Origin of the sequence: uncultured Phocaeicola sp. (assembly GCF_948499155.1) — a bacterium.
GTDB lineage: Bacteria > Bacteroidota > Bacteroidia > Bacteroidales > Bacteroidaceae > Phocaeicola > Phocaeicola faecalis.
This window is the reverse complement of sequence record NZ_CAOOSE010000023.1, coordinates 1-57,671: the sequence shown is the minus strand read 5'-3', so window position 1 is coordinate 57,671 and position 57,671 is coordinate 1. Positions and strand designations below refer to the sequence as shown.

Annotated in this window: 52 protein-coding genes and 2 tRNA genes; 31 read left to right on the top strand and 23 right to left on the bottom strand. The window is 42.1% G+C overall.

What is annotated here, in order from left to right; genetic code table 11:
• Positions 1-140: 140 nt before the first annotated feature.
• The 4 genes from QYT14_RS14675 to QYT14_RS14660 form a co-directional block, all read right to left on the bottom strand.
• Entirely contained in the window at positions 141-998 is an 858-nt protein-coding gene (locus QYT14_RS14675) for a hypothetical protein (RefSeq protein WP_286079297.1), read from the bottom strand.
• Positions 999-1,072: 74 nt separating this feature from the next.
• Positions 1,073-2,272: a site-specific integrase gene (locus tag QYT14_RS14670; protein WP_286079296.1), complete on the bottom strand. Its 1,200-nt coding sequence runs from the start codon at positions 2,270-2,272 to the stop codon at positions 1,073-1,075.
• A 114-nt stretch (positions 2,273-2,386) separates the two neighbouring features.
• Positions 2,387-2,459, bottom strand: a tRNA-Lys gene (locus QYT14_RS14665).
• 147 nt (positions 2,460-2,606) lie between these two features.
• On the bottom strand, positions 2,607-3,680 hold the full coding sequence (locus QYT14_RS14660) for a choloylglycine hydrolase family protein (protein WP_286079295.1): 1,074 nt from the start codon (positions 3,678-3,680) through the stop codon (positions 2,607-2,609).
• A 174-nt stretch (positions 3,681-3,854) separates the two neighbouring features.
• Here QYT14_RS14660 and msrB point away from each other — a divergent pair, with 174 nt between their 5' ends.
• From msrB to QYT14_RS14630, 6 genes are all read left to right on the top strand, one after another.
• Positions 3,855-4,814, top strand: a complete 960-nt coding sequence (msrB, locus tag QYT14_RS14655) for a peptide-methionine (R)-S-oxide reductase MsrB (protein WP_237038487.1) — start codon at positions 3,855-3,857, stop codon at positions 4,812-4,814.
• Between the two features lie 89 nt (positions 4,815-4,903).
• Positions 4,904-5,527 carry a phosphatase PAP2 family protein gene (locus QYT14_RS14650; protein WP_286079294.1) on the top strand — a complete coding sequence of 208 codons (624 nt, stop codon included), beginning with the start codon at positions 4,904-4,906 and terminating at the stop codon, positions 5,525-5,527.
• A 39-nt stretch (positions 5,528-5,566) separates the two neighbouring features.
• Entirely contained in the window at positions 5,567-7,522 is a 1,956-nt protein-coding gene (locus tag QYT14_RS14645) for a sialate O-acetylesterase (RefSeq protein WP_286079293.1), read from the top strand.
• A gap of 107 nt (positions 7,523-7,629) precedes the next feature.
• The gene (coaW, locus tag QYT14_RS14640; protein WP_286079292.1) at positions 7,630-8,463 is read left to right on the top strand and encodes a type II pantothenate kinase; all 834 of its coding nucleotides are present in this window, start codon (positions 7,630-7,632) and stop codon (positions 8,461-8,463) included.
• Position 8,464: 1 nt separating this feature from the next.
• The gene (locus tag QYT14_RS14635; protein WP_286079291.1) at positions 8,465-8,893 is read left to right on the top strand and encodes a hypothetical protein; all 429 of its coding nucleotides are present in this window, start codon (positions 8,465-8,467) and stop codon (positions 8,891-8,893) included.
• Between the two features lie 231 nt (positions 8,894-9,124).
• A complete protein-coding gene (locus QYT14_RS14630; protein WP_286079290.1) occupies positions 9,125-10,738 on the top strand; it encodes a serine hydrolase in 1,614 nt (537 codons plus the stop codon).
• Positions 10,739-10,850: 112 nt separating this feature from the next.
• Here the strand turns inward: QYT14_RS14630 and QYT14_RS14625 are convergent, their stop codons facing one another.
• Together QYT14_RS14625 and QYT14_RS14620 are read right to left on the bottom strand one after the other, a co-directional pair.
• Entirely contained in the window at positions 10,851-11,060 is a 210-nt protein-coding gene (locus QYT14_RS14625; protein ID WP_237038493.1) for a winged helix-turn-helix domain-containing protein, read from the bottom strand.
• A 567-nt stretch (positions 11,061-11,627) separates the two neighbouring features.
• A tRNA-Asp gene (locus QYT14_RS14620) sits at positions 11,628-11,701 on the bottom strand.
• A gap of 327 nt (positions 11,702-12,028) precedes the next feature.
• Between QYT14_RS14620 and hisH the strand changes: the two genes are divergently transcribed.
• The 7 genes from hisH (at position 12,029) to lysA (ending at position 18,232) form a co-directional block, all read left to right on the top strand.
• Complete coding sequence (hisH, locus tag QYT14_RS14615) at positions 12,029-12,619, top strand: imidazole glycerol phosphate synthase subunit HisH (protein ID WP_237038637.1); 591 nt, start codon at positions 12,029-12,031, stop codon at positions 12,617-12,619.
• Between the two features lie 32 nt (positions 12,620-12,651).
• Complete coding sequence (hisA, locus tag QYT14_RS14610) at positions 12,652-13,371, top strand: 1-(5-phosphoribosyl)-5-[(5-phosphoribosylamino)methylideneamino]imidazole-4-carboxamide isomerase (RefSeq protein WP_237038494.1); 720 nt, start codon at positions 12,652-12,654, stop codon at positions 13,369-13,371.
• A 9-nt stretch (positions 13,372-13,380) separates the two neighbouring features.
• On the top strand, positions 13,381-14,136 hold the full coding sequence (gene hisF, locus QYT14_RS14605; RefSeq protein ID WP_237038495.1) for an imidazole glycerol phosphate synthase subunit HisF: 756 nt from the start codon (positions 13,381-13,383) through the stop codon (positions 14,134-14,136).
• Positions 14,137-14,160: 24 nt separating this feature from the next.
• Positions 14,161-14,772: a bifunctional phosphoribosyl-AMP cyclohydrolase/phosphoribosyl-ATP diphosphatase HisIE gene (hisIE, locus tag QYT14_RS14600; protein WP_237038496.1), complete on the top strand. Its 612-nt coding sequence runs from the start codon at positions 14,161-14,163 to the stop codon at positions 14,770-14,772.
• A gap of 6 nt (positions 14,773-14,778) precedes the next feature.
• Positions 14,779-15,534: an ATP-binding cassette domain-containing protein gene (locus tag QYT14_RS14595; protein WP_289307131.1), complete on the top strand. Its 756-nt coding sequence runs from the start codon at positions 14,779-14,781 to the stop codon at positions 15,532-15,534.
• A 108-nt stretch (positions 15,535-15,642) separates the two neighbouring features.
• Positions 15,643-16,962 carry an aspartate kinase gene (locus QYT14_RS14590; RefSeq protein ID WP_237038498.1) on the top strand — a complete coding sequence of 440 codons (1,320 nt, stop codon included), beginning with the start codon at positions 15,643-15,645 and terminating at the stop codon, positions 16,960-16,962.
• Positions 16,963-17,071: 109 nt separating this feature from the next.
• On the top strand, positions 17,072-18,232 hold the full coding sequence (lysA, locus tag QYT14_RS14585) for a diaminopimelate decarboxylase (RefSeq protein ID WP_237038499.1): 1,161 nt from the start codon (positions 17,072-17,074) through the stop codon (positions 18,230-18,232).
• A gap of 117 nt (positions 18,233-18,349) precedes the next feature.
• Here lysA and QYT14_RS14580 read toward each other — a convergent pair whose 3' ends face one another.
• Positions 18,350-18,856 (bottom strand): hypothetical protein, encoded by a 507-nt coding sequence (locus QYT14_RS14580; protein ID WP_237038500.1) that lies wholly within the window; start codon positions 18,854-18,856, stop codon positions 18,350-18,352.
• A gap of 198 nt (positions 18,857-19,054) precedes the next feature.
• On the opposite strand from QYT14_RS14580, the gene QYT14_RS14575 reads away from it, so the two are divergent.
• On the top strand, positions 19,055-20,203 hold the full coding sequence (locus tag QYT14_RS14575; RefSeq protein ID WP_288324890.1) for a glycosyltransferase: 1,149 nt from the start codon (positions 19,055-19,057) through the stop codon (positions 20,201-20,203).
• A gap of 96 nt (positions 20,204-20,299) precedes the next feature.
• Here the strand turns inward: QYT14_RS14575 and QYT14_RS14570 are convergent, their stop codons facing one another.
• Positions 20,300-21,286: an HPP family protein gene (locus QYT14_RS14570; RefSeq protein WP_288324894.1), complete on the bottom strand. Its 987-nt coding sequence runs from the start codon at positions 21,284-21,286 to the stop codon at positions 20,300-20,302.
• Positions 21,287-21,684: 398 nt separating this feature from the next.
• Here QYT14_RS14570 and QYT14_RS14565 point away from each other — a divergent pair, with 398 nt between their 5' ends.
• Entirely contained in the window at positions 21,685-22,416 is a 732-nt protein-coding gene (locus QYT14_RS14565) for a class I SAM-dependent methyltransferase (RefSeq protein ID WP_288324889.1), read from the top strand.
• Between the two features lie 102 nt (positions 22,417-22,518).
• Here the strand turns inward: QYT14_RS14565 and QYT14_RS14560 are convergent, their stop codons facing one another.
• Together QYT14_RS14560 and QYT14_RS14555 are read right to left on the bottom strand one after the other, a co-directional pair.
• Positions 22,519-23,766: an ABC transporter permease gene (locus QYT14_RS14560; protein ID WP_288324888.1), complete on the bottom strand. Its 1,248-nt coding sequence runs from the start codon at positions 23,764-23,766 to the stop codon at positions 22,519-22,521.
• A gap of 1 nt (position 23,767) precedes the next feature.
• Positions 23,768-24,970, bottom strand: coding sequence for a pyridoxal phosphate-dependent aminotransferase (locus QYT14_RS14555; RefSeq protein WP_288324887.1), 1,203 nt, complete (start codon positions 24,968-24,970; stop codon positions 23,768-23,770).
• A gap of 197 nt (positions 24,971-25,167) precedes the next feature.
• Here QYT14_RS14555 and QYT14_RS14550 point away from each other — a divergent pair, with 197 nt between their 5' ends.
• On the top strand, positions 25,168-26,307 hold the full coding sequence (locus tag QYT14_RS14550) for a DUF5009 domain-containing protein (protein WP_288324886.1): 1,140 nt from the start codon (positions 25,168-25,170) through the stop codon (positions 26,305-26,307).
• 64 nt (positions 26,308-26,371) lie between these two features.
• Positions 26,372-27,220: a TIGR01777 family oxidoreductase gene (locus QYT14_RS14545; RefSeq protein ID WP_288324885.1), complete on the top strand. Its 849-nt coding sequence runs from the start codon at positions 26,372-26,374 to the stop codon at positions 27,218-27,220.
• A gap of 12 nt (positions 27,221-27,232) precedes the next feature.
• Here the strand turns inward: QYT14_RS14545 and QYT14_RS14540 are convergent, their stop codons facing one another.
• Positions 27,233-27,460 carry a hypothetical protein gene (locus QYT14_RS14540; RefSeq protein WP_237038507.1) on the bottom strand — a complete coding sequence of 76 codons (228 nt, stop codon included), beginning with the start codon at positions 27,458-27,460 and terminating at the stop codon, positions 27,233-27,235.
• A 193-nt stretch (positions 27,461-27,653) separates the two neighbouring features.
• Here QYT14_RS14540 and QYT14_RS14535 point away from each other — a divergent pair, with 193 nt between their 5' ends.
• The 8 genes from QYT14_RS14535 to QYT14_RS14500 all read left to right on the top strand — a co-directional run bounded on the left by QYT14_RS14535 (position 27,654) and on the right by QYT14_RS14500 (position 37,272).
• Positions 27,654-28,889: a fucose isomerase gene (locus QYT14_RS14535; RefSeq protein WP_288324884.1), complete on the top strand. Its 1,236-nt coding sequence runs from the start codon at positions 27,654-27,656 to the stop codon at positions 28,887-28,889.
• A gap of 6 nt (positions 28,890-28,895) precedes the next feature.
• Positions 28,896-30,089, top strand: coding sequence for a protein kinase (locus QYT14_RS14530; protein WP_288324883.1), 1,194 nt, complete (start codon positions 28,896-28,898; stop codon positions 30,087-30,089).
• A gap of 54 nt (positions 30,090-30,143) precedes the next feature.
• A complete protein-coding gene (locus QYT14_RS14525; RefSeq protein WP_288324882.1) occupies positions 30,144-30,626 on the top strand; it encodes a DUF4494 domain-containing protein in 483 nt (160 codons plus the stop codon).
• 33 nt (positions 30,627-30,659) lie between these two features.
• A complete protein-coding gene (locus QYT14_RS14520; protein ID WP_288324881.1) occupies positions 30,660-31,328 on the top strand; it encodes a YggS family pyridoxal phosphate-dependent enzyme in 669 nt (222 codons plus the stop codon).
• A gap of 11 nt (positions 31,329-31,339) precedes the next feature.
• The gene (locus tag QYT14_RS14515; protein ID WP_288324880.1) at positions 31,340-32,314 is read left to right on the top strand and encodes a dihydroorotate dehydrogenase-like protein; all 975 of its coding nucleotides are present in this window, start codon (positions 31,340-31,342) and stop codon (positions 32,312-32,314) included.
• Positions 32,315-32,492: 178 nt separating this feature from the next.
• The gene (locus QYT14_RS14510; protein WP_237038512.1) at positions 32,493-34,151 is read left to right on the top strand and encodes an AMP-binding protein; all 1,659 of its coding nucleotides are present in this window, start codon (positions 32,493-32,495) and stop codon (positions 34,149-34,151) included.
• Positions 34,152-34,354: 203 nt separating this feature from the next.
• The gene (locus tag QYT14_RS14505) at positions 34,355-35,746 is read left to right on the top strand and encodes a hypothetical protein (protein ID WP_288324879.1); all 1,392 of its coding nucleotides are present in this window, start codon (positions 34,355-34,357) and stop codon (positions 35,744-35,746) included.
• Positions 35,747-35,799: 53 nt separating this feature from the next.
• Positions 35,800-37,272 carry a DUF3943 domain-containing protein gene (locus QYT14_RS14500; protein ID WP_288324878.1) on the top strand — a complete coding sequence of 491 codons (1,473 nt, stop codon included), beginning with the start codon at positions 35,800-35,802 and terminating at the stop codon, positions 37,270-37,272.
• Between the two features lie 4 nt (positions 37,273-37,276).
• Here QYT14_RS14500 and QYT14_RS14495 read toward each other — a convergent pair whose 3' ends face one another.
• Positions 37,277-37,855 carry a Crp/Fnr family transcriptional regulator gene (locus QYT14_RS14495; protein ID WP_237038515.1) on the bottom strand — a complete coding sequence of 193 codons (579 nt, stop codon included), beginning with the start codon at positions 37,853-37,855 and terminating at the stop codon, positions 37,277-37,279.
• A gap of 354 nt (positions 37,856-38,209) precedes the next feature.
• Here QYT14_RS14495 and QYT14_RS14490 point away from each other — a divergent pair, with 354 nt between their 5' ends.
• Positions 38,210-39,688 carry a capsule assembly Wzi family protein gene (locus QYT14_RS14490; RefSeq protein ID WP_288324877.1) on the top strand — a complete coding sequence of 493 codons (1,479 nt, stop codon included), beginning with the start codon at positions 38,210-38,212 and terminating at the stop codon, positions 39,686-39,688.
• Between the two features lie 5 nt (positions 39,689-39,693).
• A complete protein-coding gene (locus QYT14_RS14485) occupies positions 39,694-40,104 on the top strand; it encodes a lipocalin-like domain-containing protein (RefSeq protein WP_237038517.1) in 411 nt (136 codons plus the stop codon).
• A 110-nt stretch (positions 40,105-40,214) separates the two neighbouring features.
• Here QYT14_RS14485 and QYT14_RS14480 read toward each other — a convergent pair whose 3' ends face one another.
• Positions 40,215-41,648: an aspartate ammonia-lyase gene (locus tag QYT14_RS14480; RefSeq protein ID WP_237038518.1), complete on the bottom strand. Its 1,434-nt coding sequence runs from the start codon at positions 41,646-41,648 to the stop codon at positions 40,215-40,217.
• Positions 41,649-42,140: 492 nt separating this feature from the next.
• The gene (locus QYT14_RS14475) at positions 42,141-43,031 is read right to left on the bottom strand and encodes a YitT family protein (RefSeq protein ID WP_237038519.1); all 891 of its coding nucleotides are present in this window, start codon (positions 43,029-43,031) and stop codon (positions 42,141-42,143) included.
• Positions 43,032-43,369: 338 nt separating this feature from the next.
• Here QYT14_RS14475 and dapF point away from each other — a divergent pair, with 338 nt between their 5' ends.
• The 4 genes from dapF to QYT14_RS14455 all read left to right on the top strand — a co-directional run bounded on the left by dapF (position 43,370) and on the right by QYT14_RS14455 (position 48,781).
• Positions 43,370-44,212: a diaminopimelate epimerase gene (gene dapF / locus QYT14_RS14470; RefSeq protein WP_237038520.1), complete on the top strand. Its 843-nt coding sequence runs from the start codon at positions 43,370-43,372 to the stop codon at positions 44,210-44,212.
• Between the two features lie 47 nt (positions 44,213-44,259).
• Entirely contained in the window at positions 44,260-45,489 is a 1,230-nt protein-coding gene (locus QYT14_RS14465) for an LL-diaminopimelate aminotransferase (RefSeq protein WP_237038521.1), read from the top strand.
• 62 nt (positions 45,490-45,551) lie between these two features.
• Positions 45,552-46,277 carry a hypothetical protein gene (locus tag QYT14_RS14460; RefSeq protein ID WP_288324875.1) on the top strand — a complete coding sequence of 242 codons (726 nt, stop codon included), beginning with the start codon at positions 45,552-45,554 and terminating at the stop codon, positions 46,275-46,277.
• Between the two features lie 314 nt (positions 46,278-46,591).
• Positions 46,592-48,781, top strand: coding sequence for a glutamine synthetase III (locus QYT14_RS14455; protein ID WP_288324874.1), 2,190 nt, complete (start codon positions 46,592-46,594; stop codon positions 48,779-48,781).
• Between the two features lie 109 nt (positions 48,782-48,890).
• Here QYT14_RS14455 and bioD read toward each other — a convergent pair whose 3' ends face one another.
• From bioD to QYT14_RS14410, 9 genes are all read right to left on the bottom strand, one after another.
• Entirely contained in the window at positions 48,891-49,535 is a 645-nt protein-coding gene (gene bioD, locus QYT14_RS14450) for a dethiobiotin synthase (protein ID WP_288324873.1), read from the bottom strand.
• A 21-nt stretch (positions 49,536-49,556) separates the two neighbouring features.
• Positions 49,557-50,312, bottom strand: a complete 756-nt coding sequence (bioC, locus tag QYT14_RS14445; protein WP_288324872.1) for a malonyl-ACP O-methyltransferase BioC — start codon at positions 50,310-50,312, stop codon at positions 49,557-49,559.
• 32 nt (positions 50,313-50,344) lie between these two features.
• Entirely contained in the window at positions 50,345-50,995 is a 651-nt protein-coding gene (locus QYT14_RS14440) for a pimeloyl-ACP methyl esterase BioG family protein (RefSeq protein WP_288324871.1), read from the bottom strand.
• Positions 50,992-52,152 carry an 8-amino-7-oxononanoate synthase gene (locus QYT14_RS14435; RefSeq protein WP_288324870.1) on the bottom strand — a complete coding sequence of 387 codons (1,161 nt, stop codon included), beginning with the start codon at positions 52,150-52,152 and terminating at the stop codon, positions 50,992-50,994. Before QYT14_RS14435 ends, QYT14_RS14440 begins: the two co-directional genes overlap by 4 nt.
• Before the next feature lie 41 nt (positions 52,153-52,193).
• Positions 52,194-53,459, bottom strand: coding sequence for an adenosylmethionine--8-amino-7-oxononanoate transaminase (gene bioA / locus QYT14_RS14430; protein ID WP_288324869.1), 1,266 nt, complete (start codon positions 53,457-53,459; stop codon positions 52,194-52,196).
• A 47-nt stretch (positions 53,460-53,506) separates the two neighbouring features.
• A complete protein-coding gene (gene bioB, locus QYT14_RS14425) occupies positions 53,507-54,463 on the bottom strand; it encodes a biotin synthase BioB (RefSeq protein ID WP_237038531.1) in 957 nt (318 codons plus the stop codon).
• 12 nt (positions 54,464-54,475) lie between these two features.
• Entirely contained in the window at positions 54,476-54,766 is a 291-nt protein-coding gene (locus tag QYT14_RS14420; RefSeq protein ID WP_288324868.1) for a hypothetical protein, read from the bottom strand.
• Between the two features lie 213 nt (positions 54,767-54,979).
• On the bottom strand, positions 54,980-56,386 hold the full coding sequence (locus QYT14_RS14415; RefSeq protein ID WP_288324867.1) for an alpha-amylase: 1,407 nt from the start codon (positions 56,384-56,386) through the stop codon (positions 54,980-54,982).
• A gap of 17 nt (positions 56,387-56,403) precedes the next feature.
• Positions 56,404-57,671, bottom strand: a 1,268-nt coding sequence (locus QYT14_RS14410) for a glycosyltransferase (protein WP_289826377.1), incomplete at its 5' end; no start/stop codon positions are given.

The window sequence follows — 57,671 nt, the reverse complement described above, 5'->3', positions numbered from 1 at the left end:
TGGAGAGGTTAAAGGGTATTTTGGGGATAAAAAAGCATAGTAATTCTATACCCCTTTAAAATGGAGGGGGCATAAAAGAGAAAATCCCTGCTTCTCATATTTGAGAAACAAGGCTCTTATTATAGTGAAAATGTACTATATCAAGGAGTTGGATATATATTAGAAAATCCTTTTATATCTTTGTCCTTATACTGCTTAAAGAAACTTTTAAGTGTATCAGTATCATCTAAAAAATTTGTATTTTTAGAAAGTTGCGTATAATAGACTAACTTGGATATGAGTAGGTTCTTGTTGAGTGATACGGTTTCACCTTTCTTTCGTTTGCCTTTAAATTGGGGCTTCAAGTCAAAAAAGTATTTTAATAGGTGGGCGAAGTACCATATAAGTACAGAATCAGATTCTTCTTTTGATTGGAATAGTTCAGACGTATTATTTATATCTATTGTGTTTATGCCAATAGAATCTTTGTCTTGCTCATAACCTCTTTTTATCCACTCTAAGATAAGGGATATTGTTTTGTGGCTTATTATCTCATACTTGCCTTTGCTTGTTTTTAATGTCAGCTTGGCTTTTGAATCTTTATCATCAGGCAATAAATTGATAAGGCTTTCTATATTCTCTCCACGTGTGGGCGCAATGATAGAACTGTCAAAACACATACTGCAAGCATAATCAAAACTGAACATTACCAAAAGCCAAAAAGCGTTTGCATCAAGTCCCAGCCCATTTATGGTATCTTGCAACTCACCATTTCTTATATAGTCCTCGTATTTATAGGGGCATATTATCTGCCCAGTATTATACCGTTCTGCAAAGATTTCTGCTGCATAAGGAATATCCACTAATTTAACTTCGCTTGGATAAATGACAACAGACCAGTCTGCATTATGGTAGGGTTCACCTTCTCCATACATAATGTCATAGACGTATCTCATTTGTGAGGTTTCGCCATCATCAAGCTGCCCTTTTTCATTCAGGTATCTTATAGGTAATTCCATATAAATTTGATTTTTAGGCTATAAAGGTAATGAAAAAAGTCCACCTATCATTTGATAAGCGGACTTTTCTGTGTTTAGAGTAAGTTTTTCATTGCATCGTTTATCTGTGAGTTATCGAAGCTGTCTAAATAAACCTGTGTTATCTTCTCTGAACCATGTCCCAATGATTCACTTATAATAGAAGTAGAAACTCCTGCACGTTTTAATACGGTTGCATAAGAATGTCTTGCCACGTATGTAGTCAAAGGTATTGGCAATTTCAATTTTTTACCTATTTCTTTGAGGTGCTTGTTTATTTTCGCTAATACTTTATGTAGTCTGTTGGCTATCTGTATTTCTGTTTTATGAAAAGGAGTAAGGATAGGAAATAGATATGGTGACTTGTCATTTTCATATTTGGCTATAATTTCCATCGCTTTTTGTTGGAGTGGTACATTTATCAGTTTCTTGGTCTTTTCTCTATTATATATAAGTTGGCTTTCCACGATATTGGAGCGTTTTAGTTTGGCTATATCTATAAAGTTGATGCCAGCATTTAAATAGGAGAACACAAAGACATCAATCGCAAGACATTCCATAGGTGTGTCCCCTTGATACTGCATAATCTTTAATACTTCCTTTTTGCTTATTGCTCTTTTGGCTGTCTGCTTGTAGAGTTTGGAAACTTTATAGGAATGGAACGGATAGCAATCATTCTTAATGGAATGCTCTGCAATAGCCAAATTAAAGACGGCTCGCAAGTGTCTTATTCGTGTGCTTATGGTGCTTACAGAAAGATTCTGTTCTTTCATCCACAACTCATAACGCTTTAGCCAAGTGGCATCAATATCAGAGAATGGTATGTCAAGATGTTTGTTGAACTTGATAAAAGAAGAATAGGATACTTCAAACATTCCTGTATATCTGATTCTGTTCTCTTTCTTCAAATTCTGAATATAAGTCAGATAGTATTCACCAACTGTTTTATTTATGGTGTTGTTTGTGGTAGATTCAATGAGAGTTGTAGCCGTAAAGTTTTTGCCTGCTATTCGTTTGTCTAAAGCGGCTTTCTGTATTTCGTTGATTCTCTCGTTTATAAGGAGAATAATTCTGTCACGATTGGGGCATTTCGTTTTTGGCAGATTGCTTTTAAAGTCCCATTGTTCCGCTTTAATGGATATACCAAGACTTTGATACTTTCGTTTTCCGTCTTTACAGACGCAAACCATTAGTGGGTGTTCGCCATTGCTAAGTGTCTTTAACTTGTAACACAGTACTTTAATTGTTTCGCTCATACGGTTTACCGGTTTACATCTTGGTTTACATCAGAGCCACCAAACCGTAATATATAAAAGAAAAAAGCGATTATCTGTTTTAGATAACCGCTTGATTTTTTAGTCTTTTAAAAGTGATTCGCTTGGGGCTCGAACCCAAGACCCCAACATTAAAAGTGTTGTGCTCTACCTGCTGAGCTAGCGAATCAATCCTTTATTATTGCTTTTCTTCCGAATTGCGGGTGCAAAGGTATGGTTTATTTTTGAATCTACAAACATTTCCCAAACTTTTTTTTCAAAAAAGGTAGATTTTCTTTGTCCTTTACTCCTCATCTTATTAAAACCCCAGCATGTCTCATCTTACAATTATCTCTTCTATCGGTTGTACCTGTTCCTTATCCAAAGGAAAAGCTTGATATTTTACCTTACTAAAATCAATCTTCTTCATATCAATACAACGAATATTACTATTATACGCCGTACGATAATAGACCTTACGATTCGTTAGGTCAATGGCAGAAGTCCATTGTGTGGCACTAGGGACAGCCGGTGCATGCCCCAATGTATGTTCTATACCGATAGGAATATCAAAATTATTCAAGATGTGAAAACTTTGCAATACAGCATCGTGGGCAGTAGCACACTGCGGAGCTGTTGCCTTATAGAATGCTGCACGAACAAAACGCGAAGGAGGAGTTACATCTCCGGGGATTCCCCGAAACCCACTACCTGCACCAAATGGGAAGATAGTTACACCACCTAATTGATGAGCCTCTGCCCCACCCGGATAAAGATTCACATAATTGTTTAAATTAGTCATTTGCCAAGGGAAACCGGGCGAATTGGTCAACACACCAATCTCATTATCATAAAAATGAGGAACACCATCTACAAACTCCAGCACAACCTGCCGGCCGCTTGCATCGCCTATTCGCCAATGTACCGTAGAACTCGCTCCAGTCGTATCTACAGACACCACACGTATATCCTGCAACGCAGCCTTTACTTCATCTATTGTCGAAAACTGGGAAAGTATCCAGGCCACCAATTGTAAATCGGCCACTGTCTGCGCATTCTGCTTTGCATCATAAGCCGGATAATGTCCGTAATGGGGAAAATAAAACAGCCCTGCCGAAAGACCTGCCTCATTCAAACCCTCGGCTACAAAGTCCTTCAATACAATGGAAAGGCCCACTACTCCATATCGTGCACGAAACTTTGCCCCATTTATCCCCGTGGGAGTATAGGATGTCATTTCATGTCCGCGAGGAATCACTACATACTGACTGGGCAAATAACTATCGCCCCATTCTATAGTGCGTGCCTGCACATATCCACCATCCTTTGCTGTTGCCGAAATCCCGGTACAAGCCATTGTCGGCAATGCGCATCCTGTCAATAACAATGCGCTAATCAATATCTTTTTCATAACAGTAAAAACATTTAGTCTTGAAAATAACAATGTTCTGTGAATTTAGTTCTAACTTTGCATTAGAAGTTCAATAGACTACAACAATAAATTGCATTCAATTGTTATAGCTATTATATGAGATATATTATTTTTATTTTCATGCTTTTCATAAGCCAAATATTAGAAGCTAAAATGGAAAAAACGAGTGAAATTTACCTGGCAGGGGGTTGTTTTTGGGGAACCGAGCATTTCCTGAAACAAATCAGGGGAGTAGAACACACCGAAGTAGGTTATGCCAATGGTAATACAGCAAACCCGACTTACAAAGAAGTTTGTACGGATAAAACAGGATTTGCCGAAACCGTGAAGGTTGTTTACAACCCTCAAGAGGTCAGTCTTGAGCTGTTACTCAACCTTTATTTTCAAACAATTGACCCTACCAGCATCAATAGGCAGGGGCACGATCAAGGCACTCAATACCGTACCGGCATTTATTACACCGATAAGGCTGATTTAGCTGTTATCCAAAATGCTGTCCGCGAATTGGCCAAAGAGTATTCACGTCCGCTTGCCATCGAGGTAGCGCCTTTAAGGAATTTCTATAATGCTGAAGAATATCATCAGGACTATTTGGATAAAAATCCTGATGGGTATTGTCATCTCAATCCTAAACTTTTCGAGTTGGCACGACGTGCCAATGCCACCCCTTCCTACAAAAAGCCAAGTGATGCCGCCCTGCGCAACAAATTATCGCCCGAACAGTATGCTGTCACCCAAAGAAATGCAACAGAACCCGCCTTTCATAATGAATATTGGAACGAAAAGCGAGAAGGTATTTATGTCGATATTACTACCGGTGAGCCTTTATTTGTTTCTACCGACAAGTTTGATTCCGGCTGCGGATGGCCTAGTTTTACCAAACCTATCGACAACGCATTGGTTAAAGAACTGACAGACACCACCCACGGAATGATTCGTACCGAAGTAAGAAGTAAAACCGGAGACGCACATCTAGGACATGTTTTCCCGGATGGACCTGCCGATAAAGGCGGTTTGCGTTATTGTATCAATAGTGCATCCCTAAAATTCGTCCCCAAGGAAAAAATGGCGGCAGAAGGATACGGACAATATCTGAAGTTACTGAATAAATAAATCCGACATATCAAAAACGGATGTAGAGAGAATACATATTTTCGGGCATATTTCGACAGCGACAATTATTACCTTAAAATAGAAAAAGTATGAAAAGATATAAACTGATTATATGGGTATCCTTTTATATGATTATTCTGATTATCATAGCCGCACAGCTATGGGGGGAAAGTGGCTTTCTTCATCCCATCATTAAGAATATCAACCTTTATGTGCGCGGACTACGTAATATGCATACTCCTCTCTTCCATCAAAGCTATGACAATTACCTGCAATTGTTCCCGGGTATCCTCCTGATTGGGTTAAAGCTGGGTGGAGTAAAAGGGAAATTTGAATGGAAACGACTTCTTACCTTTATCGTTCTCTCCATTATCCTCACTCAGCTGGTGGTGAATTCTCTGAAATTGGCATGCGGAGTTTTACGTCCCGACGAGTCCAACTTTTTCTCTTTTCCTTCAGGACACACAGCAACGGCATTCATGACAGCCACTCTGCTCTATAAAGAATATGGATTTAAGAGCGTGTGGGTAGGCATCGTTGCGTATGCTGCCGCCATAATAACCGGCATGACACGCATTCTCAACAATCGCCATTGGATGATAGATGTAATAGTAGGTGCAGCATTGGGGATTCTACTGACAGAAATGGCATATAGAATGGTAAAAATAATATTCAAAGACAGAGGACTCATTAACACTGACTATACCCACTGATATTATAGAAGAGAATAACACAACAATAATTGAAGGTACATGAAAAAACTAATGATGACACTCGGACTGTTGGTGACATTCTGTGTTACAGAGGCAAAAGTGACATTACCCGCCCTATTTACCGACAACATGGTACTGCAACAAAAGTCAGATATAACCCTTCGCGGACACTCGACGGTCCAAAAAGAGGTTATGGTGATAACCGGTTGGAACAAGCACATCTATATGGCCCAAACGGACAAACTGGGAAATTGGAAAATAAAAATTCCTACCCCCTCTGCCGGAGGCCCCTACGACATTACACTTCGTGATGAAGAAGAACTTGTCCTACACAACATCATGATAGGCGAACTTTGGCTCTGCTCGGGACAATCCAACATGGAAATGCCGGTCGGTGGTTGGGGGAAAGTATTAAATTATGAAAACGAGATAAACGAAGCGACTTATCCCGCCATACGCTTATTTAAGGTAAAAAAAGAAATATCACTAACGCCCAAGGAGGATTTTAGTACTACACAAGGAGGATGGCAGGAATGCACTCCTCAAAGCGTAGAAAACTTCTCGGCTGTGGGATACTTCTTTGCTCGCCAGTTACAAAAGAAATTAAAAGTCCCTGTTGGTGTTATAGACTGTTCATGGGGAGGCACTCCTGCTGAAGCATGGACCAGTTATGACGGTTTGAAACACTTGCAAGAGTTTGAGCACGAAATGGATATGCTGGAATCCTTGGGATTTCATCCCGAAAAGATTGATGAAGAGTATGCCAAGAAAAGAAAAGCATGGTATCAAGCTTTGTATGAACATGATATGGGATGGTGTGACAATCATCAAGTATGGGCTGACCCCGGTTATTCGGACGAGAATTGGAAAGAAATGAATCTGCCGGGAAGTTGGGAAAGTAATGGAGTGAAAGGGTTTGATGGTGTAATGTGGTTCAGAAAAACCATAGATATTCCTCGTTCTTGGTACAGGAAGCCGATTACTGTCAATTTAGGCAAGATAAGCGATGAAGACATTGTCTATTATAACGGCGTGGAAATAGGACGTGGAAACGGCCGTGACGCCATGCGCCAATACACTGTCCCCAATAAGTTAGTGAAACGGGGAAAAGCTGTTCTCACCATACGTGTGACCAACTATGCCGGAGAAGGGGGCCTCATCGGAAAACCGGAAAATATGACAATGACGGTAAAAGGTAAAGAACCTGTCACATTGGCGGGAAGTTGGAAGTATTTATCCGGCTTCTCATTGGCCGGGATAGAGCCACTGCCGCCTTCGCCCAAGACCAATCCCAGATACCCCACTACCCTCTTCAATGCAATGGTACACCCCATCACCCAAATTCCCATCCGAGGGGTTATTTGGTATCAAGGAGAAGGGAACGTAGGACGAGCTGATGAATATGCTGACCTGTTTATGTCACTGATATCTGATTGGCGTGATAAATGGAAGCAACCCGATATGCCTTTCTACTTCGTACAACTGGCTAATTTTCTAAAGCGGGAAGAAATACAACCCGACTCGGAATGGGCAGCGTTGAGAGAAGCACAATCAAAGGCTCTTTATCTGAATGACACCGGTATGGCTGTGACTATCGATTTAGGAGAAACAGATGATATCCACCCCAAAAACAAACAGGAAGTAGGACTGCGTCTGTCCCAACTTGCCCTGAAACAAACATATAGAAAGAAAAAGATGCCCCAATCCCCCCTCTTCAAGAACTATCGTATAGAAGGAAATACAATACGCATCAGTTTTGATAATCTGGATAAAGGCTTTATGAAACCCGACACTGTCAAAGGTTTTATCATTGCAGGTGCAGACCATATATTCTACCCGGCTACAGTAACTATTCTGAAGAAAGAGGTCGTAGTAGAATCACCCGACGTCCCCCATCCGGTGGCTGTCAGATACAATTGGGCTGATAACCCAGATGGAAATTTATACGGAATATCCGGCTTACCGACAGCCCCCTTCCGCACAGACAATTGGTGATAAAACTTGCTTATCTTTATTTTTCCACGAAAAGGGCCCTTCAGTTATTAGTAATATATCTATATTTGCAGTCTCTTTTCAAGAATACTAATTAAAAACGCATAGCTATGGGAATGGTTATAGGAATAGATGTGGGTGGAAGTACTACCAAAATTATCGGTGTGGACAAAGAAGGAATCAAACATCCGATGATTGTCAGGGCGGCAGACCCCATCACTTCTCTATTTGGAGCTTTCGGGAAATATATATATGATAATAACATTAGTTTGGGTGAGATAGAAAAAGTGATGCTCACAGGAGTGGGAAGTGCTTATGTCAACCAACCCCTTTACGGATTACCTACCGAGCATACCGACGAGTTTCTAGCCAACGGATTAGGTGCGCATTATGGCTCGCAATTGAAAAATCTGATTGTTGTAAGTATGGGAACAGGAACTTCTTTCGTCAAAGTGGAGGACGGAAAGATTCAACATATCGGCGGCATCGGTATCGGTGGAGGAACCATTCAGGGACTATCCAGATTATTGCTAAAGACACACGACATTCACCAAGTGGTAGAAATGGCACAAAAAGGAATAGTGGAAAACATAGATTTACAGATAAAGGATATCTGCAATGCCGCCCTGCCGGGGCTCCCGCTGAATGCCACTGCATCCACTTTTGGAAAAGCAGACAGTAACTCATCATTAGAAGATGTAGCGGCGGGAATTATCCACATGGTACTGCAATCTATTGGCCAATCCGTGATACTCGCAGCTTTGAACAGTTCCATCAAAGATTTTGTTTTAATAGGCAATCTGGCAAAGCTGCCACAGTGCAAAGAGGTTTTTCCCATCATGGAAGAAATGTACCAATGCCATTTCCTGATACCGGAATATGCCCAATACAGAACTGCTTTGGGTGCAGCATTGGCATACGTGCATCAAAAAGAAAAACAATAGGATGAAGTACGGAGTCAGTAAAAATATATTACTCATTACTGCCGACATAGTGTGGCTGACAGCCGGCATCAATATATTGCGAATCGGTGTGGGATGCTGGATAAACGATTCGCATTATTGGCTATTTAAAGTATGCGAAACTACTCTGGTTTTTCTCCTGTTCTTTGGTTTCATTTTTCGGAAACTATACAGAAAGCACACACATCGCATCAGTCAAAAGAAAAAAAAGAATTGTCCGTTTTCTTTCTTTGATGTCCAAGGATGGATAGTGATGGCATTTATGATTACAATCGGCATATTGTCACGCCTGTTTCATCTGTTGCCCGAATCTTTCATCGCCGTATTCTATACAGGACTTTCCCTCGCACTAATCGGTACAGGAATCCGATTCATTACTTATTGGTGGAAAAACAAACATTGGCTGCAATAATAACAAAGGTACGCATATCTGTGAATAATATGCTTAGCAACATTTCCTATTACATTTTCTATTAATAAAAAAACATTTTAGACCATACTTCGTTGCCTATTGAAATATAGAACAAAAAACAATCAGGAATTATTGTAAACTATATATGCCATATTGTCATTTTAGAAGACTCCAAAAGCCTCTATCTTTGTAACATCAGAAAAATACCAATGAATACCAATAAACAATGTCATGAGAAAGAAACTATTAACTTTAGCAAGTATGCTAATCTCGGGAGCGATGTTAGCACAAAATGGAGGAACAATTATGAAGAAGTATGAAGACCAATTGCCGCAAGCCGGCAGGGGCAATGTACACGTTGCCTATCAGGGAAAGTCTATAGACCAAATGATTTATGAGTTTATGGAAGAACAAGGGATACCAGGAATGACACTTGCCATCGTACAAGCACCTTATATCCCACGCGTAGTAGGTTACGGAGTTACTGATTTTAAAAAAGGGAATCTTGCTGCAGCCAAAACTCTATGGCCCATAGGTCCTATTTCTCAAGGATTTACAGCTGTTGCCATAATGCAATTACTTGAAAAAGGGAAGCTCTATCTCAACGATTCAATTGGAAAATACCTGAAGGATATCCCTGACAATTGGAAAGGTATCACTATCCTGCAATTGTTGCAACACAGTTCGGGCATAGCAGATTATCGTGACCAGAAAGGTTTTGATGTATCGGCCGACTATCAGCCCATACAGCTAATTAAAACAGTGGCACACATTCCATTGGCTTTCGAACCGGGCACCGACGTGAAACAAAGTGCAACCAACTTCTTACTACTTACCTCGATTATTGAGAAAGCAGGAAAGATGCCATACCATGACTTTGTTAAGAAGTATCAGATTGACTATCTCGGTCTGCAACAAACTTATTTTGGAGAAGACATAGTCAAAGTCAAACAAGAAGATGTGACAACCACTCATAACGTGCATGAAACTTTTAAAAAAGACAAGGCTTATATCAATCCGTCAGAAACCACTACAGGATACATAGAGAATGACGGCAAACTAGTTACCGCCCCTTCCATCAGCCCGACTTCGCTGAAAGGTTTTTCCGACATTTGGGCATCTGCCGAGAATGTAAGCCATTGGGATATAGCCCTCGCAGGCGGAGTGCTTATTGCTCAACCAGAAAATCGCAATATGATTTATAAACCTACAACGTTGGCAAACGGTAAAGTGGTTCCCGCCATGGCAGGATGGCAATTTTATAACCACAAAGGATTAATGGATATCAAAGGGAACGCACCCGGACATTCCGCTTTCCTCAGTCGTTTTACCGATGCATCAGAGCTGGTATGTGTCACCTTATTGGCAAACAAAGAAGGTGTTGAACTGACTAATCTGGCTAGAAAAATAGCTGCAGCCTTCGATAGTAGCAAAATGGGGACAGGAGCAAACGATAGCCAACTTTATACGTTCGAGAGTCAGTTCAGTGTGAATGAAACCATGTCACACATTGAACACACTCTGAAAACGATGGAAATTCCTATCTTTGCAAAATTCAATCATGGCAAGAATGCAGAAGAAGTGGGATTAAAGCTACTTCCCAATCAAGTAATTGTCTTTGGTTCTCCCAAAGTAGGCACTAAATTAATGCAAGAAAATCCAAGTATTTCCATTGAATTACCTTTAAAGATTTCCGTATGGGAAGATAAGAATGGAAGCGTATGGGCTGCTTTTCCACAGATGAATATGATGGCAGCAGAATATAATCTGGATGGGGAGCCGGTTATTGGAAAGATGCAAGAATTATTAAAAACAATAGTTGTCAAAGCCGCAAGCGTTTACTAATATATGACTAAACTGCTTTATAAAATTATTTCGTTAAAGAGGTTGTGCCAAAATGCTGGCACAACCTCTTCAAGTTTTTTTCTCTCCAACAGGTTTATTATTGAGAGATTAATCAGAATCCTAAATGACTTACATAGAGTAAATGACCTTTCCTCTGAATATTAATATTGTTCTCTCTAGACAACCAACCTATTGCAATAGCGACGTCAATGGCGCTGAGGTTCATTTTCCGACTAAGTTCCTGAATAGATATTTCACCTCTGTTTTCATTCAGGTTGCGCCAGACTTTGCCGGCATTTTCTCCCACTGTTTCTATTTCCATATATATGTTTTGATTTGCCCTCAATATACAAAAAAAATAGCATAAAAAAAGGAAACAGCAACTTTTTCTCATTTAGAATGACCTTTTTAAATCACCGGATGCTGTCTCCTCCGGTTTTCAAGCCCTGCATACGTTTTGAACTCCCTAAGTCATTTCATTAGTCGGACTAAGCGTTTTCGTCCTTTCGATTATGCCTGTCTATTAGTCAGATTACTACAGACTCCGGCAGTGGACTGTATAGTCCACTACGGCAGACCGTACAGTCCATTGCAGTGGACTGTACAGTCCGCCGCTGGAGACTGTAATAATCTTCCGTTTAAAAAGGCTTAGCTGACCCTAAGAAACAGCTTACTCTTCCCTTGGTTTGGTGATATGATGTAAGGAGATAAAACAATGATTTAAATCCCCAAGAATAACAAGTGACCCGATGGATAACTCTTGCCGTTGGGCTGTATGCTTCCCGTTGTCGGGACACATTGGGGGACTTGCACCCGTTAGAATATGTCCGCGCCAAGCGAACAAATAAAAAAGCTCTAGAATTCAAAGAATCCTAGAGCTTTTATTAAGCGGTGCGCACGAGGCTCGAACTCGTGACCCCATGCGTGACAGGCATGTATTCTAACCAACTGAACTAGCGCACCAATATTTCAAAGATTTGTCTTTCTTTATTTCACCATCTCTCTCGATTGCGGGTGCAAAGGTACGCATTAATTTTAAATCTGCAAGCTTTTCAGTAGAAAATGCACAAAAAAAACAAAGTCCTCCCCGACCGATACCTCGCCCGATTTACAATATTGCTATTATTTTAATCTTTTTCTCAAACTTCTTGTTATAAAATGAAGCTAATCTGCAATAATTCGCTATTTTTGCGCACATATCATAGATAAAAACCGTCCATTCTCACATTATGCAGAAGCATATTGAATAAAAGGACTGGCTTATAAAAATAAAACGATGATTTTTTGCCGATGAAAATTGCTGTCGTAAAATATAATGCAGGAAATATCTACTCAGTGGACTACGCACTAAAGCGTTTAGGGGTAGAAGCTATCATTACTTCCGATAAGGAAACGCTGATGAGCGCAGATAAAATAATCTTCCCAGGTGTTGGAGAAGCTGCCACAACCATGAATTACCTCCGGCAACATAAACTGGATGAGGTAATCAGAAATTTAAAACAACCCGTACTGGGCATTTGTTTGGGTATGCAACTCATGTGCCGCCATTCAGAAGAAGGTAATGCAGAATGCTTAGGCATTTTTGATACCGACGTCAAGCTTTTCCACCCGGAACGACATATAGACAAGGTCCCCCACATGGGATGGAATACACTGACAAATGTGAAAAGCGATTTATTCAAGGGATTCACCAAAGAAGAGTTTGTCTACTTCGTACACAGTTTTTATGTCCCGCTCAATGACTTTACAGCAGCACAAACTACATATATCCTCCCCTACAGTTCGGCATTGCATAAAGATAATTTTTATGCCACGCAGTTTCATCCCGAAAAGAGCGGGACAGTGGGCGAACGCATATTGCGAAACTTTTTAGAACTATAATACATTATATTATATAACTAAAGAAAAAAGTTATGATAGAATTAATTCCTGCCATCGATATCATTGACGGAAAATGTGTCCGTCTGTCACAGGGAGATTATAACACACAAAAGGTTTATAATGAAAACCCTGTGGAAGTAGCCAAAGAATTTGAAGCACATGGCATTCGTCGTCTGCACGTAGTTGATTTAGACGGAGCCGCTTCGCACCACGTAGTCAATTATCGCGTACTCGACCAAATCGCCAGCCGCACATCGCTTGTCATTGACTTCGGCGGAGGTATCAAAACCGATGAAGATTTAATCATTGCATTCGATAACGGTGCCCAAATGGTGACTCTAGGCAGCGTTGCCGTGAAAAAGCCGGAGCTATTCAAGAAATGGCTGATTCAATACGGAAACGAAAAAATAATTCTTGGTGCTGATGTGAAGGACAATAAAATATCCATCAACGGATGGAAAGAAGAAAGCCGGCAAGAGCTGATGCCTTTCCTGAAAGATTATACAAAGGAAGGAGTGTTCAAAGTGCTATGTACCGATATCAGTCGTGACGGTATGTTGGAAGGGCCTGCAATAGAGTTATACAAACAAATACTTACCGAATTTCCTGATATGCACCTGATAGCCAGTGGTGGAGTAAGTTGTATCGAGGACATCATTCAATTAGAGATAGCCAAAGTGCCTGCGGTAGTGTTCGGCAAAGCCCTTTACGAAGGCAAAATTACCCTGAAAGAGTTGAACCGTTTTATGTAAAGACAAATTATGTTAGCAAAAAGAATTATTCCTTGCCTCGACATTAAAGACGGGCAGACCGTCAAGGGAACCAACTTCGTAAACCTGCGTCAAGCCGGCGACCCTGTGGAATTAGGCCGCGCTTACAGTGAACAAGGAGCCGATGAACTGGTCTTTTTGGATATCACCGCCAGCCACGAGGGTCGCAAGACTTTTACGGACCTGGTGAAAAGAGTGGCAGCCAATATCAGCATTCCGTTTACTGTGGGCGGAGGCATCAACGAACTCAGTGATGTAGACCGCCTGTTGAGTGCCGGAGCCGATAAAGTCTCCATCAACTCATCCGCCATCCGCAATCCTAATCTGGTAGATGAAATAGCCCAACATTTCGGTTCGCAAGTTTGTGTGGTAGCCATTGATGCCAAACAGACGGAGCAAGGGTGGAAATGCTATCTGAACGGAGGACGCATAGAAACGGACAAATACTTGTTTGAGTGGGCCCGGGAAGTAAACAATCGGGGAGCAGGAGAAATTCTTTTTACCAGTATGAACCATGACGGAGTAAAGACAGGGTATGCCAACGAAGCGCTTGCCCTCCTCTCCGACTCACTCACTATTCCGGTTATTGCATCGGGAGGTGCAGGAAAAATGGAACATTTCAAAGATACTTTTATCGAAGGGAAAGCTGATGCGGCACTTGCTGCCAGCGTTTTTCATTTCGGAGAAATCAGAATTCCCGAATTAAAACAGTATCTTTGCCAACAAGGAATCAATGTCAGACTATAAAATTAGAATTAAAATATAAAACAAATGGAATTGGATTTTGAGAAAATGAATGGGTTAATCCCTGCCATCATACAAGATGACTACACACAAAAAGTCTTAATGCTGGGCTTCATGAATGAAGAGGCGTATAAGAAAACCGTAGAAACAGGAAAAGTGACTTTCTTCAGCCGCACCAAGAACCGTCTTTGGACGAAAGGAGAAGAAAGCGGAAACTTCCTGCAAGTAATCTCTATCAAAGCAGACTGCGACAATGATACCTTATTAATAAAGGCAGTCCCTGCAGGCCCTGTTTGCCACACAGGTACAGACACCTGCTGGGGAGAAGAAAACAAGCAGGACATCATGTTCTTGAAAGAATTGCAAGACTTTATTGACAAACGACATGAAGAAATGCCTGAAGGTTCTTACACAACCAGCCTCTTCCAATCAGGAGTAAACAAAATGGCACAAAAGGTGGGTGAAGAAGCTGTAGAAACCGTTATCGAAGCTTGCAACGGAACCGATGAACGTTTGATATATGAAAGCTCCGACCTGCTGTATCACCTTATTGTCCTCCTTACATCAAAAGGTTACCGCATCGAAGATTTGGCACGCGAACTAAAAGAACGTCACAGCGCCAACTGGAAAAAACATTAATGCCCTATGGACGAACCGCTTATTCGATATAAAAATGTAAACATCAACCAACAAGAGCTCGATGTATTGGAAGATGTAAATCTGGAACTGAACAAAGGTGAATTTGTTTACCTAATCGGAAAAGTCGGTTCCGGCAAAACGTCATTGCTAAAAACCATCTACGGCGAACTGGATATCCAATCGGGTGATGCTGAAGTATTGGGTTACAATATGACCAATATCAAACGTAAGCATATCCCTGAACTGCGCCGCCGACTGGGAATCGTCTTTCAGGATTTCCAGTTGCTGACAGACCGCAATGTACATTCCAATCTCAGTTTTGTACTACGCGCCACCGGATGGAGCAATAAGGCTGCAATAAAAGAACGTATCGACGAAGTGCTGGAGCAAGTGGGAATGACAGGTAAAGGATATAAAATGCCCAATGAATTATCGGGAGGCGAACAACAGCGTATCGTCATCGCCCGTGCCATTCTGAATCGTCCGGAAATCATTCTTGCCGATGAACCGACAGGAAACTTGGACGCTGAAACCAGCCGGCAGATTGTAGAGCTCCTGAAATCTATTTGCGCATCGGGCTCTGCCATCATGATGACCACCCACAACCTGCATCTGCTGGCTGAGTACCCCGGCATCGTTTACCGCTTCGAGAACCACCAAATCAAAGAAGTTACAAACGAATACAGCCGTATCATAAAAAGCAAAAACGAACAAGAGACAAAGGAAAAAGTAACCAATGCGACCGTAGAAACCATAGAATAAATGGATGAATGATAAATATTATCGCTAAGATGCTGATTTTTGCAGTCTTATTCGTATATTTGCACGCTAATTATCAATTATAGAAACAATTAAAATACGAAACGAAAAATGAAAGTTTTAAAGTTTGGAGGTACTTCGGTAGGTTCTGCACAAAGAATGAAAGAAGTAGCCAAATTAATTACTGACGGTGAACAGAAGATTGTTGTCCTCTCGGCAATGTCAGGAACGACAAACACGTTGGTTGAAATTTCGGATTATCTGTATAAGAAGAATCCCGAAGGTGCGAATGAAATCATTAATAAGCTGGAAGCTAAATATAAACAGCATGTTAATGAACTTTATTCTACTGACGAGTATAAACAGAAAACACAGGAATTTATAAAAGCACAGTTCGATTATATTCGTTCGTATACAAAAGATATCTTCACCCTGTTTGAAGAAAAAGTAATTCTGGCACAAGGTGAGTTAATCTCTACCAACATGGTTACCAACTACTTGCAGGAACAAGGTGTAAACGCCGTATTGCTTCCGGCATTGGAATACATGCGTACAGACAAGAACTCTGAACCCGACCCGGTTTACATTAAAGAAAAACTGGCTGCCCAACTGGAAATGCATCCGGGTGCCGAAATCTATATTACCCAAGGTTTTATCTGCCGCAATGCTTACGGTGAGATAGACAACCTGCAACGTGGAGGCAGTGACTATACCGCCTCATTAATCGGTGCAGCTGTCAATGCTTCTGAAATTCAGATTTGGACAGACATCGACGGCATGCATGACAATGACCCGCGTATTGTGGACAAGACTACCCCGGTTCGTCAATTGCATTTTGAAGAAGCTGCTGAGTTGGCTTACTTTGGTGCCAAGATTTTGCACCCCACCTGCGTACAGCCTGCCAAATACGCTAACATTCCGGTACGTTTGCTCAACACCATGGAACCGACAGCCCCGGGAACATTGATTTCAAACGACACGGAAAAAGGCAAGATTAAAGCTGTAGCTGCAAAAGATAATATCACCGCCATTAAAATTAAGTCGGGCCGTATGCTACTGGCTTACGGTTTCTTGCGCAAAGTATTTGAAATCTTTGAAAGCTACCAGACTTCCATCGATATGATTTGTACTTCGGAAGTAGGTGTTTCCGTATCTATCGACAACACCAAGCATCTGAATGAAATCTTGGATGACCTGAAGAAATATGGTACTGTAACTGTAGACCACGATATGTGTATCATTTGCGTAGTAGGTGATTTGGAATGGGAAAATGTCGGTTTCGAGGCAAAAGCACTTGATGCCATGCGCGACATTCCTGTACGTATGATTTCATTCGGCGGTAGCAATTACAATATCTCTTTCCTGATTCGCAAGGAAGATAAAAACAAGGCTTTGCAATCATTAAGCGATCATTTATTCAATAATAAATAAATTCCATTGCAGGGGCGGACTGAATCCGCCCGGATGTATCCCACTCTAAAAAGCAGATACTTTCGGGCGAATTTAATTCGCCCCTACTCAATCAATAACAAAATACAATATGAAAGGAACATTCCCCGTAAACAAGTTCAGAGAGCTGGAAACTCCCTTTTACTATTACGACGTCAATGTATTGCGCGAAACGCTGTCGTGCATCAATAAAGAAGCAGGCAAATACAACAACTTCTGCGTGCATTACGCAGTGAAAGCCAATGCCAACCACAAGATTCTGACTATTATTCGTGAAAACGGTTTGGGAGCAGACTGTGTGAGTGGCGGTGAAATCCGTGCAGCTGTCAAAGCAGGCTTCCCAACTAATAAAATCGTATATGCGGGTGTCGGCAAAACCGATTGGGAAATCAATCTGGGATTGGATTATGATATCTTCTGTTTCAATGTAGAATCTGTACCCGAATTGGAAATCATCAACGAACTGGCTGCCGCCAAAGGCAAAATTGCCAGAGTCGCTTTCCGTATCAATCCCAATGTAGGTGCGCACACCCATGCCAATATCACTACCGGACTGGCAGAGAATAAATTCGGTATCAGCATGGAAGATATGGACAAAGTCATCGATATGGCAGAAACGCTGCCTAACATAAAGTTTGTAGGACTACACTTTCATATTGGTTCTCAGATATTGGATATGGGTGACTTCGTAGCACTATGCAACCGTGTGAATGAGTTACAGGAGAAGCTATATGCACGTCAAATTATTGTAGAGCATATCAATGTGGGCGGTGGCTTAGGCATCGATTACTCCCACCCCAACCGTCAGCCGATTCCTAACTTTGCCGAGTACTTCGCCACTTACCACAAGCATCTGAAACTGCGTCCGCAACAAACCTTGCATTTCGAACTGGGTCGCGCAGTTGTGGGGCAATGTGGCAGCCTCATCAGCAAAGTGATTTATGTAAAGCAAGGAACAAACAAGCAATTTGCCATTCTTGACGCAGGCATGACGGATTTGATTCGCCCCGCACTTTATCAGGCATACCATAAGATTGAAAATATCACTTCGGAAGAAGATACAGAAACATACGATGTGGTAGGACCTATCTGCGAATCTTCCGATGTATTCGGCAAAGCAATCGACTTAAATAAAGTTCACCGTGGCGACCTGTTTGCCCTTCGGTCTGCAGGTGCTTATGGTGAAATTATGGCCTCGGCCTATAATTGCCGCACATTACCTCAAGCATATACATCAGAAGAATTGGTATAGCACCGGAGCGATATCCTATAAAGAAGGAAACTAAAACAAAGAAGTAAGGCTGCCTCCTATTTTACATTGAGACAGCCTTCTTCAGTCAATTATGAAAACACAAAAAAACTTCTTGTCTCATTTATCTCCTGGGATGAAATCCTCTTTGATAAACTCATCATACACCCGACGCGGATGGTCGGCTTTAGAAAAACCGTTAGCCCCAAAATTCTGCTCACGGAATTTCTTTAACTTCAAGTTGTCTTCTGCATACTCACGCAATGTCTTAGGTTTACCTCCCAACAGCGAACTTTCCAACACCTCACACTCCAATAAATTTTCCTTGGGAGTAATCATGGGTAACAGTTTCTGTTCCAACAATCCACGATAAGCTCCCACGTATTCACACCAGCATTCGTCGCCTACCTGACAGATACGGTAAGTATACTTAGACAAAGCTGTACGGATAAATATTTCATTATCTCCTACTTCTGCTACGGCCTCCAAGTTATAAGCTAAGTCTTTAATTTTAATAACCCTTTTTCCTGACTCATCTTCTTTAATTTCCGTAGCCCAAAAATCAGAATGCGCAAGCTGGTCAAGTATATTGGCCAAACTTTCCTTAATCTCAAATTGTATTCTCATAATAATTGCCCGTTGGTCAGGACTTGTTATAGTTAAGTATTCCCAATATAGCAATAATCCTTGAAAAATGTTCATCTAATAAGCTTTTTAACATTAAATTATAATTAAAAGTGGACTAATGGATAAAAGAAGAATATCTATTCTCTCAAATTTCAATTATTTGCTGTATTTTTGCACGACTTTTAATATAGAACTTACATGGAACTATTTACCATAAACGTAGCTTTACCTGTTATTTCGGGAATTCTATTCCTCACCCAAGCCATTTATTATTGGAGTGTATATGGCAAGATACACGCTCACAATCAAGAAACGGTAACCAACAATCCGGATACTCCACCGCTTTCCGTCATCATTGTCGCCAAGGATGCCGCCAACGAATTGCAAGAGCACCTTCCTTCCATTTTAGAACAAGATTACCCGGAGTTTGAAGTCATTGTCATTTATGACCGTTCGGCAGATGACTGCGATGACGTCTTAAAATTGTTGGAAGATAAATATCACAATCTCTATCATACGTTTATTCCGGATAGTGCACGCTACATCAGTCACAAGAAATTAGGTATCACAATGGGAATCAAGGCAAGTCGTTATGACTGGTTGGTATTTACCGAATCAAACTGCTACCCGCAAAGTAATCAGTGGCTAAGACAAATGGCACGCAATTTCACACCTGCCACCGAAATCGTTTTAGGATACAGTAACTATGAAAAAGTACCGGGATGGTTTAATAAGAAAATCACTTTCGACACGTTGCTGAACTCTATGCGCTATTTGGGTATGGCACTGTCCGGGCATCCCTATATGGGTACGGGGCGAAACTTAGCGTATAGAAAAGCATTATATTATAAACAGAAAGGATTCACTTCCCACTTAAATTTGCAACGTGGGGAAGACGATCTTTTTATCAACGAAACCTCCAATGGTCATAATACCCGCGTAGAAACAAGTGCCGAAAGCATTATACGTATTTCTACTCCTAAATACAAACGAATGTGGAGTGAAGAGAGAATCAGCTATATGACTACCAGTAGATTTTTTAAAGGTACAATCCGCTATCTGATGGGATTTGAAACTTGTAGCAGACTCCTATTTTATATAGCCGTTATTGCTACAGTTGTCAATAGCTTTTTGTCACATCAATGGATTGTTCTCGGAATAGTCTTCTTGTTATGGTTATTACGTTTTCTAATACAAATCACTGTATTCAGAAACGCTTCAAAAGACTTGGGTGAACGCAAATTCTATGCTTTACTGCCAGTATTTGATTTCCTTCAACCTATGTGGAATCTAGGATTCAAATTACAACGGAGAATCAGGCGGAAGGATGAGTTTATGAGAAGGTGAAAACTAACATATTAAAAGCTGTCCTCATCCGGAAATGCTCCGGCGATTCCGGCGTCAATTTATCATAAAGTAAAAATCCTTTTTTCTATCTCCAAATCATTTCTCTCTCTTCCTTTTTATCCTGCTTATCAGATAATGGGGAATCAGACAATATACCAACTGCGCCCGTGACCATTTATAACATTGCTGAAAAAATATCAGCCCCATAGTTATAAATAATGTTGCACCCACAAGTACCTGTAACGGTAGCCATGGCAATGCTTCACGAGGCAGTAACATCGGTATCAAAGCTAATGCACCCACCGGAGCAAAAAACTTGCCCAGCCACTCAAACAAGGTAAAAAGTGCTAAAAAGATACACAATGCAACTACCGTTTCGGGCAGTCCTAACCAATAATGGCCTGCCAGTTGAAAAACAGTCCCTATAACCGCCCCCAACACCAGCAGCAAGACCGTGAGCACAGGACGGTTTCGAAATCCCGCTTTTGAATTGACAAACTCCACGTATGCCACTATCAGGGGAGGAATGATAAAGAAAAAGTTACCGGAATATACTGCCAGACAAGCTACAGCAAAAACACTGGAAAGCAAACAAAGCCAACGCATGGAATCTCTTTTCCAGCACCTGTCCACCGGCTCATAAACAATCGTTTTCCGCATTCCTTTCAGTTCCATCCACCGCTGAACTGCAATAAGAGTTAAAGTCATGACAAAGACCGCCAAAGGATATACCCAACTCTCGGTATGTAACAGCACCGGCAACACACATGCCGATATTAAAGGGAATAACGAAGCGCGGGCAAAGAGCAAACAGACTGCTGCAAAAAGAAATGCCATCGCGACATTAAGAACCAAAGGCAAAGGTGAACAGAGCACAATAAGTACCCCTGCACAGGCACCAAGCGTCATTAAAAGCAACATTTGCCACTGTTTTATTTTCCACACCCGCTTGTCTACTATCCACATACCGATGGTGAGGGCAGCCATCTCGGGAAAGATAATTTCTTTTTCATGCAGCAATTCCGCCACTCCTATCATCAACAGTATCATGACAAGGGAAAAAAGATATCTCTTTCGTTGCATAGTGTCACTGAACAATGAAACAGCCTTTGTGTCGGTAGCATTTATATCCTGTCGGTTCATAAGTTTAACCATTAATAGTTATCAAATGCCAAAGGTAGTGATTATTTCCGTCACATCTCCCAATACTTGTCACAAAGATTCAGATACTCCATTATGGGCTGATTGCTGAAAGAGAATGCAAAGAAAGATGTTTTCCGACGTTTTATCACCCTTATTTATTCTTTCAAATCTTTATTATCAACAACAAGCGGATGCCCTGACCCTCGTTCCGCATCTGTTTCAGTTTGTCTACCTCTATCTCTTTTTACAGTCACAAAAATAGTGTATTTATTCAGATAAAAGATAGTTTCTCACTCCGAATTATCTATCTTTGCAGCCAAATTACAAATGAGATATCAATGAAAGCAAATCTTCTCTCTCCCGCCCAGGACCCGATGGGTACAGCCATTGCCGATTATTTCCGCCATCAGAAGGCAGGAAAACTGCGTGTATTTTCTTCTCAATTTGAAGAAGATGAAATTCCCATCGACCAACTTTTCCGTTCCTTCGATGAAATGCCCGAACTGGAAAAGATAGCTTTACAAATGGCAAACGGAAAGATTCTGGATGCCGGTGCCGGAAGTGGTTGTCATGCCCTGGCATTACAAGAAATGGGAAAAGAAGTCTGTGCCATCGACATCTCTCCACTCTCGGTCAGGACAATGGAAGAACGCGGAGTGCGTAATGTCCGTCAAATCAATCTTTTTGACGCTCAGTTTCTCGAAACATTCGATACCATCCTGATGCTGATGAATGGTTCGGGCATTATTGGGAAGTTAGAGAATATGCCTGATTTCTTTCTGAAAATGAAACAGTTGCTTCGTCCGGGGGGATGTATCTTGATGGATTCAAGCGATTTACGTTATCTCTTTGAAGACGAAGACGGAAGCTTCCTGATAGACCTGGCAGGAGATTACTATGGCGAGATTGACTTCCAAATGCAATATAAGAATATGAAGGGCGGCAGTTTTGACTGGCTCTATGTGGATTTCCAAACACTCAGCCTCTATGCCGCCGAGAATGGCTTTGAAGCAGAACTGGTGAAAGAAGGTGAACACTACGACTATCTGGCTTGCCTGCGGATGAAATAACCACACATAAAGCTTTTTTTAAATATCTATTTCGGTAGTTTGCACCATCGTTTCAACTAGTCCTCCCTAATAATAAACATCTTGTTTCGTGCCGTCAAACGATTACTCAAACCGTATAGACTTTGCCGGATGGATACGTGTTATCAGATAAGACGGACCGATTAGCATCAATACCGATACCAACAATGTACACACATTCAGCAATAGGTAAATCCAAATATTAAACTCAATGGGAACACGGTCGACATAATAGGACGTGGGATCGAGTTTGAAAATATGGAACTGAGACTGCAACAGGCAAAGCGATACTCCTATGATATTCCCCCATAACATTCCTCTTCCGATTAGAAAAACAGAAAAGCTGAGAAATATCTTACGGATGGCAAGATTGTCTGCTCCCAATGCTTTCAGGATGCCTATCATATTAGTACGTTCTAATATAATAATGAGTAAGCCTGAAATCATCGTGAAACCCGCAACTCCGGTCATCAATATAAGTATAACCCATACATTCATATCAAGCAAATCGAGCCATGCAAATATCTGAGGATTGGCCTCTTCCACTGTCTGGGTATAATAAGTACCGCCATATTCATCCACTTGCGTGTCCACCTGTTCACGAATTTCTTCCTTTATGCCGTCCAACAAACCAAAATCGACTACTTCCAACTCTAGTCCACTCACTTGTTCAGGTTTCCAATTATTCAAACGGTTCACCGTATAGAGGTCGGTAATCAGAAACAAATCATCGTATGCAGAAAAATTGGTCTGGTAAATTCCGGCAATGGAAAGACGGCGAGCACGCACGTTCTCCCCCTCTATATAATAGGTGTATAGTTTATCATCCATCTTCAGGTGAAGCTTGTCGGCAATGCTGCGCGACACCAATACTTTATTGGTCGAAGCTGTATCAGAAAAGACCGGAACTTCACCCTCCAGCAGATGCTGTTTCAGAAAGTTCCAATCATATTCGCCGGAAACTCCCTTCAGCACCATCCCCTGAAAGCTGTCATCAGTCATAATCATACCGGGCTTGGTGGAATAACGCTGCACATGCTTTACTCCTCTTGTAGCATAAAGTACATTCAGCAAACTGTCATTGGCTACAATAGGAATGGTTTCGAAAGACTTCCGGGCATCAAAGTTAGTAATCATAATGTCGGAACCCAAACCTATCACCTTATCGCGTACCTCATGCTTGAACCCGATTACGACGGCCACAGACACAATCATCACGGCCAGCCCGATAGCTATGCCCAACATAGCAATGCGGATAGCAGGTTTGGACACCTCTTTTCCACCCTCATTGCTACGATATACTCGCCTGGCAATAAAGAGTTTCCAGTTCATGTTACTCTTCCACTCTTCCGGGGTAAGTCTCTAATGCCTTTCGCAAGACAAAAAGCGCACGAACCAAATCTTCTTTCTTCAACACATAAGCAATACGCACTTCATTGCGTCCTGCTCCCGGAGTAGTATAGAACCCGGCAGCGGGAGCCATCATCACAGTCTCACCTTCGTAATTGAACTCGGACAAGCACCATGCGCAGAATTTTTCGCTGTCGTCCACCGGTAACTTGGCTACAGTGTAAAAGGCTCCCATCGGGATAGGCGAATAAACGCCCGGAATGCGGTTAAGCCCATCAATCAGACATTTACGGCGTTCCACATATTCATCATAAGTTTCGCGTGCATATTCTTCCGGTTCATCCAAAGAAGCTTCGGCGGCAATCTGACCAATCAAAGGAGGGCTTAAACGCGCCTGACAGAATTTCATTACAGCTCCGCGTACTTCGGGATTCTTCGTTATGAGCGCCCCGATACGGATACCACACTCAGAATAACGCTTTGATACGGAGTCTATCAGCACGACATTCTGCTCGATACCTTCCAAATGACAAGCGGATATATAAGGTGAACCGGTATAAATAAACTCACGGTATACTTCATCAGAGAACAGGTAAAGATCATACTTCTTCACCATATCACGGATTTGATTCATTTCGCGACGAGTATACAAGTAACCGGTAGGGTTATTCGGATTACAAATCAGAATAGCTTTAGTACGCTCGTTTATCAATTCCTCAAACTTTTCCACTTTGGGTAAAGAAAAACCTTCTTCAATAGTGGTGGTCACCGTGCGAATCACAGCACCGGCAGAAATGGCAAACGCCATATAGTTGGCATAAGCCGGTTCGGGCACTATAATTTCATCTCCCGGATTGAGACAACTCAAAAAGGCAAAAAGCACAGCTTCCGAACCTCCGGTGGTAATGATAATATCATCGGCATTCAGATTGATATCGTATTTTTTGTAATAGCCCACCAGTTTCTCACGATAACTGCGGTATCCCTGGCTGGGACTGTATTCCAATACCGTACGGTCTATATTGCGAATCGCATCAAGGGCCGCTCGTGGAGTAGGCAGGTCGGGCTGACCGATATTCAGGTGATATACATGAATTCCTCTCTGTTTGGCAGCATCTGCCAGCGGTGCCAATTTACGAATCGGCGATGCAGGCATTTCAGTTCCTCTGACGGATATTGTTGGCATAATGTTATAAAATTATTTAATCGAAGTGCAAAGATAAAGTTTAGCTTCCAACCACGCAAACAAAAAGTTGGTTAATATTTTAAAGAGATGTTTTTATGATTTAAATAAATAGTCGTGTATTTTTTTTCTGCTCCTTATTATTAATGGAGAAAAGAATATCTTTGTGCGAATCAATCTAAAAACTCAAAAAAGATACGATGAAAAATACAATTTCCCCTTCCAAACGTTTGGAATCTTTGGATGCACTCCGCGGGTTCGACCTCTTTTTTCTTGTTGCATTAGGCCCCCTTATGCACTCATTGGCACGGGCAGCTAATGTGGAATGGCTCGATGAGTCTATGTGGGTGTTTAACCATGTTTCTTGGGAAGGTTTTTCTCCATGGGATTTAATTATGCCGCTTTTCCTCTTTATGTCGGGCATTTCGATGCCGTTTTCTTTGTCGCGCTACAAATCCATACCCGACAAACGACCTTTATTGCGGCGTCTGGCAAAAAGAATATTGCTGCTGTGGATATTCGGAATGATATGTCAAGGCAATTTGCTGGCATTTGACTCTAACACGATTTACCTCTATTCAAATACTTTACAGGCGATTGCCGCCGGTTATCTGATTACGGCATTGCTTTTCCTTTTCACAAGCCGCAGAACACAAATTATCACTGCGGTGGCGTTACTGCTGATATATTGGGCAGCCATGCAATTTATTACAGTCGACGGTTATGGAGGCGGGAATTATACTCCACAAGGCAATTTGGCCGAATGGATAGACAATACGGTGTTGGGACGGTTTCGTGACACGGCACAAGTGATAGACGGAAAAGTAGTTGTTGCCGATTGGTATCATTATACATGGATATTGAGCAGTCTCAACTTCGGTGTAACTGTCCTCACGGGATTATTCGCCGGCTATATTGCCAAAGATAAAATAGAAGAGAAAAAGAAGCTGAAACTCTATTTCGGTATAGGTACCGCTCTGGTCATTGCAGGATGGTTATGGAATTTCCAAATGCCAGTTATCAAAACTATTTGGACGAGCTCAATGGTATTGGTCAGTAGCGGATACTGTTTCCTGCTGATGGGACTTTTCTATTATTGGATTGACTACAAAGGACACCGTTCGGGCATCACATGGCTGAAAGTGTACGGCATGAACTCCATTGCCGCCTATATGCTGGCCAATGTAATCAATTTCAGATGTATCGGCGAGTCTTTGTTTTATGGACTGGAACAATATATGGGAAGCTATTACCCATTCCTGATGACTCTGTGGAATGTCGGTGCAGTTTATGTCATTATATGGATTATGTATAAGCGAGGAATTTTCCTGAAGGTTTAATATATCCGTATAAACCTTTCTGTCCGTCGGTGTGTTTCATTCATAGAACTTAATACACAACCAGATGAATATAGCTATCAGTGGTGCAAGCGGATTCATTGGAACATATTTATCCGCTTTTTTAATGGAATCGGGACATCAGATATTTCCTTTAGGAAGACAAATGTTTTCCGGCAAAGGAAATGAAGAACTGGTTCGTACCTTGTCGCAATGTGACGCAGTGGTCAATTTAGCCGGTGCCCCCATAAACAAAAGATGGACTTCGGCTTATAAAGAAGAACTTTATAACAGCCGTATTCCGGTAACCGGACAAATTGTGCAAGCCATGAAAAGCCTTAGTCGAAAGCCCCAATTATTCATTTCCACTTCAGCAGTCGGATATTACCCCTCCACAGGATGCCATAATGAAGACAGCAATATGACAGGAGAAGGCTTTCTTTCTCATCTTTGTCGCAAATGGGAACAGGCAGCCATGATGTGTCCACCGGATGTGAGACTAGTTATTACCCGATTCGGCATCGTGCTTTCACGTCATGGAGGGGCTTTACGCCCCATGCTTCTCCCCACACAAATGAAGGCGACATGTGTCATCGCTCCGGGATGCCAACCTTTCCCTTGGATCAGTATCACTGACTTATGCCGGGCGTTACTTTATATTATAGAGACACCTCAACTGCACGGAACGATAAATATGGTTGCTCCACAGATAGTCACACAACGAGAATTTACCCAATGTATGGGCAAGCATTATCACACCTGGTTTACACTCACCATTCCCTCCTTCATATTCCGATTGTTATATGGAGAGGCCGCTTCTTTTCTCACATCAGGGCAGAAAGTTGTTCCGCAACGGTTGGTGGAAGCCGGCTTTGAGTTTACCCATCCGGATATCGAAACCTTTTGGTCATTATAAATGACGTATCGCTCAAGATTCAGTCTGTGCGATATCGTCTTTTACTATTTTATCCATTTTCTTCAGGAGTTTCTTCCTTTCTTTCTTGTCATGAGGGATGTCACTCTTTTCATCATAAGGATTTTCAGCCTTATCCGTCACCTCTTCACTCCAGTCTTCAAACATATTTGTAGCCGGTTGGCCCGATAATGTCACATTCTCTTCTGCAATGGGAACATTTCTTTCAATTACTTTTGCCATAGTCTAATCTATTTATTATTTACCATACTACAAATGAGAAGAAAAATGGTTTAGGGATTTAATTATTTAACATACCGCTAACAAGGTTTTTATACAGCAAATAAATTAAAGAGATGTTATCTTTAAGTTCTTTTTTAGGGTTATTAAAAAAAAACACGTATGTTTGTTCCTATAAAACAAAGCAAAATATCAAATGAATCTATACCTGATAACATTCCAATCCGATTTGAACAAAATGGAATCTGTATACGATTGCCATAAAGATTTATTTGTGGAAATCGAGAAATATTTCACGCTTCATCTGGTACATTATAAAGAGGTGGAAACGATTCCGGCAGACGAATACAAAATGGCTTTCATTGCCTCGGGAGGGGTTGAAAAAGCAGTTACCCAACACTTCGACCTGCTTCCTTATCCCATCACTCTGCTTACGGACGGACTCCAAAACTCATTGGCAGCTTCGCTCGAAATAGCGACCTGGATGCGTAGCAAAGGCATGAAAGCACGTATTATTCACGGTAGCCCGATGTACATGGTTAAGCAGATATTATTCCATCATCAGGCTTTTGCCGCCAAACGTGAAATAAAAGGAAAAAGAATCGGCGTTATCGGATATCCTTCATCATGGCTTGTAGCCAGCAATGTAGATTATTTATTGGCAAAACGACGTTGGGGAATCGAGTTCATCGATATCCCGATGGAAGAAATATACTGTTTATATTATCAAATAACTGATGATGATATCGGCTATAAAGCATCTGTATTGGTCAAACAAGCAGTAGCTTGTCGCGAAGCGACTCCTGAAGATTTTCTGAAAGCAATGAGGCTTTACAAAGCCGTTAGAATCATTTGTGAGAAGAAGCACCTCGATGCAGTCACCCTTTCCTGCTTCTCATTAATAGAAAAATTGGGAACCACCGGCTGCCTGGCACTCTCTTTATTGAACGACGAAGGGATTCCTGCCGGTTGTGAAGGTGATTTGCAATCCATCTTTACCATGCTCATTGCCAAGGTGCTGACCAATCAAACCAGTTTTATGGCAAACCCGTCATTTATCAATGAAGAGCAAAACGAACTGGTTGTAGCACACTGTACTATCGCTACCAAAATGACTGACAGGTTTATTATCCGTAATCATTTTGAAAGTGAGACAGGCGTAGCCATTCAGGGAATCCTGCATGAAGGGGAAATCACTGTCTTGAAATGCGGAGGAGAATGTTTGGACGAATATTTCGTATCACGCGGACAATTGACAGAGAATACCAATTACATCAATGCCTGCCGCACACAGATACGCATCCGTTTGGGCAAACCTGTCGATTATTTCACACGTAACCCATTAGGCAACCACCACATTGTTTTGATGGGTGACCACGAACAAGTGATACACGAATTCATGCAATTAAACAGTTGTAAACAAATAGAATAATAAAAAATGAAAGTGACAGAGCCGATTAGTATCGGCACCAATAATGAAGGGAAAAGGATATTTATAAAACGACCTTGCAAAAAGTTCGCCGACATTGCTGCCTATCAGGAAGCCTTTACCGCCGAAGCTACGCAGGGAATGGGTTGGGCTCACCCCAACTTATTAAATTATATTAGTTTGCAAAAGGATGAGCAAGGATGGTACATCACTTTTGAATACATACCGGCCGTTCCCCTCAACAGGGCATTGTTAGATGGCGTGTTGCAAATTAATACGGTGGCGGAGTCCAAGCGAATCATGAATCAACTGATGAATGCCGTCGCCTATCTTCACTCCCGAAATATCTGTCATCTCGACATCCGCCCCGAGAATATTTTTATTACTAAAAGAACGCATGACGTGCTCTTGGCAAATCCAGCCAACATATACGTATCATGCACTCCCTCTTTTTTTATCTTTAAGGAAAAATATGCGGCACCGGAACTTTTTAAAGAAACCACCGTCCCTACCCCCGCGTGTGATATTTATTCGTTGGGCAGAGTCATGGAGTACCTTTACAGTTACTCCCATCTAAGCCCCGGCATCAGGCACATCATCCTTAAAGCCACTCGTCCCGAACTCGCCAAACGGTATGCCGATGTAGAGGAAATGAAGAAAGCCTTTGGCACTTCCCGCTACATTGACTGGTCGGTACAGGCTATAAAGGGGGTTGCCGCCGTTACTGTCATTCTGCTTGCTTATTATGGATTACGGGAAGAACCGGCCGACAAGGAAACATTACAGTTTATAGAAGAGGTAAAGCACATCAACCGCCAGGCATTGGAAACCGCCGAAGACAGGAACAGGAACTACAGCATCCCGCTTCCTTCGGATTCCATACGTCCGCTCCCCACCGACACCTTGGAGTTCAATCCCGAAGAACATCGCAGACTGGCAGAAAGAATATTCAAAAAAGAGTTTCGGCGGCGGGCCGAGAATATCATAACCGCTATGTACACGCCGCAGAAAATGAATATCAGTGAAAAAGCATTTCAAGAACAAAGCCTTGACGGTTTCAGTCAGTTAAACAAGATACAGAGAGAGTTAGGTGAACAGTTCAACATGGACCCCATCCTCACTACCCGCCTCTCTTCTGAAATTATTTCAGAGCTGACAACCGAAAGCATGAAGAAATTAAGGAAAATGGAGAACGAAGACTAAATAAAATAGTATCTTTGTGACCTATTTTAATTTTTAATAAAACATTAAACTCTTATGATGCATACATGGTTTGAATGCAAGATACGTTACGAAAAGGTCATAGAAAATGGCATGAACAAGAAAGTAACAGAGCCTTATTTAGTTGATGCGCTGAGCTTTACCGAAGCTGAAGCACGTATCATCGAAGAAATAACACCGTTTATTAGCGGTGAGTTTACAGTGTCGGACATCAAGCGTGCCAACTATAGCGAATTATTCTTCTGCGAAGAAGATGCTGCCGACCGTTGGTTCAAATGTAAGTTGTTCTTCATCACACTGGACGAGAAAAGCGGAGCTGAAAAGAAGACTTCCACTCAGGTACTTGTCCAGGCGGCCGATTTGCGTGACGCTGTGAAAAAGCTGGACGAAGGCATGAAAGGAACCATGGCCGATTACGTTATCGCATCCGTTGCCGAAACAGCCCTTATGGATGTTTATCCTTATGACGGAGAGCCGAACGTCAAACCGGAGTTCCCCGACGCAGGAAAAACCGAATAAAGATTATTCAGACAGACCAAATATAGATTGTATATGAGCATTCAAGCAAATTTAAAAGAAGTTCTGGCCGACCTCCCTTCCGGTGTCCGCCTGGTAGCTGTATCCAAGTTTCATCCCAACGAGGCGATTGAAGAGGCATACGCTGCCGGACAACGCATCTTCGGCGAGAGCAAAGTGCAGGAAATGGCTCAGAAATATGAAACGCTGCCCAAAGATATTGAATGGCATTTCATCGGTCACCTGCAAACAAATAAAATCAAGTATATGGCTCCTTATGTGGCTATGATACATGGCATTGATTCTTATAAATTGTTGGTTGAAATCAACAAGCAAGCCCAAAAGTACAGTCGCGTTATCCCGTGCCTGCTACAAATCCATATCGCCGAAGAAGAGACCAAGTTCGGTTTCAGTTTTGACGAATGTTGGGAGATGCTCAAAGCAGGAGACTGGAAAGAACTGCATAATGTCCAAATCAGCGGCGTCATGGGTATGGCAACCAATATCGATGACACTGAACAAATCAAGAAAGAATTTTGTTCCTTAAATACATTCTTCAAAGAAATAAAGCAGACCTATTTTACTGATACAGAGAGTTTCAAGGAAATATCAATGGGCATGTCGCACGACTATCCCATCGCTATTCGAGAAGGAAGCACCATGGTCAGAGTAGGCAGCAAAATCTTTGGAGAGCGAAACTATTAAAACTACTATTTATGACTCAATTAAAGACCACTTTTGCCGGATTGCCTTTACGCAATCCTGTTATTATCAGTAGCTCCAGTCTGACTAACAGTGCTGAAAAAAACAAAAAGTTAGAATTGGCCGGTGCCGGAGCCATCGTATTGAAATCTGTTTTTGAAGAACAAATCATGATGCAGGCTCACCACATGGCTACTTACGATTCTCCCGAAGCAGGAGATTATCTGAGTACCTATGTTCGTTCACATGCCATCAAAGAATATATCGACCTGATTCAAGAAACCAAACGCCTCTGCACTATACCCGTCATTGCCAGCATCAATTGTTTCAGCAGTTCGGAATGGACAGACTTTGCACGTACCATGCAGGATGCCGGAGCCGATGCCTTGGAATTGAATATTCTCTCGCTGCAAACTGAAAAGGAATATCAATACGGTTTGTTCGAACAACGCCACATCGATATCCTGAGTAACGTAAAAAAGCATGTATCCATTCCTGTCATCATCAAACTGGGAACTAACCTCACCAACCCCATTGCGCTAATCAACCAACTTTATGCCAATGGAGCTACGGCAGTAGTGTTATTCAATCGTTTCTATCAGCCCGACATCAATATCGAAACCAAGAGTTATTCCTCAGGAGAAGTATTCAGCCATCCTTCGGATTTGGCAAGCGGTTTGAGATGGACAGCCATCGCTTCAGCACAAGTACCGCAGATAGACTATGCCATCTCGGGGGGTGTGCACGATGGTAAAGCAATGGTAAAAGCAATTCTGGCAGGTGCTTCAGCTGTAGAAGTATGCAGTGTTATTTATCAAAAAGGTGAAGGTTTCATTGAATCCATGACTAGAGAATTAAGCGAATGGATGAAGAAACAAGGATATAACACCATCAGCGAATTTAAGAGCGAAATGAACGCTTTGTCTACCGGTGAAAGCAATCCTTTCGAACGTACTCAGTTTATGAAGTATTTCAGTAGCAAAGAATAACAAAGCCTCTCCGCATAAAGGGGATATGACAATTACTGCCGTTTTTTATCATATCCCCTTTTCCTTTCCCCCGTTTTACTAAAATTGCTTCCCTTTTAGTTTGCATCCTTATAATAAAAGCTTATATTTGCACATTTGATTAAATAATGTGCAAATATAAACCAACGAAAAGAACATCATGGAGCAGAGTTTTATTGCCTTTCTGGAAGACAGCATAAAAAGAAACTGGGACTTGGATGCCCTCACTGACTATAAAGGAGCCACATTGCAATATAAAGATGTAGCCCGCAAAATAGAGAAACTACATATCATTTTTGAACTGAGCGGCATCAAGAAAGGTGATAAAATTGCCGTCTGCGGTCGCAACAGTTCACATTGGGGCGTTACGTTCCTGGCCACCATCACTTATGGAGCCGTAATTGTTCCTATTCTTCACGAATTCAAAGCCGACAATATTCATAACATTGTCAATCATTCCGAGGCACGTCTCTTATTAGTAGGTGATATGGTATGGGAGAATCTGAACGAGAATGCCATGCCTCTGCTTGAAGGTGTATTGCTAATGAATGATTTTACCCTATTGGTATCTCGCAGCGAACGGCTCGACTATGCCCGCGACCATCTGAACGAACTGTTCGGAAAAAAGTTCCCTCGCAATTTCAGACGCGAGCACGTAAGTTACCGTCGCGACGAACCCGAAGAATTGGCAGTCATCAATTATACTTCCGGAACCACCAGTTATTCTAAGGGAGTCATGATTCCCTATCGTGCCCTCTGGTCGAACACCCAGTTCGCCTTTGATGTGCTGACCATGAACCCCGGAGACAAACTGGTATCCATGCTTCCAATGGCACACATGTATGGATTGGCATTCGAGTTCCTATATGAATTCTGTGTCGGTTGCCACATCTATTTCCTCACCCGTATGCCCAGTCCGAAAATCATCTTCCAGGCATTTGCTGATATCAAACCCAACCTTGTGGTAGCTGTTCCCCTGATTATCGAAAAGATTATCAAAAAGAACGTGCTTCCCAAACTGGAAACCCCGGCCATGAAAATACTGCTGAAAGTTCCTATTATCAATGATAAGATTAAAGCTACCGTGCGCGAACAGATGATACAGGCATTCGGTGGTAATTTCTATCAGGTTATTGTAGGCGGGGCAGCTTTCAATCAAGAAATAGAACAATTCTTAAAGAGTATTGATTTCCCTTATACCGTCGGTTATGGAATGACCGAATGTGCACCTATCATCTGTTATGAAGACTGGAAACGTTTTAAAGCCGGTTCTTGCGGCAAAGCGGCTCCGCGGATGGAAGTAAAGATAGTAAGTCCCGACCCCGAACACATTGTAGGGGAAATTATCTGCAAGGGGCCGAACGTGATGCTGGGATATTATAAAAACCCCGAAGCCACCGCCGAAGTCATAGACAAGGACGGTTGGTTACACACCGGCGACTTAGGTATCATGGATGCGGAGGGTAATATCACCATCAAAGGACGCAGCAAGAATATGCTGCTCGGCGCATCAGGCCAAAATATTTATCCCGAAGAAATAGAAGATAAGCTCAACAACATGCCGTTCGTAGCCGAAAGCATTATTATCCAGCAGGCAGACGGTAAGCTGGTAGCTTTGATATATCCTGATTTTGACGATGCATTTGCGCATGGAATGGATAATGACGCCATTGCACAGGCCATGGAAGAGAACCGGGTGGCACTCAATGCCGAACTTCCCGCTTATTCTCAAATTGCCCGCGTGAAGATTTACCCCGAAGAGTTTGAGAAAACACCGAAGAAGAGCATCAAACGCTTCCTTTATCAAGAAGTAAAATAAAAATAAAGCATACATTTTCATCGTCCCATGGTCGTGAACTACTCTCCCTACCACCATGGGACGATAACCATACTCCACCCGACTACAAATATAAATATAAAAAGTTTTCCCCATATTTGTGTAACATCTTGGTACATTTACACGTTGTATCAATAGACACATTCATTTTTTTGATTAAATTTGTGCGCAAATAACCAAACAATATGAAAATAAATACCCGCATTGCAGCAATTATCTTATTAGGATGTTGCGCAGGACTTACAACTCCTGCTATCGCTCAAAAAAAGAACAAACTTAAAAAGGGTCCTAACATCTCCCTGAATATTTCCACCCAAAAAGACAGCGTAAAGACAACCTATCTGAATTTGGGTTTGCTCACTAATATCTATCGCCTGCAGGGTGTGGGCATTAATGCCATATCCAGTGTGGTGCAAAGTGACATGACAGGGTTTCAAGTCTCCGGCCTGGCAAGCATCACCGGTCGTCATGCATCGGGTGTGCAGCTCGGTGGTATTGCCAATGTAGCAGGTGCAAACGCCAACGGTATCATGCTGAGCGGTTTGATGAACGTAGCAGGAAACCGTGCAAACGGCATACAGATTTCGGGATTGGGAAATATAGCCGGAAATACTTCACGCGGTGTAACCATCGGTGGACTAATGAACCTTGCCGGCGACCAGGCGCAAGGTTTACAAATAGCCGGACTTGCCAATATTGCCGGAAAGTCACAAAACGGAATAGCCATCGGCGGTTTGATGAACGTATCGGCTGATGCTATGGACGGAGCACAGATTTCGAGCATACTGAATATCAGTGGAGGAAAAGCGAAAGGAGCACAAATAGCAGCTATAGGCAATGTGGGCGTCAGTGTTAATGGTATGCAACTCTCTGCTATCAGCAATATTGCTGCCATAGAAATGAAAGGACTGCAACTCTGCGGAGCCGTGAATATCGCTGTTAAAACAGAGAATGCACTGCAAGTATCCGGTATTACCAATGTGTGTCAGGGTAAGCTGCGCGGAGTACAATTTGCTCCCGGCAACTACGCCGGTGAAGTGAGTGGAGCTCAAATTGGTCTGCTTAATCTTTGCGGCGGTCATGTGAAAGGCGTACAAATCGGTATTATCAATCACAGTAAAGACACCACTGCACATAAAATCGGATTGGTAAACATCAATCCCAAAACCCGCATCCAGCTGATGCTGTTCGGTGGTAATACTAGCAAAATGAATGCGGCCGTCCGTTTCAAGAACCGCACCACCTACACCCTACTGGGTATCGGTACGCACTATCTTGACCTGAACGACAAGTTTTCGGGCTGCGTATTCTACCGTGCCGGACTTTACTACCCCATTGCCAAAAATCTAGAGCTCAGCGGCGACCTCGGCTACTTCCACATAGAGAACTTTGAAAACGAAGATGCCGAAACTCCCGAACGTATGTACTCCTTGCAGGCACGCGTCAATTTGGAGTACAAGATAAAATCCAAGTTCAGCGTATTTGCTTCGGGCGGATACGGCATGACACGATATTACGACCAAAACAAATTCTATGAAAAGAAACCTATCATTGAAGTAGGTGTTATCCTATTCTAACAACACCATGAGTATGCCGGAGAAATCCGGCTTCCATCCTAAATCCTGACGAAATGAAAATTCAACAAATTGCATTAGTCTGTCTTCTGGTTTTAAGCAATGGCAGTGGGGCGGCACAAGTACTCCACCACCCCGATTCCATCTATACTTTCACCGACCCTCACATGCAAAAAAAGTATCCGTGGCGTGCTGCCGCCGAAACATTCGGCATGAATGTAGGAGTATGGGCATTCGACCGATATGTGATGAACGAAGATTTTGCAAAGATTAGTATCAACAGTATCCGTCGCAATATCAAACACGGCTTTGTGTGGGACAATGACCAGTTCTCCACCAATCTGTTTGCACACCCTTACCATGGCAATCTCTACTTCAATGCTGCCCGCAGCAATGGATTGAACTTTTGGGAATCGGCACCATACGCTTTTGCCGGAAGCCTGATGTGGGAAGTTGCAGCCGAAGTGGAACCACCTGCCATCAACGACCTGATGGCAACCACCATCGGAGGTATTGCACTCGGCGAAATGACACACCGCCTGTCTTCATTGGTACTGGATGACTCCAAGCGTGGCTTCGGACGATTTACCCGTGAATTCTTGGGAACTCTAATCTGCCCCATGCGCGGAATCAACCGTATGATAACAGGTGAGATGTGGAAGGTGAAACGCTCCCATTACAAATATCATGACTACGAGCGCATTCCTATCCAATTCTCTATCAGTGCCGGCGACCGCTATCTAGCAGACGACAACTACCTGTTTCGCGGAGAGCACAATCCCTATCTGGAGTTTCGAGCAGTCTACGGCAACCCTTTCGACAAAATAAATGATGCTCCTTATGATTATTTCACTGCTACAGCCACGCTGGGTCTTTCTCCCAACCAACCGCTTATCAGCAAGATTAACCTTTTAGGAAAATTATGGGGACTGCCGCTGAAGACCACTACCGGCATGGAGATGATGTTCGGAATCTTCCAACATTTCAATTATTTGGATTCCGAAGAAGTCATTGACGGTTCGGGACGCATTCCGTATAAAATATCGGAAGCCGCCAGTGTGGGGCCCGGCATCATCTATAAATTTCCACGCATGAACAGCCTTGTCAATTTGGAACAGAGTGTATTTCTGAGTGCTATCCTGCTGGGCGGCAGCCTGACTGACTATTATAATGTCATTGACCGTAATTACAATATGGGTAGTGGTTATAGCGTAAAAAACAAAACCCTCCTCGACTTCGGACGTTACGGACAGTTTGCTCTCAACCTACATCTCTACCAGATTTTCACCTGGAAAGGATACGAACATAAAGATCTAGAAAACACCGATCCACTCTATCTGAACGCGCAGGGAGACAAAGGAAACGTAATGCTGGCTGTAGTCAATCCGCTTATCGAACTGAACTTAAGCCGGCACTTTAAAGCAAACATGGAAATCTCTTATTTCTACCGACATACACACTACACCTATCACAAAGATGTACAATATAAAACCTTTGAGACGCGTGTGGGACTGTTATACCAATTCTAAGAAATTAAAGCAATGACGAACGGACACGGCTCAGTGTTTCGGGCGTCATTTGCAATAAAGAGGCAATGTACACCAACGGAGCTCTTTTCAATATCTCAGGATGCAGACGAAGCAATTTATTATACCGTTCATGAGCCGGCTCAAATCGAAGTGTATCGGCTTTGACCTGCGACTCTATCAATGAGTGCTCTATGAATTTGCGATAAAGTTGTTCGATATCATTATATTTAGAAGCAAGCTCTTCTACCTGATTCTTAGGAATTTCCCACACTACAGAAGACTCCAAAGTCTCCACCATCAGGCGTGTAGGTTCTTGTTTGAAATAACTCTCGATACAAATAATCATTCCATTTTCATAGCCGATATGTTCGGTCAGGTCTTTGTCATATTTATAGTAGAACTGTCTGAGCAATCCTTTTTCAATAAACAACATAGCCTTGCATACTTCTCCCTCCTTCAACACAATTTCTCCTTTACGATACTTCTTACACACCACAATCTCAGCCAATGCGTGCACACTCTCCCTGCTCAGCGGGTAATTGACTTCGGCTATTTTACGAGCTATCTCTATATTTGTCGTCATGTGTCTTCTCTTTACGGATTTTGTGCAAAATTACAAAAAAAGTTGGATGAAAAATGATAAAGCCTAAAATTAAGTTGGCTTTGTTCTACCAAATAGTTTTTTTTATATACTTTTGAAACAAAATAGTAATCTACCCTTTTTATGAAACCATTAGGCAGTTTTGTCATATTGGGCCTGACAGTGGCACAAAGCCTCATCGCCCCATCCAATCACAACGAAGATTCAGTCATGACACGCCTTTAGAAAGAATTCACGGCTTCAGAAAGGGAGCACGGCTTCAGAAAAGAAGCACGGCCTCAGGAAATGCTTAACCCATTTCCCACAAAACATAAAAACAACATAATTAAAAACTAAATGAAGAAAATACAGCTATTTTTATTACAGGGCTTGTTATCATCTGTTCCTCTATATACCCTTACTGCACAAACCACGACTCCGACCACTCATTATTCAGTGGAAACAGGCATTGTGGCAGGAGACGGCGACTACAGTCCATTTTGGTTTACGGCCAATCGGCAGGGGTTATCCTCTATAAAAACGGAGAACGGATATCTGCGTGCCGGCATTTTCCATTCACAGGCATTTGGCAAGCATTTTACATGGAAAGCAGGGCTAGACTTAGCCACCGCCTATAACTACACTTCTTCTTTCGTTGTTCAGCAGGCCTACGCCGACCTGAGCTATCGGTGGCTAAATCTCAGTATCGGAAGTAAAGAACGTACACCGGAATTGAGAAACCCGAAACTGAGTACCGGAGGACTGGTAGAATCAAACAGTGCCCGCCCTGTACCACAAGTACGCATCGAGATTCCCCAATATATATCTGTTCCCGGGACCAAACGCTGGCTACACATCAAAGGTCATCTCGCTTACGGAACTTTCACAGACAATAATTGGCAAGAGGACTTTGCCCGCTCCGGAAATTTATACACTAAGGATGTGCTTTATCATAGCAAATCTTTCTTTATGAAAGTAGGAAAGAAAAAATCCTTCCCATTGGAACTTGAAGCAGGTCTGCAAATGGCTGCCCAGTTTGGCGGAAAACAATATGTAGAAGGGCAGAAAGAACCCATTATGACAATGCCGTCAGATTTTATGGACTTTATCCGTGTATTGATTCCGATGAGCGGAAGTGACAATGCCATGGAAGGTGAGCAGATAAACAAGTACGGCAACCATGTGGGCAGTTGGAATATCGGACTTACCGGCTATGTACAGAATTGGAGAATCAAAGCATACTATGAGCATTTCTTTGAGGACGAATCGCAAATGTTTTTTGGTTACGGCCCTTGGAAAGACGGACTATTGGGAGTAGAAGTCACCCTTCCGAAAAACCGGTTCATTGATACCTTTGTATACGAATGCATGGGCAGCAAAGACCAGACAGGGCCTATCTTCAACGAAGGTTTCCGGGGAAAATTTGAACAAATCAGTGCCAAGGACAATTATTACAACCACTATATTTATCAAGCATGGCAGCACTGGGGCATGGCCATGGGAAATCCGTTGTTTACCGGCCCTGTCTACAATAAAGACGGTAGAATAATGTTTGCCAACAACCGTATAAATGCACATCATCTGGGCGTTAGCGGCACTCCGGGTAAAGAGTGGGCGTATCGGTTGTTACTCACCTACTCCAGAAACTGGGGAACGTATGACAATCCGTTTGATGATATGAAGAAGCAATTCAGTTCACTGCTGGAAGTCACCTATTCACCCGCCCAATGGGATGGATGGAGCTTCAGCCTGTCAGGAGCTATGGACAGAGGTAATTTACTAGGAAACAATTCGGGCGGAATGCTTGTCATCCGCAAAACCGGCTTAATAAAATAAGGACTATGAAACAAATTATATTATGTTTATGCTTACTGCTCGGTGTATTATGCAGTTGCGACAAGAAGCCTATCAACGGAAAATTGGACGGAAGATGGCAATTAATGACAATAGAATATAATGACGGAAGTATCAAAGAATGCGAACGTATCTACTGCAGCATCCAGCTTCATACAGTAGAACTGATGGATAAGGGCACTAATCCTTTGACATTGATGGGGCACTTCTCCTCTACCGATGGAGTAGTGATGGGTGAATTTAAATATCAGACTAATATGGAGGCAACTGCTACCGAAGAGGACTTGAACAGATTCGGGCTAAATACCTCCGTCACACATTTCGAAGTGGAAAAAGCAACCGGCAGCAAAATGGTTCTGAAATCAGACTATGCCCGACTCACCTATCGGAAGTTCTAGAAAAGCCAATATGAATGAAAAAAGGGATGTGTCAAGATGATAGCTTGTTTTCATTTTGACACACCCTTTTTCTTTTAATCAACATGATACTTCAAAATAGCAATGCTTGATTAGCGTCTTGCCTGTATATCCAGTTTCACGGGATGCAACATGTTTTCAGGGCTCAGAATAGTATCCAACTCTTCTTTATTTAAAATTCCATGTTCCAACACCAAGTCATAAACGCTCTTGCCTGTTGCCATCGCTTCTTTGGCAATCTTCGTTGAGTTCTTATAACCGATAACAGGATTCAAGGCTGTTACTACACCAATACTATTATGCACATTCATTTTGCAATGTTCTTCATTGGCAGTGATACCTTCGATGCAACGTGTACGCAATGTCTCCATACCGTTTATCATCAAGTCAACAGATTCAAAGCAGCATTGGGCCATAACCGGCTCCATTGCGTTCAGTTCCATCTGGGCTGCTTCACCGGACATGGTTACACACAATTCGTTACCGATTACTTTATAGCAAATCTGATTCATTACTTCGGGAATAACCGGATTCACCTTACCCGGCATAATAGAAGAACCCGGTTGCATGGCCGGCAGATTGATTTCTCCCAATCCGCAACGCGGACCACTGGCAAGCAAGCGCAGGTCATTACATATCTTATTCATTTTCACGGCCACTCTCTTCAAAGCTGACGCATAACCCACCAGACATGATGTGTCCGAAGTCGCTCCGACCAGGTCGGCAGACAGTTTAAAGTCAAATCCTGTGATTTGGCTCAATGCCTCCACGCATTTCTCTGCATAGCCCGGTTCGGCACAAATACCCGTACCGATAGCAGTAGCTCCCATATTAACAGTCAGGAAATCCTCGGCAGCTTGGTTAAGGTGCAGAACTTCATCTTTCAAGATACTTGCAAAACCATTGAATGTTTGCCCCAAAGTCATAGGCACGGCATCCTCCAGTTGTGTACGTCCCATCTTAATGACGTGTGCAAATTCTTCCCCTTTCTTACGGAATGCTCCGATAACAGATTCCAAATAAGGAAGAAAACGAAGATTTTCATAATACATACCGATATGGATGGCAGTAGGATAAGCGTCATTGGTAGACTGTGAACAGTTTACATGGTCATTGGGAGAACAATATTGATACTCTCCACGCTTGTGTCCCATAATTTCCAATGCACGATTGGCAATCACTTCATTGGCATTCATATTGGTTGTCGTACCCGCGCCACCTTGAATCATGTCTACAGGAAACTGTTCGTGATGCTCACCGTTTAAGATTTCCTGACAAGCCTGTACAATGGCGTCTTTTTGTTCCTTAGTAAGCAGGCCCAACTCATAGTTGGCCATCGCAGCAGCCATCTTAGTAATGGCAAGGCCGTTGATAAACAACGGATATTCATTAAGGTGGAATTTACTGATAGGGAAATTTTCAATTCCTCTAAGTGTTTGCACACCATACAAGGCATGAGCCGGAATTTCACGAGCACCGATTAAGTCACTTTCCACACGGGTTTCTTCTGTAAGTTTTGTTTCCATGATTAGGTTGTTTTAATATGTTATTTCTTTTTCATACAGCAAAGGTATAAACTAACATTTTGATATCAAAATATATTTCGATATAAATTTATAGTTTTATTTTAGCCACTAAAAGCGCAATATCAAGGCTAACAAAATATCATAATGACAGTTCAGCACGTTACACTCTCTTATAGGTTATTAAAAGAAATACAGATATTCCCCCCAACTCATTCCATTAGCCGGGCTAAGCGTTTTCGCCCTTTCGATTATGCCTGTCTGTCAGTCGAATTACTACAGTCTTCGGCAGTGGACTGTATAGTCCGTTACAGTGGACTGTACAGTCTGCTATAGTGGACTGTACAGTCTATTACCGGAGTCTGTAATAATCTTCCGTTTAAAAAGCCTTGGCTGACCATAAGAAACGGCTTACTCTTCCGTAAAGACACAAAAAAAAGGCATCCGCAATACGGACACCTTTTCCTTGTTCTTATATTCTCTCTATCTCCTTGATTATTTTACTTTAATTCTATCAAAACCTTCGCCAAACACACCGATGACAGCACTCTGTGAAACAAAAGCATTCGGGTCAATGTCCTTAATCAAACGGAAAATAGTAGTCGATTCACGTTTCTTTGCCAACACAAACATCATTTTAACGCCTGTGCCTGTATAGCAACCGACACCATCAATGAAAGTCACTCCACGGTGCAAATCCTTATTGATGCGATGACCTATTTCCTCATGTTTCTTTGAGATGATAAAGAACTGCACAGACTGACGGGCACTGTTTACCACTTGGTCAAGCACAAAGCTACATATATATAAGGTAGCAAAACCATATACCACCTTTTCCCAATCGTGCAATACAAGGTAACTGGAAGAGATAATCACCATATCCGTCATCAATATCACGCGTCCCAAGGTAATATCCCGATATTTATTAATAATAGCAGCCACAATATCCGTTCCCCCGGAACTGCCGTTAGCCGAAAATGCCACTCCAATACCGCCACCACAGAAAGAAGCACCGATAACACATGCCATAAATGGCTGGTCATGCAATAAGTGCAACCCTGCCGTTGCTCCCTGAATAATAGGAAGAATGGTCGTCATGGTGAATACGGCAAAAATTGTCTTTACACTAAACTTCCATCCCAAAACAATCAAGGAGGCAACCAACAATGCACCATTTATAGCAAAATAAGTATACTGTACATTCACCCCGGTTGCCCAATATACAATAGAAGCAATACCCGGCACACCACCTGTTGTGATGTCGTTAGGCAACAAAAAGACGGTCCACCCGATACTATACATCAGCATACCGAGAGCTATCATCATATAATCTCTCATTTCTCTGATAACTCGTTGTTTACGCGTCGTAATAAAGACTGACTCCATGTGATTTTTTCTTTTATATTATAAATTTTCGGCAAAAGTACAAAAAGATTAAATCACTTCGCTCGAAAAAGGATTATTTTTCATGCGAAAAAAAGATTTAGGATAATCACCTTCTCATATTCAAACCCTAAAGGATAAACAGTGTTACAGTTTACTTATTTAGCCCTACGATTAATTACAAATTAAAACGATAAACAGGGAATATTGTTTCAATCTGCTACATACAATTAAGAAAACAAGAAAATAGAAAGGCAAATAGTACATATAAAGACAAAAAGATATACCTTTGCCTAAAATTAAAAGCAAAAGAAAGAGATACCAACAAATCAAACTACAAAATGGCAAATACAATTAAATTCACTAAGATGCAAGGAGCCGGCAATGATTATATATATGTAAATACATTGCTTTATCCTATAAAAGACCCGATAAAGGCTTCCATCAAATGGAGTAATTATCATACAGGCATCGGTTCTGACGGATTGGTGTTGATTGACAAAGCAGATCAAGCGGATTTCAGTATGCGGATTTTCAATGCGGACGGTTCGGAAGCTATGATGTGTGGAAATGCTTCCAGATGCATTGGTAAATATGTATACGATAATAAGTTGACCAATAAGACCGAAATAACATTGAAAACAGCATCGGGAATTAAGGTGTTGAAATTGCACATTGACAAAGACCGGGTTGAAGAAGTTACCGTTGATATGGGAGTTCCCCTTCTTTCCAACCCCAAACAGATTATGACCCAAGATGGAAAGATGCTGGCAAAACCTGTCAATGCCGGCGGAAAAGAATACAAAGGAACTTTTGTTTGTATGGGAAATCCTCATTTGGTTATTTTCGTAGATGATATAAAAAATGTAAATTTGCCGTCGATTGGACCTTTATTAGAAAATGGCCCTTTATTCCCGGAGCGCACAAATGTAGAATTTGCAGAAATTCTGCCCGACCATTCGATTAGAATGAGAGTTTGGGAAAGAGGTTCGGGCATCACAATGGCCTGCGGCACTGGTGCGTGTGCTACCGCAGTAGCTGCTGTGTTGAACCATAAAGCCGGACGAAAATCTTTAGTCAGAATGGACGGAGGAGACCTCCGTATACATTGGGATGAAACGAATGGACATGTGTATATGACAGGCCCTGCAATAAAAGTATTCGATGGTGAAATAGAAGTTTAAGAGAAAATTGATAATGGAATATTTAAACAAACTATAAAACAACCAATATGGCACTTGTGAATGAACATTTTTTGAAGCTCCCCAACAATTACTTGTTTTCCGACATAGCAAAAAAAGTAAATGCATTTAAAGTTTCCCATCCGAAAACAGATATCATTCGCTTGGGAATTGGAGATGTGACCCGGCCATTGCCTAAAGCATCTATTGAAGCAATGCACAAAGCTGTCGATGAATTGGCACATCAAGAAACGTTTCACGGTTACGGCCCCGAGCAAGGGTACGACTTCCTAATTGAAGCTATCATAAAAAATGATTTTACCCCACGAGGCGTTCATTTGGAACCCGGCGAAGTATTTATCAGTGATGGTGCTAAAAGTGATACAGGCAATATAGGTGATATCCTCCGGCATGACAACAGCATAGGTGTAACAGACCCCATCTATCCTGTCTATATTGACTCCAACGTGATGTGCGGAAGAGCCGGCGCCTTAGAAGATGGCAAATGGAGCAATGTGGTTTATCTGCCTTGTCTAAGCGAAAACAATTTCATCCCTGAAATTCCTGACAGAAGAATAGATATTCTCTATTTGTGCTATCCGAACAACCCCACCGGCACAGTCATCAGTAAGGCCGAACTGAAGAAATGGGTGAATTATGCTTTGGAGAACGACACGCTGATTCTATATGACGCTGCCTATGAAGCCTATATCCAAAACCCTGATATTCCACATTCAATCTATGAAATAAAAGGGGCCAAGAAAGTGGCTATAGAGTTTCGCAGTTTCTCGAAAACAGCCGGATTTACAGGAGTGCGATGCGGATATACCGTTGTGCCTAAAGAACTGACTGCCGCAACGCTTACCGGTGAACGCATTCCCCTTAACAGAATGTGGAATCGTCGTCAATGCACAAAATTCAATGGGACTTCTTACATCACCCAACGTGGTGCTGAGGCAATCTTCACTCCTGAAGGCAAGGAACAAGTCAAAGCTACCATTAACTATTACATGGCCAATGCACGAATAATGAAAGAGGGGCTGGAAAGCACCGGTCTGAAAGTGTTTGGTGGAGAAGACGCTCCCTACCTATGGGTAAAGACACCCAAAGGCATCAGTTCATGGAAGTTCTTTGAACAGATGCTATATGAAGCCAATGTGGTAGGTACTCCGGGAGTAGGGTTTGGCCCCGGCGGAGAAGGATACATTCGCCTCACCGCCTTTGGCAAACGGGAAGACTGCGAAGAAGCCATGAAGAGAATCAGAAAATGGATATTATAATAAATCAAGCTACAATACAGGATACGGATACTTACTGTTATTAACTTTAAAAGTGAAGAGTAATGAAAGAAAACTTTAAAAGAGCAGTGCTACTATTGAGCATAACAATAGCACTCCCCACAATCAGCATTGCACAAGAGAAAATTGAAACAGACATCAGTGCCGACCTGGTCAGCGGATATATATGGCGCGGACAAGATTTAGGGAATATAAGTATCCAGCCGACTTTATCTCTATCCTATAAAGGATTCTCATTGAGTGCATGGGGGACTGTAGGGTTTGAAGGAAAAGACACAAAAGAACTTGACCTCACACTAGGATATACTACCGGTGGATTCAGCATTTCGGTCACAGACTATTGGTTTGACGGCGGACCGGGATATTTCCATTATGGTTCCAATCATACAAACCATACCTTTGAAGCACAAATGGGATATGATTTCGGTCCTTTGGCCATCAATTGGTATACAAACTTTGCCGGCTATGACGGTATAAACAAAAATGGTGACAGAGCTTACGCCTCTTATGTTTCCATCGCCGCTCCTTTCAAATTGGGAGGTCTGGACTGGACAGCCGAGATAGGCGCTACTCCGTGGGCTAATGATTTTTACAATGCATCCGAAGAACTGGATTGCAATGGTTCAAACGGCTTTGCCGTAAGTGACATCAGTCTTCAGGCTAGTAAAGACTTAAAGATAACCCAATCCTTTTCTGTTCCGGTTTTCGCTAAGCTGACGTGGAATCCCAGAACAGAAGGTACTTACTTCGTATTTGGATTAAGCCTCTGAATGTGAGGCGCTGTAATAGAAAAAGAATTAAAGCACAATACATAGGCATTAGTTTTTATAGGTAAAAAGATTGCTATATACAAAATACAAATACTCTTCGTATTCGCGTCAGTGAATACAAGATATCACCCCTATAATACGGAATATGATAAGTTAGAAGCATTATGAATATATTGTTTCTTCCGAAACAGGTTTCATAAGAGCAGATTCTCTCTGCCCTAAGTATGAGAACACCCTAAACAATAGGACAAAAGCCATATTATAAAAGGATTATTCACTCTAATATATTTCACAACTAAACAAATTTAGGTATTATGTCAAAATTAAGATTCCGAGTAGTAGAGAGTGCTTTCAAAAAGAAAGCAATATCCGTAGAGATTCCAGCAGAAAGGCCCAGTGAATACTTTGCCAAATATGTATTCAATCGCGAAAAGATGTTTAAGTATCTGCCCAGTAGCGTTTATGCGAAACTGACGGATGCAATGGATAATGGTGCCCCACTCGACCGGAGTATTGCCAATGAAGTGGCCACAGGCATGAAGAAATGGGCAACAGAACTAGGTGTCACCCACTATACCCACTGGTTCCAACCACTGACCGAAGGAACTGCCGAGAAACATGACGCCTTTGTAGAACACGACGGTAAAGGTGGTATGATAGAAGAATTTTCGGGTAAATTGCTTGTTCAGCAAGAGCCCGACGCTTCCAGTTTTCCCAACGGAGGAATCCGTAACACTTTCGAAGCGCGCGGGTATAGTGCCTGGGACCCTTCATCTCCTGTATTCGTAGTGGACGATACCTTATGCATTCCCACAGTATTCATCGCCTACACCGGTGAGTCTCTTGATTATAAAGCTCCACTATTAAAAGCCCTAAGTGCCGTAAACAAAGCAGCCGTAGAGGTATGCCACTACTTTAATCCTGATGTAAAAAAAGTAGTTGCCTACCTGGGATGGGAACAAGAGTATTTCTTGGTGGATGAAGGACTTTATGCCGCACGCCCTGACCTGCTATTGACCGGACGTACTCTGATGGGGCACGAAGCCAGCAAAAATCAACAACTGGAAGATCATTACTTCGGAGCCATTCCTACTCGTGTAGCCGCTTTTATGAAAGACCTCGAAATCCAGGCGCTGGAACTAGGTATTCCTGTGAAAACACGTCACAATGAAGTGGCTCCCAACCAGTTTGAACTGGCTCCCATCTTTGAAGAATGTAATCTTGCCGTAGATCACAATATGCTCATCATGTCATTGATGCGCAAAGTCGCCCGCAACCACGGTTTCCGCCTTCTTTTGCATGAAAAACCTTTCAAGGGAGTGAACGGTTCCGGCAAACACAACAACTGGTCACTCGGAACCAACACCGGAGTTCTGCTGATGGCTCCCGGCAAAACAGCCGAAGACAACTTGCGGTTTATCACCTTTGTAGTAAACACACTGATGGCTGTTTATCATCACAACGGTTTGCTGAAAGCTTCCATTATGAGTGCAACTAACGCACATCGTTTGGGAGCCAACGAAGCACCTCCCGCCATCATTTCTTCTTTCCTCGGCAAACAACTCACACAAGTACTCAACCATTTGGAAGAAAGCACGAGTGATGATCTTTTCTCATTAAGCGGCAAACAAGGCATGAAACTGGATATTCCACAAATCCCCGAATTGCTGATTGACAATACTGACCGAAATCGGACGTCGCCTTTCGCTTTCACAGGTAACCGTTTTGAGTTTCGCGCCGTTGGTTCAGAAGCTAATTGTGCCAGTGCCATGATTGCCCTTAACACAGCCGTAGCCGACCAATTGGCGAAATTTAAAAAAGATGTAGACAGACTGATTGAGAAGGGTGAACCGAAAATCTCTGCCATTATCGAAATTATTCGCCAATACATCAAGGAATGTAAACCAATTCGTTTTGATGGAAACGGTTATTCGGATGAATGGAAGATAGAAGCTGCACGTCGTGGTCTGGATTGTGAAACCAGCTGCCCGATTATCTTCGATAACTATCTGAAGCCCGAAAGCATTGCCATGTTCGAAGCAACCGGTGTGATGACCCGAAAGGAACTCGAAGCCCGCAATGAAGTAAAATGGGAAATGTATACAAAAAAAATCCAGATTGAAGCCCGCGTGCTTGGTGACCTTGCCATGAACCATATCATTCCTGTGGCAACCGAATACCAGAGCAAATTGATTGATAATGTATATAAAATGAAAGAGCTTTTCTCAATGGAGAAAGCCGAAAAGTTATCTTCTGAGAACATAAAACTTATAGAGGAAATAGCAGAACATACAATCTTTATCACAGAACACGTAAACGCAATGATAGAAGCTCGTAAAATAGCTAACAAACTGGAAAACGAACGCGAAAAAGCAATAGCATACCATAACAACATCTCCCCTATGTTGGAGGATATACGTTATCACATTGACAAACTGGAACTTATAGTGGATAATCAAATGTGGACATTACCTAAATATAGAGAATTACTTTTTATCAGATAAGCACCCTATTATCTATTTCTTTTGTTGGTTGTTTTAAGTTTGCGAAGAGGAGCGTCGTGAGACGGCCCTCTTTCTCATTGATTATAGAAAGAGAGACCGTTTATCTTGTTTACAGACAAGGCACTTTCACAAATTCCGCTTCAGGAAAATGCTTTTCCATATAATGTCGTATATAGTTCTCCGTGTCCAACTGTATTATTTTATCCTCTCCTTCCGGATAGAGATTATACATTACCGTATGGAGCTTGATGCCTCTGCGCTCTATGGCTTCAAAGCTGAGCAGTGTATGGTTTACACTCCCCAAACGGCCCGAAGTGACAAAAACCAACGGATAACCGGACTGTTGAATATAATCGATTGTCAAATAGTCTGGTGTAAGCGGAACCATGAGCCCTCCTGCCCCTTCCACCAACACGGCATCAAAACGTTCACTCAGTATGCTTGTGGCATGATTAATCTTATTGAAGTCCACAGCACGCTTGTCTATGCGTGATGCCAAATCGGGAGATGCCGGATAAGAGAATATCTCAGGTTTTGTCCACCCCTGCTCATCTTCCGGCAAATATTCCATCCCCATCAGACGGCGGTGAAGCTCGATGTCTTCAGAATAACCGGCCGGATTACCTGTTTGTATAAATTTCTGGGTAATCACATTTATTCCTTTCTCCTTCCACACACGTGCGAGATAAGCAGTGGCATAACTTTTTCCAATATTGGTATCTATGCCGCTGACAAAATATACATTTTCTTTCATCGTTTTATCTGTTTTTCTATATTACGGTTTCTTTTGGGCTATGATATAAATAGGATGATAAGTCAATGTGACAGCATTGCCACAACTAAACAACCGTGTGTATTTATCGCAAAACTTCTGCAAATCACCTTTTGTCCATGCCTGCTGTCTGACAGCAGTCACTCCCGTATGTTTCAGATGATAAAGTACACTAAGTGGAGTATCGAATGTCAGACGAATATGCTCCTCACCGGCACTGACTATATTATAATGTATAGACAAAGAGTTTTTCAGTTCCTCCAAAGAATAATAATGCAATCCGCTTCCGGTCAAGGCAGTTATCTCTCTCAAATTCTCTTTTCCGAAAGTACTGAAAGCGAAATATCCGCGGCTTGACAACAAGGCATTGCAACGTTCGAAAAATTGTTCAGGAGAGACAAACCACTGGATAGCAGAACAAGAAACAATCAGGTCTTGTCCCGAAGGAAAAGAGAGTCGCTCTGCATCACCGGGAATAAAAGTTACTTGCCTGCCGGACAGTAAGTCGGCAAAACAAGTGCTCATCTCGTGACATATATCATTCAATATCATTTTTTCAGGGTGAAAAGTGTGAAGTAACGGACGAGTCAGGAACCCGGTTCCACTACCTATCTCAAGCACATGCCGGGGACGTGCAGGCAAATAGTGTGCCAACATATCGTTCATGCGATATGCTATCTGTTTCTGTGCCGTGGCTTCACGATTATAGCTTTCTACGGCACGTGAAAATCGGCGTGTTATTAATTGTTTGTTTATCATATCCATTTATTGTTATGCTTATCGGAATTGCATTATCCACACACTATGTTTCGTAAAAACACATCAGAATAATGAGCGATGTCTTCTTCCTCTATCTGTACTCCGAGTTCACTCCATGCATTCTTTTGGTTAGCCGGAATAAAAATCAAATCCCCCTTTCCTACCACAGCTTTACTCCAGAAAAATCGGGCAGGTGCAAGACTCTCTGCCTGTCTTGCTATAAGAAAGAGTTCTTCTTTCACATCTTCAATGAAACGATGGGGACTTTTTGAAAGGAAATCACCCAAGAGCGAAGCAGAACCACACATACGACGACAAAACTTTTTCAACGTAATGTCATTCAATCCTTTCAATGTTCCTTCATAAATAGCAATAGGAATACCTCGTAAATCATCGACAGGGGTTACAGTTCCGTTCACAGCCACACTTTCTGAAATGGGAAGATGAAAATGACTCAATACTTGAGAAGCAGCCCACACTCCCATTGACCAGCCTACTACACGGATATCTTCATATCCCTTCAGCAAAGAGAAATCAAAGTCAAGTGAACGATAGTCATAACATACAAGTAAGTCACTGCCTATCGGATGATAATCCTCAAAAGGATGTTCATCCATTCCCCAACCGGCAAAAAAGACGGTAAGCGAGGAAGAATAATGTCGCTCTATAAAGTACTGTTTCATTGTTTTTTTATATTTGTTATCAACTTCTTTACCTCGTCCTCGGTAAGTGCTGCTGTCAGTGAAAAACGAATGCGCGAAGTGCCTTCGGGCACTGTAGGCGGACGAACCGGAAGGGCATAAAATCCTTTACGCTGCAACTCTTCAGCCTTTAAAATGGTTGCAGCACTCTCCCCTATGGTCAGCGGAATAATATGACTGGTGGAGGGACATTCATATCCGGCATCAAGCAATCCTTCTTTTAGCAGACAAGAAATATGTTGCAGATGTTGTCGCTTGTCATGGAATTCCGCCAAGCGTTCAAGAATGAAACACGTCCACATCAAATTGACCGGTGGAAGAGCTGTCGTGAAAATAAGTGTACGCATCTTGTTAACCAAATAATCATGTATCGTTTTTGAACATACAATATATCCGCCAACCGAAGCCAATGCCTTACCAAAAGTTCCACACAGAAAGTCAATCTCTCCGATACATCCTTGTTCTTCAGCACACCCCAATCCACGCTCACCTCTTACTCCGATGCCATGTGCTTCGTCTACATAAAGCAAAACATTATTATATTGACGTTTCAGCATCACCAGACGGTTAAAATCAGCCTCATCACCATCCATACTGAAAATACTCTCGGTTACCACAATAATCTTCTCATACCCGGCATGATGAACAGATAACAATTGTTCCAGTTGATCATAATTATTATGTCGGTAACGAATACATTTTGCTTCAGACAGACGAATGCCGTCAATAATGCTGGCATGCACCAGTTTGTCGGCAAGAATCAGTGTATGAGCATTACTCACAGCAGGCAAAATCCCTATATTCATGTGGTAACCACTATTAAAAACCAATGCACTCTCTTTCCCGAAAAGCCCGGCCAAGACCTCCTCCAAACGAGTGTATATATCAAAATTACCGGTCAGCAAGCGAGATGATGAAGCCGAAGGCAGAAAACTTTCAGGAGTAAGCGTTTGCAGAAATTCAGCACGCAAGGCAACATCTGTTGTCAGTCCCAAATAATCATTAGAAGATAGATTCAACATTATGTTACCATCTACTATCACCTCCCTGCCACAATGGTGAGTAGCAGGCAGTCTGCGCAAATTGTTCTTACTCTCCAGCAAAACAAGCTCCTGTTCCAAAACTTCAAATGAACTCATATTTTCTATACTTATATCATTTCTTCACTTTCATAGAGACGTTACAGTTCTCCCACTATCTTCACCAATGCATGAGTCAATCTGCTCAGTTCTTCGGGTTGAATGATAAAAGGCGGCATGATGTACACCAATTTTCCAAAAGGACGTACCCATACTCCTTCTTCCACAAAACGCTTCTGCATGTAAGCCATGTCTACAGGCTCTTTTACCTCTATCACCCCGATAGCTCCCAATACACGCACATCCGCCACTTGCTGCAAATTCTTGGCCGGCGACAGTTCTCGTTTCAATTGCTCTTCTATTGCCTTTACTTTTTGCTCCCATCCACAGGATAGCAACAGCTCTACCGAAGCCCGTGCAATAGCACATGCCAAAGGATTTCCCATAAACGTGGGACCATGCATAAATGCCCCCGGATAACCGTTTGATATAGTACCTGCTACTTCATCACTGGTAAGCACAGCCGAAAAAGTCATATATCCTCCGGTGAGAGCTTTTCCTATGCACATGATATCAGGCTGCACGTTTGCGTGTTCCCATGCAAAGAGTTTTCCGGTTCTTCCGAAGCCGGTCGCTATTTCATCAAATATCAATAATAAATGATATTCCTTACACAATTTCTCTGCCTGTCGCAAATATTCAGGATGGTAGAAACGCATCCCTCCGGCTCCCTGCACCACAGGTTCCAAAATCAATGCAGCCAGTTCTTCGTGATGTTCTTCCAAAACCTTTCTGAGAGGCAGTATATCTTCTTCTCTCCATTCTCCACCAAAACAAGAACAGGGAGACGGCACGAAATAGCGAATAGGCAATGCTGATCCGAAAATGCTATGCATACCCGTCACCGGGTCGCACACCGACATGGCATTCCATGTATCCCCATGATAACCTGAACGTATCGTAACAAAGTTATTTTTATTCTTTCTGCCTTGTGCATACCAATACTGAACAGCCATTTTCAACGCCACTTCCACGGCCACCGAACCGGAATCGGCATAAAAAATCTTCTGCATACGCGGCGGCACAATCTTTAATAATAATTTACCTAGCTCAATAGCCGGTTCGTGTGTCAGCCCACCAAACATCACATGACTCATCCGGTCTATCTGTTCACGAGCTGCACGATTCAACACCGGATGATTATATCCGTGTACCATGCACCACCATGAGGACATTCCTTCTATCAGTCTTCTGCCGTCCTCCAACTCAATATACACTCCTTCTGCCCGTTTCACCAGATAAGTGGGAAGCGGATTGGCGGTTGATGTATAAGGGTGCCATAAATGCTCTTTATCAAAATTATCCATATTGTTCATTTAATCTCTTTTTTCTTCGGTCTCCCGATGTCAGGAGCTCAATGGGTATAACCCGAGTCTTCCAACGCCTCTTCACTATCCGAAACGTCTAAGCCCTGTGTGGTCAGTAAACTTCCGACAATCGATGCATTAATTCCTATGTGCAACGCTTTATTTACGACTTCCTTAGACAGATAGGAACATCCTCCTGCAAAACGGAGATATGCCGTAGGATTAATAAAGCGAAACAAGGCAATCGTGGTCAGAATTTCATCTTCTGTCAAACGAGCCATGTGCTCTAAAGGAGTACCCGGAATAGGTTGAAGCAAATTAATGGGGATAGACTGAATATCCAGTTGCTGCAAAGCAAAAGCGAGTTCAATACGTTGCTGAACGGTTTCACCCATTCCGATAATACCACCACTACACACCTCCATTCCTACCCGGCGCGCTGCAAGCAAGGTATCTATCTTTTCTTGCTGGGTATGGGTGGAACAAAGAGAAGGAAAAAATGAGGCTCCGGTCTCCAGATTACAATGATAACGAGTAACTCCCGATTCATACAACCGGCGGAGTTCTTCCTCATTAAGCAATCCCAATGAGGCACACAACTTAATCCTAGAATACGAACCTATATATTTAAACGTCTCGCATAATTGTTGCATATCTTTCTTACCGGGTTTCCGCCCACTGGTCACCAATGATAAACGATCTATGCCATAAAGTTCGTTGCATAGCGCTTCTCTCATACAACTCTTTTTGTCCACTAAATCATAGACATCTGCTTCGGTTTGATAGTGTGCCGACTGCGCGCACCATTTACAGTCCTCCGAGCAACGGCCTGATTTGGCATTAATGATAGAGCACATATTAAAAATATCCGAAGCCATTTCGTGCGTTATCACATGGGCAGCCTCATAAAGTTGCTCTTTATCAGCTTCTATAGCCAACCATTCAGCCTCTTCAACGGTAATTTTCCCACCATTTAATACTTTGTTTTTAAGTTCGTTCAGCATTGTTTTTAACTGTTAATGACATAAAAAGGCCGGAGAGAGAATGCATTGCACGCTCTTCCGGCCATATAAATAATATAAATAAGAAAACAATAACTTACCACCAGTCACACAACGTGACCGATTTAAAGATATTATCTCCAAAATAATCAATGAAAGTATCTTATCCGCCACATCCCTATCAGGCGATTCCCCTTCTTTTTCATCAGTTCTATCCTGACGACCTACTGTGGATAAGACACACACGTTAGATTGCTTTTTTAAAGCAATTTCAACGATTCCTTTTTTCAAATAGCCAATTACCACACTCTTTCCCAAACTGCAGAATATAGCATACCCTTTTCTACTCCATCGGCGGAAACGTATGATTTGCAATTTGGATATTTGTCTTCTCATATGGTATTACTTTAATAATAGTGCGGCAAAGGTATGCAAAAGGAAAACACGAGCCAAATAAAAAGCCCGTTTACTTTCAAAAAGCAAACGGGCTATTGTCATAATAATAAATAAGTCAATATCTTATCCTTCTTTCTTCGGTGTAGCTTTCTTAGCCGGTTCCTTTTTAGTAACCGTTTTCTTGGCAGCTGTTTTCTTAGCTGGTTCTTTTTCCGCTTCTGCAGCTATTTTTGCTTCAGCTTTTACCAATTTAGCTTGTAATCTTTCAACTTCCTTGTTCAATGCTACCAGTTCCTCGCCTTGGTTCTTAATAGTGGTAAGCAATGAGTTCAGCTCTTCATTATCCATATCAACCGGATATAACGAGTTTACACGGCTGATAAAGTCACCCAATATATTCATATAGTTGGTGAAAGCATCGTACGGAGAATCATAAATACCACGGTTGATATTAATGCCCGTATTCTTGCTAGTCATGAAACGGAAGTTGTTACTTGCCTGCAAATAATCCCAGTCCTGCTTAATGCGACGGTCATTGCACAAGTGCACACGTTCTGCCACACTATATAATTTATTGAATGCTTCACGTTGCATCACATTACCCAACCATGGGCTGATATCGCGTTCTTCATCTGTCCATGACATTGGATAAGGAACGTCTATCTGGTCTACAGATTTCAGTTTGGTAACGATTTCTGTTGGAGTAGAGAAAGTAATGCCTCTATCTTTCGCACATATCGGCAATGCTTTCAGGAATTCCAAGATATTGGATGACAATGACTGTGCCATACCCAAAGCGGAAAGTTCCATAAATATATTGATAACTTGTTCTTCTTCGGGCAATGCTGCAATCCAGTCTACATATTTATCTGCAAACAAAGGATATTCGCTCCAATCAGAGTTAGAGAACCGTAAACTGATATCATCGGACAGTTTGAAATCACGAAGCAACAGCTTCAAGTTCGGATTCATGGCACAATGATACAGATAATGAGAACTCTTCCAACCCAAAATATGCTTTGCACCTTCAGTCAACATACCCTTGAAGCCCATATCGGCTACAATTGAACCAATCTCGTTTGAGTAAATCAAACTAGAGTTACGGAACACTTTCGGCGTTTGGTTGAAAATTTGCTTAACCTTCACACGCATACGTTCCACTTCTTCGCGGAAGCAATCTTCATTAGCCAATGAAGAAAGACCATGTGAATAAGGTTCACAAAGGAATTCACAGCAACCTGTATCATTCAACTGATGCAACAGTTCAATAACTATCGGAGCATGAATTTCCAATTGTTCCAATGCTACTCCCGAAATGGAAATAGCCACCTTGAATGCGCCCCCGTTGGCTCTTGCCATTTCAATCAACGTATTCAGCGCAGGAACATACGAACGTTCAACCACTTCGTTAATGGCTTGCTCGTTGGCATAGTCATCATAATAATAGTGGTCGGTGCCTATCTCGAAGAAACGATAGCGTTTCAAATGGATAATTTGATGTATCTCAAAGTAAAGACAGATTGTTTTCATATCTAGTGTGATTTTTATTATTTACCATAGTTTTTTAATACTTCCTCATAAAGAGCACGGATACGCAATCCGACTTTTTCCCATGTAATACCATCCACTTCCTTTTTACCCTCTTCTTGCAGGTAATTAAAGAGAGATGGATAAGTACAGAGTGCATAGATGGCATCTGCCATTGCATGTATATCCCAATAGTCTGTTTTTATCACATTGGTGAGGATTTCTCCACAACCGGACTGCTTGGATATAATAGAAGGAGTACCACACTGCATAGCTTCAAGAGGAGCAATACCAAACGGTTCGGAAACCGAAGGCATCACAAACACGTCACTTTGTTTATAGGTTTCATAAACCTGACGTCCACGCTGGAATCCCGGGAAATGGAAACGGTCTGCTATACCACGTTCCGCCACCATATTTATCATAGCATTGAGCATATCGCCCGATCCGGCCATCACAAAACGAATATTACGAGTACGTTTAAGCACTAATGCTGCCGCTTCTACAAAATACTCGGGTCCCTTCTGCATAGTAATACGCCCGAGGAAAGTAACAACTTTTTCTTTTGAATGGTCAGGTCGTGGAATATCCTGATATTCTTGTGACAATGGATAAACCGCATTGTGCATCGCAAAGCACTTACGCGGATCTTGATGATACTGATGGATAACAGTCTGACGAGTCAACTCAGACACACACATGATACAATCCGCATGATCCATACCATTCTTCTCCATAGCATAAACCGTAGGATTTACTTTACCGCGAGAACGGTCGAAGTCAGTGGCATGCACATGAATACACAAAGGTTTTCCACTGACCATCTTGGCATGTACACCGGCTGGATAAGTCAGCCAGTCATGGGCATGGATAATATCAAATTCTTGTTGGCGTGCCACTACACCGGCAATAACGGAGAAGTTATTGATTTCTTCGTGCAGATTCGACGGATAACCACCTCCAAATTCCATACAACCTAAATCATTGACGTGCATATAAGAAAAATCGGCGTAAATATGGTCACGGAAAGCGTAATATTGTTCCGGCGTCATATAAGACGGCAAACGCTCTTTGAGATAGTCATAATTCACATCGCGCCACACAATGGGCACTTGGTTCATTCCTATGATGTTTAAGAACTGTTCCTCTTCACCACAAGGTTTCGGCATACAGAAAGTAGTTTCCACATCGCCCTGCAAGCTTAGTCCTTTTGTTATACCATAAGAAGCTACGGCAAGACCACCATATATTTTGGGAGGAAATTCCCATCCAAACATTAATACTTTCA

Coding starts and splice junctions, on each gene's coding strand:
- dapF (WP_237038520.1), top strand. CDS start 43,370: ATGGCAAATACAATTAAATTCACTAAGATGCAAGGAGCCGGCAATGAT.
- QYT14_RS14595 (WP_289307131.1), top strand. CDS start 14,779: ATGGACGAACCGCTTATTCGATATAAAAATGTAAACATCAACCAACAA.
- QYT14_RS14530 (WP_288324883.1), top strand. CDS start 28,896: ATGAAAGTGACAGAGCCGATTAGTATCGGCACCAATAATGAAGGGAAA.
- QYT14_RS14590 (WP_237038498.1), top strand. CDS start 15,643: ATGAAAGTTTTAAAGTTTGGAGGTACTTCGGTAGGTTCTGCACAAAGA.
- QYT14_RS14580 (WP_237038500.1), bottom strand. CDS start 18,856: ATGAGAATACAATTTGAGATTAAGGAAAGTTTGGCCAATATACTTGAC.
- QYT14_RS14625 (WP_237038493.1), bottom strand. CDS start 11,060: ATGGAAATAGAAACAGTGGGAGAAAATGCCGGCAAAGTCTGGCGCAAC.
- QYT14_RS14500 (WP_288324878.1), top strand. CDS start 35,800: ATGAAAATTCAACAAATTGCATTAGTCTGTCTTCTGGTTTTAAGCAAT.
- QYT14_RS14570 (WP_288324894.1), bottom strand. CDS start 21,286: ATGCAACGAAAGAGATATCTTTTTTCCCTTGTCATGATACTGTTGATG.
- hisA (WP_237038494.1), top strand. CDS start 12,652: ATGATAGAATTAATTCCTGCCATCGATATCATTGACGGAAAATGTGTC.
- QYT14_RS14490 (WP_288324877.1), top strand. CDS start 38,210: ATGAAGAAAATACAGCTATTTTTATTACAGGGCTTGTTATCATCTGTT.
- QYT14_RS14495 (WP_237038515.1), bottom strand. CDS start 37,855: ATGACGACAAATATAGAGATAGCTCGTAAAATAGCCGAAGTCAATTAC.
- QYT14_RS14485 (WP_237038517.1), top strand. CDS start 39,694: ATGAAACAAATTATATTATGTTTATGCTTACTGCTCGGTGTATTATGC.
- QYT14_RS14635 (WP_286079291.1), top strand. CDS start 8,465: ATGAAGTACGGAGTCAGTAAAAATATATTACTCATTACTGCCGACATA.
- QYT14_RS14505 (WP_288324879.1), top strand. CDS start 34,355: ATGAAAATAAATACCCGCATTGCAGCAATTATCTTATTAGGATGTTGC.
- QYT14_RS14660 (WP_286079295.1), bottom strand. CDS start 3,680: ATGAAAAAGATATTGATTAGCGCATTGTTATTGACAGGATGCGCATTG.
- QYT14_RS14565 (WP_288324889.1), top strand. CDS start 21,685: ATGAAAGCAAATCTTCTCTCTCCCGCCCAGGACCCGATGGGTACAGCC.
- QYT14_RS14515 (WP_288324880.1), top strand. CDS start 31,340: ATGACTCAATTAAAGACCACTTTTGCCGGATTGCCTTTACGCAATCCT.
- QYT14_RS14525 (WP_288324882.1), top strand. CDS start 30,144: ATGATGCATACATGGTTTGAATGCAAGATACGTTACGAAAAGGTCATA.
- bioA (WP_288324869.1), bottom strand. CDS start 53,459: ATGGATAATTTTGATAAAGAGCATTTATGGCACCCTTATACATCAACC.
- QYT14_RS14415 (WP_288324867.1), bottom strand. CDS start 56,386: ATGAAAACAATCTGTCTTTACTTTGAGATACATCAAATTATCCATTTG.
- QYT14_RS14575 (WP_288324890.1), top strand. CDS start 19,055: ATGGAACTATTTACCATAAACGTAGCTTTACCTGTTATTTCGGGAATT.
- QYT14_RS14520 (WP_288324881.1), top strand. CDS start 30,660: ATGAGCATTCAAGCAAATTTAAAAGAAGTTCTGGCCGACCTCCCTTCC.
- QYT14_RS14475 (WP_237038519.1), bottom strand. CDS start 43,031: ATGGAGTCAGTCTTTATTACGACGCGTAAACAACGAGTTATCAGAGAA.
- QYT14_RS14510 (WP_237038512.1), top strand. CDS start 32,493: ATGGAGCAGAGTTTTATTGCCTTTCTGGAAGACAGCATAAAAAGAAAC.
- QYT14_RS14460 (WP_288324875.1), top strand. CDS start 45,552: ATGAAAGAAAACTTTAAAAGAGCAGTGCTACTATTGAGCATAACAATA.
- QYT14_RS14670 (WP_286079296.1), bottom strand. CDS start 2,272: ATGAGCGAAACAATTAAAGTACTGTGTTACAAGTTAAAGACACTTAGC.
- QYT14_RS14540 (WP_237038507.1), bottom strand. CDS start 27,460: ATGGCAAAAGTAATTGAAAGAAATGTTCCCATTGCAGAAGAGAATGTG.
- QYT14_RS14535 (WP_288324884.1), top strand. CDS start 27,654: ATGAATCTATACCTGATAACATTCCAATCCGATTTGAACAAAATGGAA.
- QYT14_RS14645 (WP_286079293.1), top strand. CDS start 5,567: ATGAAAAAACTAATGATGACACTCGGACTGTTGGTGACATTCTGTGTT.
- coaW (WP_286079292.1), top strand. CDS start 7,630: ATGGGAATGGTTATAGGAATAGATGTGGGTGGAAGTACTACCAAAATT.
- QYT14_RS14650 (WP_286079294.1), top strand. CDS start 4,904: ATGAAAAGATATAAACTGATTATATGGGTATCCTTTTATATGATTATT.
- QYT14_RS14630 (WP_286079290.1), top strand. CDS start 9,125: ATGAGAAAGAAACTATTAACTTTAGCAAGTATGCTAATCTCGGGAGCG.
- bioB (WP_237038531.1), bottom strand. CDS start 54,463: ATGCTGAACGAACTTAAAAACAAAGTATTAAATGGTGGGAAAATTACC.
- QYT14_RS14555 (WP_288324887.1), bottom strand. CDS start 24,970: ATGCCAACAATATCCGTCAGAGGAACTGAAATGCCTGCATCGCCGATT.
- QYT14_RS14480 (WP_237038518.1), bottom strand. CDS start 41,648: ATGGAAACAAAACTTACAGAAGAAACCCGTGTGGAAAGTGACTTAATC.
- msrB (WP_237038487.1), top strand. CDS start 3,855: ATGGAAAAAACGAGTGAAATTTACCTGGCAGGGGGTTGTTTTTGGGGA.
- lysA (WP_237038499.1), top strand. CDS start 17,072: ATGAAAGGAACATTCCCCGTAAACAAGTTCAGAGAGCTGGAAACTCCC.
- QYT14_RS14675 (WP_286079297.1), bottom strand. CDS start 998: ATGGAATTACCTATAAGATACCTGAATGAAAAAGGGCAGCTTGATGAT.
- QYT14_RS14455 (WP_288324874.1), top strand. CDS start 46,592: ATGTCAAAATTAAGATTCCGAGTAGTAGAGAGTGCTTTCAAAAAGAAA.
- bioC (WP_288324872.1), bottom strand. CDS start 50,312: ATGATAAACAAACAATTAATAACACGCCGATTTTCACGTGCCGTAGAA.
- QYT14_RS14550 (WP_288324886.1), top strand. CDS start 25,168: ATGAAAAATACAATTTCCCCTTCCAAACGTTTGGAATCTTTGGATGCA.
- QYT14_RS14560 (WP_288324888.1), bottom strand. CDS start 23,766: ATGAACTGGAAACTCTTTATTGCCAGGCGAGTATATCGTAGCAATGAG.
- bioD (WP_288324873.1), bottom strand. CDS start 49,535: ATGAAAGAAAATGTATATTTTGTCAGCGGCATAGATACCAATATTGGA.
- QYT14_RS14545 (WP_288324885.1), top strand. CDS start 26,372: ATGAATATAGCTATCAGTGGTGCAAGCGGATTCATTGGAACATATTTA.
- QYT14_RS14465 (WP_237038521.1), top strand. CDS start 44,260: ATGGCACTTGTGAATGAACATTTTTTGAAGCTCCCCAACAATTACTTG.
- hisH (WP_237038637.1), top strand. CDS start 12,029: ATGAAAATTGCTGTCGTAAAATATAATGCAGGAAATATCTACTCAGTG.
- QYT14_RS14435 (WP_288324870.1), bottom strand. CDS start 52,152: ATGAGTTCATTTGAAGTTTTGGAACAGGAGCTTGTTTTGCTGGAGAGT.
- hisIE (WP_237038496.1), top strand. CDS start 14,161: ATGGAATTGGATTTTGAGAAAATGAATGGGTTAATCCCTGCCATCATA.
- QYT14_RS14440 (WP_288324871.1), bottom strand. CDS start 50,995: ATGAAACAGTACTTTATAGAGCGACATTATTCTTCCTCGCTTACCGTC.
- hisF (WP_237038495.1), top strand. CDS start 13,381: ATGTTAGCAAAAAGAATTATTCCTTGCCTCGACATTAAAGACGGGCAG.